Below are 57671 nucleotides of genomic sequence, written 5' to 3' on the forward strand. Positions count from 1 at the left end.
CTTGGTCTCATCACCCATCGATGTGGCCTCATGAATCAGATCGGCGACCTCAGGGAAGACAAAGCCGTGATACGAGTCGCGCGTCTCTTCTTTCTCTGCCGTGCCCGCATACATTCCTTCCATGGTTGTGAGCGCGAGCCCCGTCTGGTTGCCGTAGCCGTTCCCGAGGATGTCCCAGTCACCGCCCTCTCCACGGCGCCACTTGCCGATGTCGCCACCCGCCTGGAACGACTTGAGCGTCAAGCTCACGCCTACAGCGCTGAACATCTCAACGAGCGCTTCCATCACGAGCGTGTCGGCCGGGTACTCGCCCTCCTCCCAGATCAGCGTGAGCGCGAGATCTGTCGCCCCAAGCCGTTTGAGTTCAGACTGCGCCTTCTCTGGGTTGTATTCGAATGACCCCACCTCAGCGAAGCCGTTGAGGGTAAACGGGATGACGCCGTTCGCCTGTTCTGCGTTGCCGCCAAAGATCGAGTCGATGATCGTAGAACCGTCAACCGCATATGTCAGCGCGCGTCTCACTTCCGGATTCGCCAGCGGGTGATCTTTCGGCTTACGGAAGTTGAAGAAGAGGTGGTTGAACCGCGTCCCCGTCACCGAATCAATCTCTATTCCGTCGACGCCCTTCAGCGTTTCGGCGGACTCCGGCGTGATCGAGTCGATGACATCGACCTCTCCCGCCCGGATCGCGGACACCCGGCTTGATTCCTCGGAGATGAACCGGACATTGACTTTCTCGATCTTCGCCGAATCGCCCCAATATTCGTCATTGACAGCCAGCGTGTAGGTTCCCGATCCGCTCTCGCTGGATTCGACAATGTACGGACCTGAGCCGACCCCGTCGTGGAGTTCGGCTGGCTCGTTCGCGTCAGCCGGCGTGATCAGTACATTCGACATCAGAAAGTCGAGTGTCGGGATGGGCTTCTTCGTATCTAGTGTGAATTCTTTGTCGCTGACTTCTGTCACGACGGGCCACTCTGAGAATTGGGGCTGCAGGAAGCCGCCCTCGACCTGCTTATACATGTCAAGCGCCGTCGCCACGTCTTTGGCGACAACCGGCGTTCCGTCCGAATACTGCGCATCCTCTCGAATGGTGACTTTCCATTGCGTGTCGGAAACAGCCTCAAACGACTCGGCAAGCACATTCTTCACCGTCAGGTCGCCGCTGATTCTGGTGAGTGCCTGCCTGACGGCACGCTGCACGGTCACTGCTGCGTCGAATTGGTTGAGCTTGTTGTCAATGCTCACCAGCGAACGGTTCAGACCAAGAGTCAGGGTGCCACCTGCGGCTTTTGCCGCAGAGCCACCGCCCGGGCCTGCGCACGCAGCAAGCGTTGGCGCGAATGCGATACCCGCACCGGCGACGAGGCCGAAGCGGAGAAGCCCCCGGCGCGAGAAGAGCGCCGTTGATGCGGGTACGGATGAAGCTGTCGTGTGTGGTGTCTCGGTCATCGTTGACCTCCTCGATCGTCAGACGCTGTGGAGCGACCAGGTGGAATGGCATCACCTTTGTGATGATTAGCAATGCAACCATGCTTGCATATTTCGCGCAAGTCTTTTAGCGTGAAATGCGCAATAATGATTGAACGCGTATTGTGAGAGCGCCACACGCTGACAGGGGGGTCGATGGCCGAGTTACGGTTGCTCGCAATCGCCGATGACCTCACCGGCGCGGGCGAAGTCGCGTCAGCATGTGGCGCGGGAACACGTGTCGTCTTAGGCACACCGACCCCTGAACAATGGGACGGGCTTCAGCGCCACAATACGTCTGCCCTCGTTGTCGACACCGGTACACGGGATGCCGATCCTGAGGACGCAGCGACCGTCATCACCAGCCTCATACGCGAAATTCCTGACGGCATCACCGTGTTCAAGAAGGTTGACAGTCTTCTGCGTGGAAACACAGGTGCCGAGATTAAAGCTCTCAGCGCACGTAGCCCCGTCGTTCTTGCCCCAGCGCTCCCGGATATAGATCGCACCGTGGAAGGCGGGATCTTGCGCATTGCACGCAGAGCACTGGTGGAAACGACGCTGTGGGATCACGAGAAGAACCCCGCTCCCGAGCGCGTTACAGATCTGTTCCCGCATACCGACGTCGCTGAAATTTCGATTGACGACATCCGGGCTGGCCGCCTCGATGCACTCCAGCAGCATCGAGCCGGGGTACTGGTGTGTGACGCGATCGCCGATTCGGATCTCGACGCGATCGTCTCCGCTGCACCCCTCAACGCTGTCCTTGCGGGCAGCAGAGCATTAGCGGAGGCTCTCGACCGCCGCGACAGCGTACGCACCGCCCCGTCGCAGAACACCGACATACCAGCATCAGATCGCCAGGTTCTTGTCGTCGTCGGCACCGCATCCTCGGCGGCCGTCGCGCAGATCGATGAACTGAAAAGCCGCGGCTATCCGGTCATCGATCTCGACCCCGAGTGCATCAGCACACTTAATCCAGACACACACGTCGCCAATCACGTTCTTGTTGTCTCACTCGCCGGATCGACCCCAAACGCGCATGCACCGCATCTCGCGCAGGATGTTGCACACGCGGTGGCCGCTATCGCCGTCGGACGCAACCTCGTTCTCACCGGCGGCGAAACTGCCCGGAAAGTCCTTGACGTGCTCGATATCCGCATGCTCACTCACGTCGCGACGGTCGAGCCCGGGCTTGTGGAGCTCACAGCAGACTCTGGCAGACGTGTCATCACTCGACCCGGAAGCTTCGGCTCACGGTACAGCCTTGCTCGGGCAATTCGGCATCTGACCACTCCAAACGCGCGTCAGCGCACTCACATTAGGGATCGTTAAATGGCAAGCAGACCGCGGATTGCAGTCACAATGGGGGACGCTGCCGGTGTCGGACCGGAGATCATCGTCTCCGCCCTGCTCGACCCGGAGATCATCGGGGCATGCATCCCCATCATCATCGGAGACGGCGCGCGACTCCGGAAGGCCGCCCAGGTCACGGGGGTGGCACCGACGATCAACACGATCGACGGCCCGGAGGATGCTCTCAGTGAACCCGGAACGCTCAATGTGATCGATCTGGACCTGATTCCGGACGACCTGCCCTGGGGCGAGCTTTCAGCAGTCGCAGGAGATGCCGCGTACCAATATGTCGAGCGAGCGTGCGACCTTGCCCGCCAGCAGCGAATCGATGCCATCTGCACTGCGCCGCTCAATAAAGAAGCCTTGCACCGTGGAGGTCACGTATATCCGGGGCACACCGAGATGCTGGCCAAGCTCACGGGGACAGATGAAGTGTCCATGATGCTGTCAACGCCCAAGCTGAAGGTCATCCACGTCACCACACACGTCGGACTGATTGACGCCGTAGAGAAAATTGAGCCGGGACTCGTCGAGAGAACGATCCGCCGAGGGAACGACGCACTTGTCGCAGCGGGCAACCCGCGACCGCGAATCGGCGTGGCATCGATAAACCCGCATGCGGGCGAGGGCGGGCTGTTCGGCTACGGAGAAGAGGCGACGAAGATCGCGCCAGGCGTTGAAGCTGCGCGTGCTCATGGCATTGACGTAAGCGGCCCGCTCCCCGCGGACACGCTCTTCTTCCTCGCGGGACGCGGTGATTATGACCTCGTCGTCGCTCAGTACCACGACCAAGGACACGGCCCCATTAAGGTGCTGGGGATCGAGGCCGGTGTAAACATTACTGTGGGGCTCCCCGTTATTCGCACCTCGGTCGACCACGGTACCGCTTTCGATATCGCAGGAACTGGCAAGGCAGATCCCCGTAGCATGGTCGAAGCTATGAGGCAGGCTATTGAACTCGCAACGAATCGGGGGGCACCATGACCCACGCTTCCACCGCGGAACGGCGTGACAAGATCGTCCATTTGGCGATCTCGAACGGTCCGACGAATGTCGACGAACTCGCAGCATATTTCAACGTCACCTCATCGACGATACGCAGGGACCTCGCACGGCTCACGAACGAAGGCCGCATTACCCGGACCTACGGTGGTGCGATAGCACTTGTCGCGCATCCGGAGCCGTCGCTGACTGAGCGCCAGAGCGAAGCGCACGAGCAGAAAGTCCTGATCGCGGAGTGGGCTCGCAAGACAGTGTCGCCAGGTGACGCCCTGCTCCTCGATCTCGGCTCGACTGTTGCGACTTTGGCCCCGCGACTTCGCGACATCGATGACCTGTCAATTTCTACAGTGAACCTGTCCGTCATCACCGCGCTCTCTGGCCTTGCCTCGGGAAAGCTCTTCTGTCTCGGTGGGCAATTCCGCCCGCTCAGCCATGGATTCGTCGGCCCGCTTGCCGAAGCAGCGGTCGAACGGCTGACGTTCGACGCTGCTTTTCTCGGCACCGACGGAGTCAACGCCGACGGCCAAATCAGCGAGGCAGATCTCCAACAGCTTCGGTTCAAAGAACTTGTCTGCCGGCGAACAACGCACGTGTACGTGCTTGCGCACGGCGAGAAGATCGGGCAGAGCCCGGTTCACGGATGGTCTCGATTGCCGCTCCCCTGGACACTCGTCACTGATGACTCCGCTCCCGCCGATGTGCTGTCATCCATCGAGGCAACGGGGGTCACCGTTGTCGTCGTTCCCTCGGCAACCGCCTCCGCAAGCTCGACGGAGTAAATCTCTTCCCCAGGATGCGCGGCGTAGGCTTGATGATGTGACCGCACCCGACACACCGCGGCTCGTCGTCGACACCACCCCCGTCGGCGATGTGTCGCTTCTCATCCCACACACCTCTCCCTCCGACCCGATCGTCTGGCTCCGCAAGGGCACGGGAATGATCGGAATCGGCGAGGCACTGCGCCTCGAGTTCACGGGCGAGAACCGCATGACCGAGGCTGCTGCCGCGTGGCGTCGCCTCGCGGCATCCGCTCATGTCACCGATCGCGTCAGCGTTCCTGGAACCGGTCTGATCGCCTTCGGCGCTTTCGCGTTCTCGGCGCTGTCGTCGACGACCAGCGTGCTCATTGTGCCGCGCGTGGTCATCGGGAGACGCAGCGGGCGCCACTGGGTCACGCACATCCGCGTCGAGGGAGAGCCGCTCGACACCGGCCGAGGCGGACTCATCGAAGCATCAGAGGCCGTTGTCGCCGACGCGGAGCCCGTGGGCGACGCATTCGGCGTGGAGTTTCTGCCCGGCCAGGAGTCAGCGGACTCCTACAAGTTGCACGTGGCAGAGAGCGTGCGACGCATTCGCGACGGTGCCCTTGAGAAGGTCGTGCTCGCACGCGATCTCGTGGGGACGGTTCCCGCCGGTGCCGATATGCGCCGGTTCGTCGCCGATCTTGCGCAGGGCTACCCCGATTGCTGGACGTACGCCGTCGACGGGCTCATGGGGTCCAGCCCCGAGACCCTCGTCAGCGTGACTGAGGGGGCCGTGACGGCACGCGTTCTGGCCGGAACGACGGCTCGAGGCGATGGCCCGGATGCTGACGAGCAGGCGTCCATCGCGCTCGCGACGTCGCAGAAAGACAACGACGAGCACGAGTTCGCCGTGCAGAGCGTCGTGCGTTCGCTGGAGCCGCACACCTCACACCTGGTCGCGAGCGAAGTGCCGTTCACGTTGAAGCTGCCGAACCTGTGGCACCTCGCCACCGACATCGACGGCGTGCTTTCCGACGGGGCCTCGTCGCTCGATCTGATCGCGGCGCTGCATCCGACAGCGGCGGTCGCCGGAGCGCCGACGCCAGACGCCGTTGATCTGATCAACGAGCTCGAACCGTTCGACCGCGGGCGCTACGCCGGCCCAGTGGGGTGGGTAGGCGCTGACGGCGACGGCGAGTGGGCGATCGCTCTGCGATGCGCGCAGCTCGATGGCGACGCGCTCACCGCGTACGCGGGCTGCGGCGTCGTCGGCGAGTCCGTGCCCGAGAACGAGCTCATGGAGACGCGGATCAAGTTCCGACCCGTCGTGGACACGCTCGAGGGCTGACGCCGGGGCGCGATGCGGCGGCGCGGCGCAGGGGCGCGACGCTCAGCTCAGTTTGCCCAGCACTTTCTGTCCTTTACGGACGTGCTGTCACTCCGCGGCAGGCCAGCATTTCCGTAAAGGACAGAAAAATCTGCCAGGGCGCACCACGGAGTCAGCGCTTGAGCGGCACCTCGATAACCACGGGCGCTTCGCGGGACAGCGTCAGCGCTTGCTCCAGCTTGCCGCGGGTCGTCACACGCACGTGCTCCCAGCGGTAGGCGGCGGCGAGCGCCGCCACGTCAACATCGTGCGGCGTGTACTGCACACGATCGAACACGTCGCGCTCGGCCGTCTGCGCCACCTCAAGGTCGTCGAAGATCGTTCCGCCGCCATCGTTGCCCACGATCACCTGCAGCCGCGGCCACGTCTCACCGTGCCCACCCAGCAGCGACCCGGCGTCATGCAGCAGCGCGAGGTCGCCGACGAGCACGCGGGTGACCCCCGGCATCCCGTCAGCCTGCTGAGCGGAGGCGATGCCATGCGCCGTGGCAATGGTGCCGTCGATGCCGGCCAGACCGCGGTTCGCATGCACCGGGATCTTCTTACCCGGCACATACGCATCGGCAACGCGAATGAGCCGGGATGCCGCGAGCACGAGGCGATCATACGGCCACGTGGCGCGCCAGAGCTCCTCAACCAGCATCCGCCGGTCGACTTCGGCGCGCACGGCCGCGAACTCTGCACGGGCAAATCGCAGGCGAGCTTCCGGGTCGTGCGAGTGTCCGTCGGCGAGTGAGGGCGCGGCGTCTCGGTCGGCCGCCTGCACGAGCGACCGAGAGGCAACCACCCAGGCACCCAGCCAGTCGCGGTCGGCAGCACCATCGGCGACGGATGCTGTCGAGACAACGCGCGCGCGATGCCCGGGGTTGTACGCCTCGATGCCGGTCGGGGCGACGACAGTCACGTCGACGTCGTCGCGCTGCAGCAGCGCCGGAACCTCACGGCTGAGCGTGGGATGCCCGAAGACGACGGCGCGCTCGATGCGTCCGCCCAGCCGGTCGTCGCGCAGCAGCTCGCGGTACGGGGTGACGAGGTTGCGCCCGAAGCGCGCGCCACTCGTGACCTCCGCGATGAGGGGCCAGGATGCTGCGTGAGCGAGCTCTTCAGCGTCAGGGCCAGCGCCGTGCCCCGCGATGACCACGGTGCGCGGGCCGCGCTCAAGCACAACGCGCGGCCGCTCGAACCGTGCCGCGACGAACGGGCGTGCTGAAGCATCCCTTGTCGCGGCGGTGTCGCGGGTTCCTTCCCCCGCTGCGGCACCCTCGCGGGCGGTGTCTCTCGTCGCAGCGTCGGCGGGCAGCGCAGACGACAGCGGTTCGCGAAAAGCGAGGTTGAGGTGCACGGGCCCGGGACCGGCGATGCCGCGGCCGTTCGCACTGCGCAGCGCCTCGTGCGCCAGCGTCGCCGCCCGCGCGCTCTCGCCGTCAGCACCTGTCGGCGCAGCCACGTCGCGTTCGAAGCGCACGGCTCCGCCGAAGATGCCCGGTTGTGTCGTCGTCTGGTTGCTGCGGATCCCCTGCAGCTCGACCGGCCGATCTGCCGTGAGCAGCAGCAGCGGCACTCCGGAGTGGTGCGCCTCGAGAACGGCGGGGTACAAGTGGGCAACGGCAGAGCCGCTCGTGGTCACGACGGCAGTGGCGCGGCCCGACTCGACGCCGAGCCCCAGAGCGAAGAACGCGGCAGACCGCTCGTCGATGCGCACGTGCACGCGCAGACGCCCCGCACGCTCAAGCGCGGCCGCCGCAAGCGCAAGCGCCTGCGACCGCGACCCGGGGCACACGACAACGTCGGTCAAGCCGCCGTCAACCAGCGCCGTCAGCAGTTCGACCGAGAACGCCGTGGCTGGTGCTGCGTCGGCCGGTGGCCCGTCAGGCATCCGTGTTGTTTGAACCGGTGCCGTGACCGTGATCGGTGGGATGGCCGTCGTCATCGGCGGGCTTATCGTCGCTCGAGCGCTTGTCTGCGTCGGCAGCATCCGGACGCTTTTTCTTCTCGTCGCGCGGGCGGATGATGTCCTCTTCCGCGTCGAGTGCGGCGAGCTCTTCTTCAAGCTGACGAATGCGATCGTCCTGATCGGAGTCGACGCGCAGCGTGCCGATGAACGACGGGTCGTCGTCGGGCGCCACATCGCGTGCCAGGTCTGCACCGCCGCGCCCGATGAGGTACCACAGCACCAGGCCGACAACGGGGAGCAGGAGGATCACAACGATCCACACGGGCTTCGACAGCCCCCTGACCCGACGATTGTCGATGATGGCGCAGTCGACCACCGTGTAGATCGTGATTGCCACGATCACCGGGATCAAGATGAAGAGCAGGCGTGCCATGCACTAATGGTATCTGCCCCGGCGGTTAATGCACTGGGCATCCCTGTATCCAGCGCTCAGACAGCCTCGGCGGCCTAGAATTCTTGTGTGAAGCGCATTCCCCCGGCCCTGACGTACACGATTCTTCGTCTGCTGGCCTTCATCGTTCCGCTGGTGATTCTTCTGTTTCTCGGGTTCAACGAGTGGTTCTCCGCGATCATCGCCGCGATCATCGGCTTTGCGTTCTCGCTCATCTTCTTGCAGCGGTCACGCGAGCGGGTGGCGGTGGCCATTCACGACAGGCGCACGGGGGCGGATGCTGCTGAGCCGCACGAGACCCCGACGGACGAAGAGGCCGAAGACGACGTCATCGAGCACGGCGGAACCGACGGTGCTGGCGCGGACGACGAAGAAAACAGGCCCGCGGATGCTCCGGACACCGCAGGGTCCAGCGATGAGGCGGCTCCCCAGGATGGTACGGCGAGCGATGTCGCACCCTCCGATGCCGAGTCGAGACCCACTGACGCTGCGACCCGGTCGCATCTGAATGACGATCCTTCCCACTGACCGATGAGCACATCGCCCTCTCGCGAACCGCTGTCCAACGACGTGCCTGTCCGGGGTGGCGAACGCGCCCCAGCGACAGTCACGACGCTCGCCGAGCACCAGGTCACTGACGCCGTTGCCCTGTGGGCCGCCGCGGGCCTCACGCGCCCGTGGAACGATGCGGACGCCGACTGCCGCCGCGCCCTCGTCGGCCCCGACTCGACGGTGCTGGCCGTCACAGACGCCACCGGGCTCGCCGCCACCGCAATGGTCGGCCACGACGGCCACCGCGGCTGGGTGTATTACCTCGCGGTCGCCGACCGCTGTCGCGGGCGCGGTCTCGGGGCGCTGCTGATGTCGGCGTGCGAAGAATGGGTGCGCGAACGCGGCATCCCAAAGCTGCAGCTCATGGTGCGCCGTGACAACGCTGACGTTTCAGCGTTTTACGACCGGCTCGGGTATGAAGCGTCAGACGTCATCGTTCTGGGGCGTCGCCTCGACGCGTCATGACCGGATGCTGCGAGGCCAGCGCCGTCGTCAGAACGAGTAGCCCAGGAAGAACGCGACGCTGTACAGCAGCTGCGTCACGCCGACGAGCTTGAGGGCGAGCACGAGCTCCTTCGGCGTGCGCGCCGTGATCACGATGAGGCACGCGGGCAACGCAGCGAGCAGCGCGAACGCCGCGTACCAGACGCCCGTGTAGAACAGGGCGACCAGGGCAGCGATGCCGAACGGCACGAGCATCAGCACGACGAAGAGGATGCGCGAGGCGAGGCTGCCGATCAGCACAGACAACGTGTGCTTGCGCGTCAGCTTGTCTGACTCACGGTCGCGCAGGTTGTTGACGAGGATCGCCGACATCGCGATGAGGCCGACGCCGACGGCGCCGTACCAGGCTTCTTGATTGAGCTGCCCCACCTGAACCCACATGGTGCCGAGTGTCGCGACCAGGCCGAAGAAGATGAAGACGACGATCTCGCCGAGTGCGTAGTAGCCGTAGGGGCGCTTGCCTCCCGTGTAGAACCACGCCGCGAGAATGCACGCGACACCCACGGCAATGAGCCACCACTGCTGCGTGGCGATGGTGATGAGCACGCCCGCGACGGCCGCGAGCGCGAAGAAGACGAGCGCGACGATCAGGACGCTGCGCGGGCTGGCCTTGCCCGATCCCACAAGACGCCCGGGGCCCACGCGACGCCTGTCGGTTCCGCGGATGCCGTCAGAGTAATCGTTGGCGAAATTGACGCCGATCTGCAGGGCCATGGCGACGCCGAGGCAGAGCAGCGCCCGCACCCAGTGGAACTCATCCGGGGCGCCCGCGATGCGCGCAGCTCCCGTGCCCACGAGCACCGGGGCAATCGACATGGGCAGCGTCGGAATGCGGGCCGCGCGAATCCAATCCGCAGCCTTCGCCGGCTTGACCTCCTGCATCGGGCGCGCCGCGGGGTTGCCGCTGCGTCCCCCGCCCTTGCGTGCGACGGGTACCGTCGCCCCTTGCCGTCTCTTCGACGTGCTCTTGCGCTGTGCTGCCACGAATGACCTCCTGCTCCGCGGCAACTTTACTAAAGATCGCTATGCCATCGTGCGCTCGGCGATTGCGCGCGTGATCGCCTGCCGGTCGGGCTTGCCCGATGAGAGCCGCGGAAGCGCCGCGACGGTGACGATGCGGTTCGGTCGCGCCGGTTTGCCGAGCTGTGTTGCGACAGCATCCTGAACCACGTCAAGCCGGGCGCCAGACACATCGGTCACGACGACGGGAACCTGGCCCCAGCGGTCGTCTTCAGCGCCCACGACGACCGCGTCTCCGAGACCCGCGACACCGCGCACGATGCGCTCGACGCGGTCGAGGTTCACGTTGACGCCTCCCGAAACGATGACGTTGTCGGCGCGCCCCAGCACGGTGAGCACGTCGTCGTCGATCGTCGCCAGGTCGCCCGTGCGATACCAGAGGCGGCTGTCGCGTTCGACGAAGGCGCCCTCCATGCGGGCGTGGTCCAGGGTTCCGTCATCGGCGAGGTATCCGTCGCTCAGCACAGGGCCCGTCAACTCGACCTGCCCGCTGACGATGCTCATCTCGACGCCGGGCAGCGGTTGCCCGTTGTAGACGCAGCCGCCGGAGGTTTCACTCGAGCCGTACGTGCGATACACCGGCAGGCCGAGCAGCTGCGTGCGTTCGCGAACGGGTTCGGGCAGGGCCTGGCCACCGATCAGGATGCCGTCGAAGCGACGCAGAGCGGTCACGCCCGTGCGCGTTTCGAGCAGTCGCATCAGCTGCGCCGGAACGAGCGAGGTGAAGCGCAATTCGCCGGTGAGCTGCTTGCTCGCCTCAATGAACGCAGCGGTATCGAAATGCCCCGGGGGCAGCACGATCGGCGTGGTCTCGGCGGCGATCGAACGCACGAGCACCTGCAGCCCGGCGATGTAGTGCGCCGGCAACGCCAGAAGCCACTGCCCTGGCCCGCCCAGCACGGACTCGCTCGCGGATGCTGATGCCAGAAGCGCGTCGCAACTGAGGACGACGTTCTTCGGCAGCCCGGTCGACCCCGATGTACGGAGCACCGCCGCTGCCGAGTGCGGCACCTCATGCAGTTCTGAGCCGTGGTGCGCAGCGAGCGGAACATCATTGTGCGGCGGCTCGGCAGCGATCGGCAGCAGCGCGGGGCCCGACCGGTCGAGCGCACCGCGCAGCGTCCCCATGACCTCAAGAGGGTCGGATGCCGAAACGGCGACGATGCTGCGCGTCATGGCCCGATTCTACGTTGCGCGCCCGATGCGTGGCCTGAACGCCCTCCATATTCACACGCCCGGGCGAAGCTGCCGGACGCTCAGGTGCTGACTTCTCCTCTCTCAGGGCGCAGAAACGTCAGGGAACTCAGCACCCGAAATTCTCGGGGCGCCAGATTCGCGGCCCGTGCGTCGTGCGTCGTGCGTCAGTATCGCGGGTCAGTACTGCCAGGGATACGGCGACCAGTCGGGGTCACGCTTCTCGAGGAACGAGTCGCGTCCCTCAACCGCCTCGTCCGTGCCGTAGGCGAGGCGCGTCGCCTCACCCGCGAAAACCTGCTGGCCCACGAGACCGTCATCGACGGCGTTGAACGCGAATTTCAGCATCCGGATCGCCGTCGGCGACTTGGTGAGGATCCGTCTGGCCCAACGCAGCGCCTCGATCTCGAGTTCGGCGTGCGGCACAACGGCATTGACCGCGCCCATCTCGTAGGCACGCTGCGCTGAGTAGTCGTCGGCCAGAAAGAACACCTCGCGGGCGAACTTCTGCCCGATCTGGCGCGCAAAGTACGCGGAGCCGTAGCCGGCGTCGAACGAGCCGACGTCAGCATCCGTCTGTTTGAATTTCGCTGTGTCGCTGGCGAGGGTGAGGTCGCAGACAACGTGCAGAGAGTGGCCGCCGCCGGCCGCCCACCCGGGGACGACGGCGATGACGACCTTTGGCATGAAGCGAATGAGTCGCTGCACCTCGAGAATGTGCAGACGCCCCGAGCGTGCCGGGTCGACGCCTTCCGATGTGTCGGCGTCCGAATACTTGTACCCGTCGCGGCCACGGATGCGCTGGTCGCCGCCCGAGCAGAACGCCCAGCCGCCGTCTTTCGGGCTCGGCCCGTTGCCCGTGAGCAGAACGACGCCGACCTTCGACGAGGTGCGCGCGTGATCCAGCGCCCGGTAGAGTTCGTCGACCGTGTGCGGGCGGAAGGCGTTGCGCACCTCGGGGCGGTCGAACCCGATGCGTGCCACGCGGCCGTCGTGGGTGTGGTGATAGGTGATGTCGGTGAGCTGCTCGAAGCCCGTCACCTGCTGCCACTCGGACTCGTCGAAGATCTCAGACACCGTCATGTCTCAATCGTAGCCACCAGCCACCAGCCACCAGCCACCAGCCACCAGCCACCAGCCACCAGCCACCAGCCACCAGCCACCAGCCAGGATGCTCCTCCATTCGGAAAAACCAGGTCATCTGCGGCGTGTCGTGGCCCGACACGCCGCATTCACACCGAATTTTCCGAATGCGTGCACTTCTCACGGGCCGCGAGCAGAATGGGGGCATGGCTACCGCGCTCCCCTCGCTCAACGAACTGCTCGCTTCAGCGCACGTCGTCTCGTTGCCGCTGACGACGCGGTTCCGCGGCATCACGCAGCGCGAGGCCGTGATCTTCGACGGCCCCGAGGGCGCCACCGAGTTGTCGCCGTTCACCGAGTACGAGGATGCTGAGGCGGCGACGTGGCTGCGCGCAGGCATCGCCTTCGGTTGGGGTGAGCTTCCGAAGCTGCGCCGTGACAGCATCCGGGTGAATGCGACGATGCCGGCGGTCGCCGTCGACCAGGTCGCGACGGTACTCGCCCGCTATGACGGCTGCCGCACTGTGAAGGTGAAGGTCGCCGAGCGCGGGCAGAGCCTTGACGACGATATTGCGCGGGTCGCCGAGGTGCGCCGCTTGATGGGGCCGGAGGGCCGAGTGCGCCTCGACGCGAACGGCGGCTGGAATGTCGACGAGGCCGAGCACGCCATCCGCTCGCTCGCGGAGTTCGACATCGAGTACGTCGAGCAGCCGTGCGCCACCGTCGACGAGCTGGCCGAGGTGCGTCGCCGCGTGAAGTACATGGGCATTCCGATCGCCGCCGATGAGAGCGTGCGCAAGGCCGACGACCCGCTTGCCGTGGCCCGAGCGGATGCTGCCGACCTACTGGTCGTCAAGGCGCAGCCGCTCGGCGGCATCCATCGCGCACTTGACATCGTGCACGAAGCGGGGCTGCCGGTCACCGTCTCGAGCGCCCTCGACACCTCCGTCGGCCTCGCACTCGGTGCGCACCTGGCCGCCGCTGTGCCGGAACTGCCGTACGACTGCGGGCTGGGAACGGCGTCGCTGCTCGCCGCCGACGTAACGGAGCAGCCGCTTCGGGCGCGAGACGGTGCGATCGACGTGCGTCGCGTCGATGTCTCAGAGCGGATGCTGCGCGATTACGCCGCGTCGCCCGACCGTGACGCGTGGTGGCGTGACCGCATCCGTCGCTGCTACGCGCTGCTGTAGCACGTATCCCCTCGGAGGTTTCTTCAACATACTGCTGCCTCGCCACCGCTACTGGGGCGACAGCGTACGATCATCCGAGCTGATCGCTCTCGTGACGAAAACCACGGACGGTCCTCGGTTTTCTGAGGGGTAGCCGCGGGTGCCGTGTGCGACACCAATCGTCGCTGGCCCTCAACCAGTCGGCCCAGCCACACCGCAATGAGGTTCTCCGCTGCGAGACTTCGCGCACACGGCAGGCCGCGTACTAGGCCGGAGTGCTGAAGGCCCAGAGTCCTCCAGGCGATGCCGGATTCTCAGACGCCGCTTGGGTCGTCCACAACGGGAATGCCTGCGGACTGCCGTTCGCACCGGGACCGGCAGTCACGGTTCCCTCACTGCGCCAAGTCCACACGCGACGGTCCAGAAGGATGCTCCCGTCTCCGGTCGAAAGCCAGTTCTCGGGAACCGTCCATTTTGACGAGAAGGGGATGCTGTCTCCAGCCTCGAGCGTGGTGGCTGCTGTTCCGATAGTGATCGTCTCGGTGCGGGTGTTTCCGAACCCATCGCTGATTCCATCGGTGTGTACCCAGCTGGCAACGTATCCGGGAGCGTTGACCGCCACGGGTGCAAACAATGTGGGGTTCGAGGCGCTTGCCTGCCCAGCCGGCGGCTTCGTGATCGAATCTTGGATGCCGTAAGGGACGTTGAACTCAATCGTGAACGGGCCGGAGATAGGGCTCGTTGTAGACGAGTTCGAGATCACCCAGTTATACGTGAAGTTGTTGGTGTTGGGATTGAGCGCACCCGGGCCTGGCACGAAATTTAGCGTTCCGTCAGCTACAACGGAGGCGGCGGCAGCAGGCGTGCTGACTGCGAGGGCGATCACCGGGGCCGACCAGGCCGCTGCCGTGAGGGTGGTGCGGCGACTGATCTTGGGGAGTGACTCAGTGCGCGACTCAGCGCTTGACTCGTGGTCATCAGAAGGGGCATCGAACATGGGCGTCCTTTCGCCGTTGCCCGATTTTCAGGCAGAGGGGCAATGCATTAGTTGTGAGATCTTGAGCGTTAATGCAAGCGCTTTCATCTAATTATGTCAATATCAGCGCGGGGTCGCGTTACAAGATCGTTGCTTTTGACCCGCCCACACCGCATGTACCCCAGCCATGAACCTTTGCCTCACCTCCCATTCCGCACACAACAGGCGTAAGTACATCGCATTTCTGTAAACGCTTGCATTAAATTCGTGGGCGCTCTACCGTAAGTGCCATCACCGCTCGCCTCGCGTGCGGTGCCCGCACAATGCAAAGGAGCACCATCATGAGTACCGTGCCGCCCCGCACACACACTCGATTAGGAGTGCGTCGCAGGCGATTACCCTGGGCCGCGCTCACCGTCGGACTTCTGATCGCTGGTCTTCTCATCGCGATCGTCCCACCGCAGAAAGCTCACGCCTCCGCTCCCGGACCAAAGGACGTGACAGCTGTCATGTTCTCGTGGACGTGGAATGCCATAGCCCGCGAATGCACGAACACGCTCGGACCCGCCGGATACGGCTATGTGCAAACGTCGCCTCCGCAGGAACACGTTCTCGGCAGCCAATGGTGGACCTACTATCAGCCTGTCAGCTACCGACTCGAGTCCCGGTTGGGAACAGAAGCCGAATTCGCGAACATGATCGACACGTGTAACGCCGCGGGGGTCGAGGTGATTGTGGATGCCGTCATCAACCACATGAGTGGCGACTCCGACGGCGGGACAGGCTGGGCGGGAAGCTCGTACGAGCACTATAGCTACCCCGGCCTATACAGCGACAATGATTTCCATGATTGCCGTCAGGACATCTCGAATTACCAGGATCGATACGACGTGCAGAACTGCAACCTGGTCAATCTTGCCGACCTCGATACCGGTTCACCGTACGTTCAGCAGACGATCGCTGACTACCTCAATCACCTCGTCGACCTGGGCGCGGCTGGCTTCCGTATCGACGCGGTGAAGCACATCGGCGCCGACGACATGCGCGGAATTATGTCGAGGGTCAAGAACAAAGACGATCTATACATTGTTCAAGAGGTGATCCGCGCCAACGAGCCGATTCAACCCGAGGAGTACCTTGGCATCGGTGATATTCACGAATTCGCTTATGCCCGCAAGCTCAAGGAAGCATTCGGCGGTGGGACGATTGACTGGCTGATCGAGGGGAAAGGCATTGGCGAAACCTGGGACGGTTTTCTGGACAGCTCTGATGCCGGAGTGTTTGTCGACAACCATGACACGGAGCGCAATGGCCAGACGCTGAGCTACAAGGACGGCGATGTCTATGACCTCGCACAGGTCTTCACGCTCGCGTGGAACTACGGCTCGCCGTCAATTCAGTCGGGCTTCGAGTTCAGCAACTTCGACGCCGGTCCTCCCCAGACAGCATCCGGAGAGGTCATTGACCCCACCTGCGGCTCGGGCTCCGTGTGGACCTGTGAGCACGCAGAGAACGAGATCACCAATATGGTCGGGTTCCGCGTAGAGACCTACGGCACCGACGTCACCAAGAAGTGGACGAACGGCAGCAGCGCTATCGCGTTCAGCCGCGGTGACAAGGGCACCGTGGCGATCAACCGGGGCGGCGGCGAACTGACTCGCACCTTCGAGACTGGGCTTCCTGACGGCACGTACTACAACGTCATTCAGGCGACGCACGACGGTGACAGTTGGTCCGGCGACACCATCACGGTCTCGGGTGGACAGTTCACGGCAACCGTTCCGTCGAATGGCGCCGTCGCGATCCACGCGGGTGCGAAAGCGGGCCAAGAGTGCGCAGACACTGCCGCGCCGACTTCCCCGACGGACGTCGAGGCGACAGCGGACGGCACGAACGTCACGGTGAGCTGGACAGCATCCACCGATGACTGCGCTGTTACGGGCTATACGATCACCCGCTCTGGCCCGGACGGAGAAACGACGCTGACTGCACCGGGATCGTCGACGTCCATCACCGATAGCGGACTCGATCCGAATGCCGAATACCAGTACACAGTCACCGCGACCGACGGCGCCAACACGTCGAAGCCGAGCAGTGCGGTATCCGTCACCACGGGTAAGCCGTCGCCGGCTGCCACCACCGAGGTCTTTTACCACGACAACGGCACCTGGAATGATTTCTACATTCACTACCAGGTCGGCGATGGCGAATGGACAACGGCGCCCGGTGAGAAGATGCAGAAGCGCTGCGACGGCTGGTACGGCGCAACGATCGACATCGGCACCGCCGATGGTCTAACGGCCGCGTTCACCAATGGCTCTGGCAGCTGGGACAACAACGGAGGCGAGGACTTTGCTCTGTCGTCAGGGGTGCAAGCGATCGCTGATGGTGCCATAACCAGTATTGACCCGTGCTCCGATGAGCCACCCGCCGGTGAAGACATGAAGGTCTTCTACAAGGCCGACAAGGAGTGGGATTCCTACTACGCTCACTACCGCGTCGGCGAGGGAGAATGGACGACCGTTCCAGGCATCCCGATGGAGCAGGCCTGCGACGGTTGGTACTCCCTCACCATCGACTCTGGTGCCACGGGAACCACCTTTGCATTCAACAATGGTGCCGGCCAGTGGGACAACAATGACTCAAAGAACTACGTCGTGAGCGGAAGCGTGGTGACCGTGGCATCCGGCTCCGTGTCCGGAACCGCACCGTGCGACCCGCCGTCGGCAGCACCGACAACCCCCGCGAACGTGTCCGTCACCGCCGATAACGGCGCCGTGACCGTGAGTTGGGACGCTTCAACGGCCGACTCCGGAATCGCGAAGTACACCGTGTCACGCACTGGGGGCGTTGACGGAACCGTTTCTGTCGATGTCGCTGATACGTCGTACGTTGACACGTCGGTGAGTGAAAGTACGACGTATGCATACAGCGTGACCGCGACGGCAGAAGACGGCAGCGTATCGCTGGCCTCAGATGCGGTCGAGATCACGACACCGGGCACGACGGGAGGAGACGACTCAGAGAAGCCGACCGCCCCGACGGGGCTGACCATCACAGCATCCGGTGACACTGTTCAACTCACCTGGAACCCCGCGACAGACAATGTCGGCGTTGCCGGGTATCGTGTGATCAAGGCGGGTGGTGGCGAAGCGACGCTCGGCATCATCACCGAGGCGACGGAGATCGGCTTCTTCAACCTCACGCCGGGGGAGGACTACCTCTTCAAAGTGCAGGCAATGGATGCTGCAGGGAACCTGTCCGGCTGGAGTGATGTGGTCTCGACGACGACGGGCGGAGACGATGACACCACGGCCCCGACTGCCCCCTCCCGGCTCGCAGCCACCGTCGACGGCACGTCTGTCACCCTGACATGGACACCATCGACGGACGACACCGCAGTGGCGTCGTACACGGTGCGCTCGAATGACGGCGACGCCATACAGAAGACGGACGCCACGAAGCCATCGCTCACACTCGACAACCTGACTGCGGGCGCGACGTACACATTCACGGTTCAAGCAATCGACAGTTCCGGAAATGCGTCAGCCTGGAGTGAGTCTGTGTCTGTCACCATCGAGGGCGAAACCGACCCGGGAACCCCCGGTGAGCCGACCGGTACCGACTACTCAGCGGGTTATTACCAGCAGAATCCAGAGGGGAATGTCGGAGCAGCCGCCGAGATCACGGTCGACGGCGATGCCTCAGAGTGGACACCAGCCATGGTGATCGCGCAGGGCGCCGCAAATGACGACCCGCGCATCTTTCGTGGCAGCCATGAAGGGCCGGTTTATGACCTGTACTCGCTCTCAAGTGCGTGGGACGACGACGCCCTCTATCTGATGTGGCAGTTCACCAACGTCACGGATGTCGTCGATCCCGGGCAGAGCTACCCGATCAGCGACAACGGAAAGCCGTACAACGGTGACATCCCGCAGGCGCTCGCGTTCGATGTGTCGGCCGAGGGCGGAGACGGTCTGATTGACGGCACGGAAGAGGGCGTATGGGGCATCCGCTCAATGTTCTCGAACGATGAGGTCGACCATCTCGCGATGTTCTCGAGCAAGCCGGGCGTGGGCGAGCCGGCGATGTTCTCACTCAACGCATCTGGTGCTTTCGACTACGAACCTGCGAACGCCGTCGGGTTCGACGAAGCGGCGATCTCATATGCCTATGGCGACGGATTCTACGGCACCTCGCTCATGGGGATCAACGCCAACGGATACGAGGGATACACGCCGGATGACCTCACTGACACGAGTGCATTCGTCGATTTTCTTGACACGGAACACGACACGATGCAAGACACCGTCTACGAGATGAAGATCCCGTTTGCGGCGCTGGGTACGTCACGGGGTGCTGTCGAAGCGAATGGCATCGGCGTGATGCTGCTCAGCACGTTCGGACAGTCGGCGATTGGATCTCTCCCGCAGGATCCGGCAATGCTCGATGTCGCCACTGAACCGTATTCAGCCGACGAGTCAACGTCTGCTGAGAAGGAGGATTGGGACCCGATCACGGCACAGTTCGCGCGCATCGGAGTGTAACCACACCCGACCGCAGTGGGCGGGACTCTGAGAGTCCCGCCCACCGTGTCGTCGACGTGAGAACGTATCAGCACCCTGAGGTCACCGCGCCTCACCCGTCATACGAGTTGAACTTCGCGGACTGCAGGTTGGCGAGCGCAACAGCTTGATCAACTGTGAACCACGAAGAACCGGTGCTTGACGACGAGATCTCCGAGTAGAGCAGCAGAGCGATCACCGCGTTGCCGCGCTGCATAAAGGTGAACCAGACAGTGCGATCGATTTTGTCTCCGCCATCGCTGGGCGTCACGACGGATCGAACCTGAAGCATCCGGCAGTCTGTTGCGCAGTGGGGGTCGATCTTTTCCGCAGTAACAGTGGTGCTCTCATCGAGCCCGAGAATCGTCGTAACGACGTCGCTCTCCAAACATCCACCGTTGTCGATGCCCTCGATGTACGCCTCGAAATCCTCCTTCGCGCCGCTCTCATCGCTATAGAGGAACACGCCCGTCTCACCGACATTGACCTCGTCTGTGCCGATGCTGTTCAGCATGATCTCAACGCTATGGTTCGAGAACGCCACGTCCGGCTGGTAGACGGCAAGGCATTCCTCCGGAACGCCGGGGAAGGACTCGTAGTCCGTCGACTCCGGCTCTCTCGTGTCGCCGTCCTCCTCAATCTCGGCAACGAACCCGTCGATCCCGGCCGTGTCTTCATCTGTGAGCCCGACTCCGCTGATGCCGTTGGTCGTCCAGGTCGGCGCCTGTGCGCAGCCGACGAGCATCCCCAAAGAGGCTGTGAGCGCGACAATCGCGAGTGCTTTACGCATGGTATTCCCTTCCGCGGTACCCCTCGGCGCCGCTTCAGCCCTCGTGGCGAGAGTCGATTATTCCGTCGGAGGCAGTGGCGGCCGCGGCGGCAGCACTTCTGTCGGGGAATCGCTGTCGGCTTCAGGAATCCGTTCGGTCACGGAGTCCGACATCGGAAGAGACTGGTCTGCCCCGTGGGGAGCGTCCTGCATCGCAGAGTCGTCAATCACAGCCGTCTGGGTGGGCAGTCCGCCGGCCGGAGCTTCTCCCTGCTGCGGCGAAACAGGCGACGCGGCATCGGGCGATGACGCTCCCGCAACGTAAGCGTCAGGTCCAGCCTGACCACCGTCATAGCTGAAGAGACCGCTGTTCGCGCCCGCTGCCGCCGCCTTCTTCTTCTGCCGGATCACCAGGACCACGACAGCAGCAACGAGCAGCAGCACGATCAGCACGATGACCCCGAGGGTGATGATGCCTCCGACATTCGGGCTGCTCGCATCGACGTGGAACTCTGGAGAGCTCGGGGAATCTTCAGACACCGCAATGACGTTGCCCGCGACCTTGGCGCCCTTGGGCAGATCGGAACTGTCTGCCACGCTCGCACCGCCGGGAAGGTCGACCCGGTAGGTGATCCCCTCTGCAACGCCCCCACTCAGCAGGTCACGGGGCAGAGCGACAACCATGCTCACCGAATACGATTTCGTAAACAGCGACGAGTCCGACTCGACAACGCTGTACTGCGACCCGGGAAGGTACTCACTCAGGCGCGCATTCAGGTCTGCAGCATCCTCGCCGGTCACTGTGATCGTGTAGGTGACGGCATCCTTACCCGCGTCGATGCTCAAGTCGGCGACCGTGGACGCGGGCTCGAGGAAGTCTTGCATTGCTGAGCCGACGAGGTCGGCGTTCTCGACGCTCAAGACGTAGTCGATGGTGAGCGTGTTCTCTCCCGACGGAGCAGCGGATGCTGCAGCAAGAACTGATTCAAACTGAACGCGGTGATCGAAGACGACGGGGTCATGACTGATCGGCATCGACCAGCCGTCTTCCCCAGCACTTCCGCCGTTGTCGCCCTGCCAGCCCTTCGGCAGGATCAAGTTCGACGTGACCTCGGCGTCCTCGTTGCAGATCTGCCCGCAGTCGATGAAGTCGATCACCGACGTGTGGAACATTGTGGGGTCGTCGCCATCGGTCTCGCTCGACACGGCAAAGTCCGTCAATTCAGAGTTCAGCGCCGTGTTCGTGTATTCGATGAGCTGCTCTTCGTCTTTGGCGGAGAACTCGATCGTCCAGACGGTGGATGCCTCGTCCGGCTCTGTCAGGGTGCCGTCCTTCGGCGTTGCCTTTGTGAAGAACTCGTCGTAGGCATCCGTGTCACGAGCGTACGTCTCGCGCGACAGATCATACGAGATCGTCCGCACGTAGCTGCCCGTGCCGACACCCTCCGTCGTGACGTTCAGATCACGGATGCCGTAATCGGCGATGTCCGTGTATTCGATCTTCGCCGACGTATCGTGCCCGACCCCATCGATTTCGACAACGGTCTTCCCGATCTCGGTCAGGTCGTCCTTGTCGTCGTCATCGACGATCCCGGTCTCCACCATGGCCTCGACGAGCCACTGCAGAAGATCCTGAGACGTGAAGTTCTCGTTCACGCTGACGCCCTCGCGGAACGCCGAGTCGGCGACGACGATCTCGATCTCGGTCTCGATGTCTGTGACCCCACCGGCTCCGAGGATGCCGATGACCTTGTCTTCGTAATCCTTCTGCGAGTCGAACTCGATGGCGAACGAAAAGACGGCGGCGCCATCACTGCCGGCCTTCTGCCCGCCGTATGTCATTCCGTCGGGAAGGTTCTCTGTGATGGCCGTGTCGATCGCGTCGGCGCCGCCTTTCACCTTCTCAAGATCGTCAGCTTCAACGGTCGCGGTGATCGCACGCGACCCGCTGCCGTCTGCGTTGATCACAAGTGTCGTGTCCAGGACAGCACCGCAAGCGGTGAGCACGAAGGCGACCGACAACGCCATCAGCGCGAAGAGTCCGCGCTTCCACCGTGCAAAGCTCGTTCGGTCGTCACGGCGCGACTGCGCAATTGCACCACTCAACTCTGGAATCCCCCCATGGATGTGTCGCTGTGTCCCCCCACGTGTGACACAAGCGCGTCACGACATTATCACAGCTTATTCATAGGGTCGGAGCGTGTGACGGCACGGCGATGGTAGGCGCCCTCCCGCGTTCATTTATTCGGAAAAAACGACGACATTGCGGCGTGTCGTGCGCCGACACGCCGCAATCACGCCGAAAGTTCCGAACGGCTGAACCGCTCAGGGCACCGAGGCAGCCGTGCGCGCGTGAACCGGTGATCGATGCTGAAATCGACCGGTAACGATTCAGGGGGCAACCTCCGCGCGTGAAGAGATGGGAGCGGGGACGGCCGAACGGGAGCCAACTCACTGCACCAGCTGACTTACAGCCCCGAATCGCTTGAGACCAGGAGTAGCCGAGCGCCTCGAGGCGCTTAAAGCAGTAGTAGCTTAGAGCCCCGAGTAGCTGTGCAGACCGTTGAAGAAGATGTTCACCACAGTGAAGTTGAAGATCACCGTTCCGAAGCCGATGATCGCCAGCCAAGCGGCACGGCTTCCGCGCCAGCCCTTCGTGGCACGGGCGTGGATGTAGCCGGCGTAGATCACCCAGATGATGAACGTCCAGACTTCCTTGGTGTCCCAGCCCCAGTAGCGGCCCCACGCCGCCTCGGCCCAGATCGAGCCCGCGATCAGCGTGAAGGTCCACAGCACGAAGCCGACAATCACCGTGCGGTAGGCCAGGTTCTCAAGCCGGTGGGCTGTCGGGAACGTGGCCATGAACTTCAGCTTCAGATCCCCGATCGCCGCTCCGCGTGCCTCGGTCCGCGCCTGGATCAGCTGCAGCACGCTCAGCGCGCAGCCCAGCGCGAGGAACCCCATCGCGGTGGTGGCGAGGAAGACGTGGATCACCAGCCATGCCGACTGCAGCGCCGGGGGCAGCGGAGCGACCTCAACATAGAAGTTGATGGTGCCCATGCAGAGCAGCGACACCACGAGAAGCGAGATGAATGTGCCGAGGTAGCGCAGGTCGACCTTGATGTTCACAACGAGGAACACGGCGACAACGAGCATCGTTCCCGTCATGACGAACTCGTAGAGGTTGGCCCACGGCACGCGCTCGGCGGCGATCCCGCGCGTCACGTCAGCGGCGACGTGCAGCAGGAATCCGAGCACCATGAGCGCCATCGCCGAACGCAGCGATGGCGAGCGCTTCGCCGTCACCTGTGGTGCACTGTCGTCGCGCTTCTTCGCAGCGGGACGCGTCTTGACGGCCACGCCGCCACCCGCTTCAGCCGTAACCTCGGACCGGGCCTCTGACGCCGCGACAGCCGACGATACCGCGTGCGACGCGTCGTTCACCTCGGCGCTGCGGCGTCCCAAGTCGAGCGCGAAGGCGATCAGGGCAAGCGCGTAAAGCGCTGTCGCCGACCACAGGGCCAGCAGCGAGAACGAGTTGAGATCCACCATGTCAGGTTACTCCTTCGATCCGTGCGTCTTTTTGGCGCGCACGGTGCGCACCAGTAACGCGATCAGACGCCACCCCACCAGCACAAGGCCGAGAACGAGTGTGGCGACGATGATGAACGGCAGCGCGGTGCCTTGGCCGGATGCTGCGCGCAGCAGCATCCCGCCCGCCACCGTGATGATCCACAGTGGGATGCCGGTGCGCACGACCTTCATCGGACGTCGCCACGCGAGCGTGACCACCCAGCCGACGGCGAGCGCGGCGAGGAACGGCCACCAGGTGCTCCAGATACCCGCCGGGTCAAGCGCCTCGGCGTGACTGGAGCGCCCCGAGAGCGCGAAGGCGAGCGTCAGGACGACGTCGATGGCTGCAGCGACGATAATCATTCGCGGTCCACACCCAGTTCTGTGCCGTGACGATAGGCGATTCCCTCGACAGCATCCGCGAGCCCTGGATCCTCGCCGCGGGCAAGCCCGGCGTACTCGATGCGCACCGTGCCGTCGTCGTTGTCGTACGCCTTCACCCAGACGCGGCGGCGCGGCACGAAGAGCGATGTGAGGAGACCGAGCAGCACGAACACCACACCGATCGCGACGCCGAGCTGCGTCTTGTCGCTGTGAATGTCGAACGAGGCGAAGCGGTGGACCGAACCGGCGAAGCTGCCTTTCTGCGGGTTCTCGTTGACGAACTCGATGGTGCCGAGGCCGTTGGGAAGCTCGGTGCTCTGCCCTGGCATGAGCTCGATCGAGTCCACGCCGGTGTCGCCCCCGGTGAGGGGTTTCATGCCGTCGACGTCGAGCGCATACACGGACTTCGGGACGCCGCCGTCAATGCCGAGGTCTCCCGTGTACACGTTGAGCGTCAAGAGCGGGTACTCCAGGCCGGGATACGTGGAGGTGTAGGCACCGGACTCGAGCGGGTAGGCCGTGGGATAGAAGAAGCCGACCATGCCGACCTGCTTTGTGAGACCGTCTGGCACCTTGACCACGCCGACCGACGTGAGCGTCGACGGATCCTGCGGGAGGAAGGGCACGGAGTCGGTGAACACGACGTTGCCGTCTGGGTCTTTCACCGTGATGGTCGGCGCGTAGCCGTTGCCCAGCAGGTAGATGTCTGTTCCTCCGAGGCGCAACGGGTCATTCACCTTGATCGACGAGTCGGTTTCGCCGCCGCCAGGGGTCTTGGTGGTGACCTTCGCGTCGAAGTCGATCGCCTGCCCGTAGGCGTTGAGATTCTCGGTCTCGTACGTCACATCGAATTCGTCGAGAGTCAGCGCGTACGGCGAAAGCTGCGCCGGGTCGAAGAAGCGCCCGGGGCTGAACGAGTCGTAGTCGCCCAGCACGTTGACGAAAGACTGCCCTTCAACGACGACGCGCTGGCCCGTGTAGCCAAAGCCTCCGCCGATGCCGACGACGAGCAGGATCAGCAGGAGTGCCGAGTGGAAGACGAGGTTGCCGGTCTCGCGAAGGTAGCCACGCTCGGCAGAGACGGAAATGCTCGCGGGGCTCGTGCGCGTGGCGGGTGCCTCGTACAGTTCGACGCGGTACTTGGATTTTTTCAGCAGGTCGCGTGCGGAGGACACGGCGGCAGCAGCATCCGCTTTCACACCATCATCGGCGCCGTACGTGACCTCGCTGTAGTCGCTGAGCCTGCTCAGCCGTATGGGCGTGCGCGGTGGGCGGGCACGCAGAGCACCGATGTGATGCGTGACGCGGGGGATGACGCAGCCGATGAGCGAGAGGAACAGCAGAATGTAGACGGCTGAGAACCATGCGGATGTGAAGACGTCGAACATCTGCACTTTGTCGAGCACGGGTGCGAGATCCGGATGCTCGGTGAAGTACTGCGTCACTCCGTTGGGGTCGCTCGAGCGCTGGGGGACGAGCGATCCGGGGATCGCCGCGATCGCAAGCAGCAGCAAAAGCAGAAGCGCGGTGCGCATGCTCGTCAGCTGCCGCCACATCCAACGCAGCCAGCCGACGACGCCGAGCTTAGGCTGAGTGAGGGGTCGTTCGACGTCGGGACGGTCGTCGCGTCCGTCAGTGTAATCAGATGGCCGGGACAAAGTTCGGCATCACCCCCGCAAGAAGACTGATCAGAGACGTCCAGATTCCCGTGACCATGAGCAGACCGATCACGATGAGCAGGATGCCGCCGACGATGTTGATGGCACGGATGTGACGGCGCAGGAACGTGACGCTCTTCGTCGCCCACGTGGCACCGACGGCCATGATGATGAACGGGATGCCGAGGCCGAGGCAGTACACGAAGCTGAGAAGCGCTCCGCGCCACGGGGAGGCCGAGCCGAAGCTGAGCGACTGGATCGCCACGAGGGTCGGGCCGACACACGGTGCCCAGCCGATGCCGAAGACGATGCCGAGCAGTGGCGCACCGAGAAGCCCCGTCCTGGGCGTCCACGTGGGCCGGAATGTGCGCTGCAGGAACGTCACCTGGCCGATGAACACCAGGCCCATGATGATGACGAGGGCGCCGAGGATCTGCGTGATGAGCGGACCATAAGCGACAAGCCAGCGACCGAGGCCGCCGAAGGCGAAGCCGTACGCGGTGAAGATCGCCGAGAACCCCGCGATGAAGAGCACGACCCCGAGCAGCAGGCGAGCGCGGTCGCGCGTGGCGGCCTTGGCACCCTTCTGCGCCGTGGCAGCGCCACCGACGTACGCGAGATAGCCGGGCACGAGCGGAAGCACGCACGGCGACGCAAACGAGACGAGTCCGGCCAGCGCGGCGATGGGAATGGCGAGCAGCAGCTGCCCGCTGATCACGATGTCTCCCGGATTCACGACCATCACTCCGCGACGGCGTCTTCGACGAGCGTCGACAGGATGGACGCGTCGGGAAGTGCCCCGAGAATCCGCGCCGAGACCCGGCCCTGTTTGTCCAGCACGATCGTCGTGGGCACGCTGTTGGGCGGCACGGTGTCGGCGAACGCGAGCTTCACGCTGCCCGTGTTCACGTCGATGATCGACGGGTAGCTGACGTCATACGTTGTGTTGAACGAGGCGGCGGTCCCTGCCTGGTCGCGCAGATTCACGCCGATGAATGCCACATCGTCGCCCGCGTACTCGTCGTACACGTCGTCAAGAATCGGGGCCTCGGCACGGCAGGGAGCGCAGGAGGCGTACCAGAAGTTGACGACGACGACCTGGCCGTCGAAGTCGTCCGAAGAGACCTCGTCGCCAGACTCCGTCGTTCCGGTGAACTCAACGGCGTCGCCCCGATCGTCCTCGGCGATCTCCATGACGGAGCCGTCGCCGGCGATGTAGCCCTTCCCGCTTCCCTCTTTGTACTGTTCGGCGAGGGGGTCCTCGGAGCAGCCTGCGACCAGCAGCACCGTGGCAAGCGCGGCGGCTGCGGCCGACAGCATCCGTGTCGTGCGTCGTGATCGCGTCATACCGCGCCCACGTCGACGGCACCGGCGGTCAACAGAAGCGCTGGCTCGGCGTACTCCACCTCGGCGAACCGCTTGCCCGTGTGCTCGAGCGTCGTGATGCTGGAGAGCGAACAACGTCGCTTGCGCGGGTCGTGGTGCAGCGGAATGCCCAGGATGCCGGAATGTGCCATCCAGATCGGAAGCTGGTGGCTCACCAGCACGACGTCGCCTGACTCGGTTGTCTGCCAGGCCTCGTCGATCGCGGCGAGCATCCGGGCGACGATGTCAGCGTAGGGCTCGCCCCAGCTGGGCTTGCGCGGGTTGCGTACGGCGTACCAGTTGCGCGGGTTGCGCAGAGCACGGCTCATGCGCATGCCCTCGAAGTAGTTGCTCGGCTCGATGAGTCGTGCGTCGTTCTCAATGGGCACGTCGAACGCTGAGGCGAGAGGAGCAGCCGATTCCTGGGTGCGCTGGAGCGGTGAGGCGATGATCCGCGTGACGGGCCTGTCGCGCTCGACGAGGGCATCCGCCGCGGCCTCGGCCATGCGGCGCCCACGGTCCGAAAGCCCGAAACCGGGTATGCGGCCGTACAGCACATGCGAGGGATTATGCACCTCGCCGTGGCGGACGAGGTGGATCTGGGAGGCTACCACGGCCCTTAGTCTACGTTCTGTAGAGCTAAGAATCTGCCGAGAGGTCGCACGACCCGGCGGCACCGGAGCCCCGAGGGGGCACGTAGACTAGTCGAATGCCTCGGGAGGGGCTCGCCTGCGCGCAGCATCCCCCCTCTTCACCTGCGGAAAGGACGCTTTCGTGCTTCGCACCCACAACGCCGGAACCCTCGGACTCGAGCAGCTGGACGAGACCGTCACTCTCGCCGGCTGGGTCGACCGTCGCCGTGATCACGGTGGAGTCGCATTCATCGATCTGCGCGATGCGTCGGGTATCGCCCAGGTCGTGATCCGCGATGAGGACGTTGCCCATCCTCTGCGCTCGGAGTTCGTGCTGCAGGTGACGGGCACCGTGCAGAAGCGCCCCGAGGGCAACGCGAACGACAACCTTTCGACGGGGCAGATCGAGGTCATCGCCGACACGGTCACGGTGCTGAGCGAGTCGGCGGCCCTGCCGTTCCAGGTGTCGACGGCACTCGACGGCACCGAGACGATCGGCGAGGAAGCCCGTCTCAAGCACCGCTATCTTGACCTGCGCCGCCCGGAGCCCGCTCGTGCGCTCCGTCTGCGCGCAAAGGCGAACAAGGCCGCACGTGATGTTCTCGATGACCTGGACTTCGTCGAGGTCGAGACGCCGACGCTCACGCGCTCGACGCCCGAGGGCGCCCGCGACTTCGTCGTCCCCGCGCGGCTGAGCCCCGGCTCGTGGTATGCGCTGCCGCAGTCACCCCAGCTGTTCAAGCAGCTGCTCATGGTGGCCGGGATGGAACGCTATTACCAGATTGCCCGCTGCTACCGCGACGAGGATTTCCGCGCCGACCGCCAGCCCGAGTTCACACAGCTCGACGTCGAGATGAGCTTCGCCGACCAGAACGACATCATCGAGATCGGCGAGCGCGTGGTCTCAGCGCTGTGGCAGCTCATCGGCTACACGATCCCCACGCCGATCCCGCACATGACCTACGCCGAGGCAATGCAGAAGTACGGCAGCGACAAGCCCGACCTGCGCTTCGGCCTCGAGATCACCGAGCTCACCGAGTACTTCGCCGGCACGAGCTTCCGCGTCTTCCAGAACCCCTACGTCGGAGCGATCGTCTTCCCCGGCGGTGCGTCGACACCCCGCCGCGGCTTCGACGCCTGGCAGGAGTGGGCACGCGGGCGCGGAGCAAAGGGCCTGGCGTACGTCACGATCGGCGAGGACGGCACTCTTGGCGGCCCCGTCGCCAAGAACCTCAGCGATGCTGAGCGAGACGGGCTCGCGGATGCTGTCGGCGCGCAGCCCGGCGACGCGATCTTCTTCGCCGCCGGCACTCCGCGTGAATCACGCGCGCTTCTCGGTGCCGCCCGACTCGAGGTCGGCCGCGCCGCAGATCTCATCGATGAAAACGCCTGGGCATTTGTCTGGGTCGTCGACGCCCCCATGTTCGAGTCGGCAGATGACGCTGTGGCCTCGGGAGATGTCGCGGTCGGCTCCGGCCGGTGGACGGCCGTACACCACGCGTTCACGGCGCCGAAGCCCGAGTACCGCGACACGTTCGACACCGATCCCGAGAGTGCGCTGTCGTACGCGTACGACATCGTCTGCAACGGAAACGAGATTGGTGGCGGTTCGATCCGCATCCACGAGCGTGACGTGCAGGAGCGAGTCTTCAGCGTGATGGGGCTCGATCAGGAGAGCGCGCGCACCAAGTTCGGCTTTCTGCTTGACGCCTTCGCGTTCGGCACGCCGCCGCACGGCGGGATCGCGTTCGGCTGGGACCGCATCGTCGCCCTGCTCACCGGTTCCGAGTCGATCCGCGAGGTCATCGCCTTCCCGAAGACCGGCAACGGCTTCGACCCGCTGACGCAGGCGCCCGCGCCAATCACGGCGCAGCAGCGCAAGGAAGCCGGCGTCGACGCGAAGCCTCAGGAGCGCGTGGCGGAGTAGGCAGTGTGGTCACCGCGGCGGTGACCTCTACAATTCAATGTCGATGGATGCTCGCTGAGCGACGACGCTGCGGATGTACGCTGCGATCTCGGCGTGCTCGGGGTGCACCTGGTAAGCCTTGAGCGCCGACACGTCATCGTGCACCGACACGAGCGCCAGGTCGTAGTTGACGTCGTCGAAGGCGGCGTTGCGCTTCACCTCGAGTGACTGGATGCCGGCGACACGACCGATGAGACCTTCGAGCCGCGTCGCGATCTGGGCCGCGGCATCCTCTTTCGCCGCCTCGTCGTCACCGGCGAGCGTCCACATCACGATGTGCTTGATTGCCATGTCTCCCCCTTCAGGATTCTCTTCTGCTCGCGTCACCCGTTCGCCGTGAGCGCCTCGGCCAGTCGACGCTCATCGACCCGCCAGAACGTGTGCTGCTCACCGTCGATGAGCACAACGGGGATCTGCTCCCAGTACTGCTGATACAGGGCGTCGTCATCCAGAATTGACTTCTCGTCGACGGTGACTGCGGCGTCGGCCCCCAGTCCGTCCACGACACGAGCGATGACGTCCCGTGCGTCATCGCAGAGGTGACAGCCCGGTTTTCCCAGAAGCGTGACGGTGTGGCTCATGCTCCCAGCCTACGTGCCCGCTCAGGCCCGGGCGGCAACCGCTGGACACACCAAAAAGCGCCAGGACTCGTAAGCCTGGCGCTTCGGTGTAGTCAGTGGTGACTACTTCTTGTTGCGACGCTGGTGGCGCGTCTTGCGAAGAAGCTTGCGGTGCTTCTTCTTCGCCATGCGCTTGCGACGCTTCTTGATCACTGAACCCACGAAAACCTCACAAAAGTATTGGGTCTGGCCGCGCGTGCCGCGGCCGGCATAAAAAGGCCTCGGGCTAGTTTACCCGAATTTCGGACGCACTGGTGTCACGCGGTGTCTGCGACGCCTCGTGTGATCGCGTCGGCGATGGCCGATTCTGGAACACGGAACGAGCGGCCGAAGCGGATCGCGGGCAATTCTCCCGCGTGAACCATACGGTAGACGGTCATCTTCGAGACCCGCATCATGTCGGCGACCTCGGCAACGGTCAGGAACCGGACGTCGTCAAAATCTTTCGCCACATCGGCCCCCTTTCGTCACGTTTGTCACACGTCTGACACCCACACTACTGAGGAACGTGAGTAGTTGTCGAGTCACATTCACCGGCGCACCTCAGCAACTTGACCCTTCAGGGCCGGATGCTGCCGCGTTCAGCCGATCCGACGAAACTCCTCGAGCGAGAAAAGCACTTCCACCGACACCTCGAAATATGCGGCGATCTTCAGAGCGAGATAGAGACTGGGACTGTATTCGCCCCGCTCAAGATACCCGATCGTCTGATAGTGCACACCGAGAGCCTCAGCGAGGTCTCGTCGCGAGACGTGTCGCTCGGCGCGCAGCACCGCAATACGGTTATGTACCGTCTCGGCCATCCGGAGTTACACTCCCCACTGCTGCTGCACATCTCTGCGGCGCGCGGCGAGCGTGGAGCCTGATTCGCGCCGGGCCATTCGCCCGAGAAGCTTCGGCGCCAAAGCGAGGCACACGATTGCCCACGCCGCGAGCACGATGAATACCCATTCGAGCCGCCACGACCCACCGATTTCGACGGCCGCCATCGAGTCGGGCAGAAGTGACGCCCGCAGCCCAAGGCCGTACCAGTACAGCGGAAACGCCTGCGCAATCCCCTGCAGCCACCCCGGGAGGGCGACGATTGGGTAGAAGATCCCCGAGATTCCGACGAGCACCATGACGGGCATCATCACGAATCCCATGAACTTCGGGTTGGAGACGAGCGCACCCAGAACCGAGCCGATCGCCAGCGTCGAGATCAGCCCGAGGATGAGAACCGAGGCGAACAGCAGCCACCGCAGCGGTGACGCAAACTCCAGACCGTCAAACAGTGCAAGGCCGACGATCAGCATGAGGAGCGCCGAGACGACTGTTGAGATCAGGTTTGCCGTGATCTCTCCGACGAGATATCCCGTTGTGCCGCCCGGCACCGACTTCGAGCGCAGGAGCGTGCCGTTGGTGCGATCCATCGAGAGGACACCGACGATTCCCATCACTCCGCTGAAGAGCACGCCCATGGCGATCACGCCGGGCAGCCCCATCGACCCCAGATCCACAGCGGCACTTTCGAAAGTCCCCTGTGAGAGAAAGATCAGGGCAACGACCATCAGCACCATCATGACGATCGTGCCGACGATCTCGCTTGGCGTCGTCAGTTGAATGCGCGCCGAGATCAGCCCCCGCCGAAGTCCTGCGCGGTACACGTTTACGGTCGGATTGCTTCGCGGCGTTCGCCGCGTGATCTCCGTCATTTGACGACCTCCTCGAAGTGCGTCTGCCCGACGTCGTGGCCCGCTTCGAACTTCTCGACGAGCGAGAGGTAGGCGTCTTCGAGCGTTGCGCGCCGAATCTCCAGATCGGTGACGTCGTCGTTGTGCGCGAGCAGCTCGCGGACGAACTGCGTGGAGTCTTCGGCCGTGTGCAGCTGATGCTGTCCGTTTTCCTGCCAACTGATCTCTGCCGTACGCGACACCGATTTCGTCAGCTCGAAGGGTGTGCCATCGGCGATGATGCCGCCGCCCGCGAGAATGACGATGCGACTCGCGAGGGCTTCGGCCTCGGCAAGGTCGTGCGTTGTCAGCATGATCGTGATGTCTCCGATGTCGCTCAGACGATGAATGAGCTCATGGAAGTCGCGTCGTGCGCGCGGATCGAATCCGGTCGTCGGCTCGTCGAGGAACAGCAGAGAGGGCTTTCCAACGATCGCCATCGCGACGTCAAGACGACGTCGCTGACCGCCGGAGAGTGTCTGCAGTTTCTGATTCGCCTGCTCCTGCAAGCCGACCATCTCCAGAAGCTCGTCGACTGGCCACGGGTCGACGTAGGGCTCGTAGAAGTCCGACAGGTGCGTCAGCAGCTGGCGTGGCCGCCACTTGCCGTGGTCGGACGACGTCTGCAACACGATGCCGATCTGCGACCGCCATCCGTCGTCGCCGTGCACCGGGTCGCTCCCCAGCACCGAGACGCTGCCGGACGAGGGCGTGCGAAATCCCTCGAGAATCTCGATGGTTGTGCTCTTGCCCGCTCCGTTCGGCCCGAGCATGGCGACGATCTCATACTCGTGAATATCCAGCTGGATGCCGTCAAGCACGGTTTTATCGCCGTAGCTCATGCGCAGATCGGACACGGAGATCACGGGTGTGCGCGATGGGGGCGCGCTGTGTGGTGTCATTGCATACCTCGTCCTGTTTCCCGTACAGAATGTAGCACATATACTACATATGTGGAACGCAATCAGGCACGATTATCCGTCGACCACACAGCCGGGGAACGCACGAGCCGCACCGACTCCGACAGCGCTCAAGTGCGAGTGGCTGCTACTCCGCCGACCGGCCGAACCGTTTGCCCATCGCCGTCACAGCGCTTGAGACGCGCTTTCGGGTGCCAGCCGCGACGTGCCCGATGGCGTCAGCGACCTGTCGGGCCTGCTCGGGAAGGTGAGCCTCGATCTCCCTCTTGAGATCCTGCTCACTGAACTCGACGCTCAAGAACGGGATGAGCCAGTCTTCGACAGTCTCAAGCGGCTCACTGTCAAGCGAGTAGTAACGGTGCTGCCCCTCCTCGCGGACCTCGACGAGTCCCGCCTCACGCAGCACCTTGAGATGCTTCGAGACCGTGGGCTGACTGAGCCCGAGTCCGGCAACGATCTCTGAGACGCTCGTACCGCGCGCGGCGCCGCTCTCGTCAAGGGAGTGACGGTCACGAAGGACGCGCAGAATGTCCCGTCTCGTGCCGTCTGCGATAACGTCAAAGATGTCGGCCATGTATCAAGGGTAGTGAGTCCCGCCTCGGAGTACCATTGCGAGTCGTATAGCCCTTCGTTCAAGTGAGGTTCCATGGCACGCAGAAGCCGCGCCTCTGCGTCACCCCTCGCCCACACGGCGGTCGGTCGGCTGCGGGAGCGCCTGAACAGTTTCACAACGCGTTCTCCCTCTCGATTCGCGATCCTCGTGTTCGGGTCCCTCATCGTGCTGTTCACCGTACTGTTCATGCTGCCTGCTGCATCCGCCAGCCGCGAATGGACCCCCGTCGCCGATGCGTTCTTCACGGCAATGTCGACAATCTGTGTCACGGGTCTCTCGACCGTCGACATGGCGACGCATTGGTCGCTCTTCGGCGACATCCTCGTCGTGCTGGGTGTGCAGATCGGCGCTGTCGGCGTGCTGACCCTCGCGTCGATACTCGGCATGGTGATTTCACGGCGGCTCGGGCTGAGAGCGAAGCTTGTGGCAGCATCCGACAGCAACCCGCTGCGCGTGCACCACGGCCCCGTCGCCGAAGGACAGGCGGTGCGACTTGGCGACATCGGCAATCTGCTCCTCACCGTTGTCGTCAGCCTGCTCGCGATCGAGGCCGGCCTAGCCGTCCTGCTGTTCGTCCGCATGATCATCGACGGCATCGCGTGGGGCGAGGCAGCGCTGCACAGCGTGTACTACTCGGCGATGGCCTTCACCAACACCGGCTTCACCCCGAATGAACTCGGCCTTGAGCGTTTCGCGAACGACATGTGGTTCCTCAGCATCCTGCTCATCGGCGTCTTTCTGGGCTCCATCGGCTTTCCCGTGATCTTCGCGCTCAAACGGCACCTGCGGCGTCCGCGCCAGTGGTCACTGCACGTCAAGCTCACGCTCGTGACGACGCTCATCCTGCTCGTCGTCGGGGCTGTCGGCATCGTCGCCCTCGAGTTCGACAACCCCGAGACGTTCGGCACGATGAACGCGGGAGATACGGTGTTTCAATCGATCTTCCTCTCGATGATGTCGCGTTCGGGTGGGTTCGCCACGATCGACATCTCCCAGCTCAATGGCTCGAGCCACCTCGTGCTCGACATGCTCATGTTCGTCGGCGGCGGCTCGGCATCCACCGCGGGCGGCATCAAAGTGACAACACTCGCCGTCCTCGTGTTGGCGGCCTTTGCCGAGGCGCGCGGACGCCAGGAGATCACGGCATTCAGCCGCCGCATTCCGAGCGACGTCATCCGCGTGGCCATCTCGGTGTTTTTCTGGGCGGCGACAATCGTCGCGCTCTCGTGCATCATCCTGATGCAGATTACGAAGGAGCCGCTCGACCGCGTGGTATTCGACGTGATCTCGGGATTCGGCACCGTGGGCCTGTCGACTGGTCTTACCGAGACCCTTCCCGATGCCGGAAAATTCGTGCTCGCCCTCACGATGTTTATGGGGCGCGTTGGTACAGTGACCTTGGCTGCAGCCGTCGCCTCGACAAGCAACGGCCGCTTGTATCGTCACCCCGAAGAGAGGCCCATCGTTGGTTGACCGCATCAAGCACGACGCACCCGTTCTGATCATCGGTCTCGGGCGCTTTGGGGCCGCGTGTGCCGGAGAGCTCGACAGGCTCGACCGCGAGGTTCTCGCGATCGACGGCGATGACGGACTCGTGCAGAAGTGGGCCGACCGCATCACCCATACCGTGCAGGCCGACGCGCGCAACATCGAGGCGCTCAAGCAGATCGGTGCCGGAGATTTCTCGGTGGCCGTGGTCGCTGTCGGGTCATCGATCGAAGCGTCGGTGCTCATTACGGCGAACCTGGTCGACCTCAAGATTCCGCAGATCTGGGCGAAGGCCGTCTCAAAGTCCCACGGAAAGATTCTCACGCGCGTCGGTGCTAACCACGTCATCTACCCCGAGGCTGAAGCCGGCGAGCGCGTAGCGCACCTCGTGAATGGGCGGATGCTGGATTTCATCCAGTTCGACGACGACTTCGCCCTCGTCAAGATGTATCCGCCACGCCCGATCCGCGGCAAGAATCTCACCGAGTCCGGCGTGCGCACCAAGCACCACGTGACCGTCGTCGGAGTGAAATCCCCGGGGAAGCCGTTCACGTACGCAACGGCGGAGACCGTGGTGACCGACCACGATCTGATCATCGTGTCGGGGTCATCCGGCGACATCGAGCGCTTCTCGTCACTCAGCTGATCGCGCGATCCGACTCAGCGTTCCGTCACAGCGCGCGGCCGTCGGGCGGCACCGACCGTTTCGCTGGAAAGCGCTTACTGGCATAGTGGGTGATGACGCCCACGTCCGACAGGAGGCACAGTTGAGTCAGATTCCCGCCCCACCCTCGATCGTGTTGGTCGGAGGGCGCGGCTTCGGTGCCCACCACCTGGTGCGGCTGCGCGAGCGCGAGGCAGCGGGCACGCTTCGCCTCGCCGTTATCGCTGATCCAGCCATCGCCGCCGAGCAGGATGCCGTCGATGGCACTCCCGTCGTCGCGACGCTCGACGCGGCACTGGAGTTGGTCCGCCCCGACATCGTCATCATCGCGACCCCCATTGGCACACACGCGGCGCTCTGCGAAACGGCTCTCCGCGCGGGCGCCGACATCCTCCTCGAGAAGCCGCCCGTCGCGACCTTCGCCGACATGGAACGGCTGCTCGCCATCCAGCGCGAGACGGGGCGCGCGATTCAGGTCGGCTTCCAGAGCCTCGGCTCTCACGCACTTCCGGCTCTCGCCGACCCCGCTCTCGGGCTCGGCAGCATCACGCGCGTCAGCGCCACCGGGCTCTGGAGCCGCCCGCTCGCCTATTGGAAGCGCTCACGCTGGGCAGGCAAGAGGGTCCTCGACGGCAAGCCCGTCGTCGACGGCGTGGCGACGAACCCGCTCGCCCACGCCATCGCGACAGCACTGAACATCGCCGGGCTGCGCACCGCAGACGACGTCGCATCTGTCGAGACCGAGCTGTATCGCGCCAACGACATCGACAGCGACGACACATCCCTGGTGCGCATCAGCGGCCACTCTGGCACGCCCGTCACCTGCGCCCTCACGATCTGTGCATCACCATCCACAGGCGAGGATCGCGGTGCCTCCGTCACGATCGAGGGCACCGAAGGCGTCGCCACCTTCTCGTACACGACGGACGTCCTCACCCTCGGCGACAAGCAGCTCACCTTCGGGCGCACGGAGCTCATCGACAACCTGCTCGCGCACCGGAACGACGGCACACCGCTGCTCGTCCCGCTGGAGCAGACCGGAGCATTCATGCGGGTGCTCGAGGCCATTCGCACCTCCCCGGAGCCGACGAAGATCCCACCGGAGTTCGTCACCTGGCACGACACGGGCGACGATGCATATCCCGTCGTGATGGGAATCGAGGCAGCTGTCCGCGAAGCCGCGCGCACCGGTTCCACGTTCAGCGAGCTCGGCGTCCCCTGGGCGTATGCGGCCCGCGACAGCATCCTGTCGACGATCTCGGTCGCCGGCACAGACGTTGCGGAGTACCGGGACGGTGCAGCCACGATTCCGTTTTCGAGTCCACGACCGTACCTGCACGAGATCCGCACACGCGGAGGCATCGTTGTGAGTGCGCAGCATCCGGCAGACCACGACTGGCACCTCGGCCTCGGCTTTGCGGTGCAAGACGCGAATAGCGTCAACTTCTGGGGCGGGCGCACGTACATGCCGGATCGGGGATATGTGGATCGTCGCGACCGCGGCCGCATCATCGGTGACGCTCTGCGCGAGTCAGAGAGCGGTTTCGAGCAGGAACTCACCTGGCTCAGCCACGATCAGAGCGTTGTGCTCCGCCAGCAGCTCGCCGCGTCATGGCGCGCTCTTGATGGTCGCGCGTGGGCACTCGATCTCGATATCACCCTGCTTCCTCCCGGCGATCGCGATGTCACGCTGGGCAGCCCGGGAAGCAAGGGTCGCACCGGCGCGGGCTACGGCGGCCTGTTCTGGCGACTCCCGGCGTGCCGCGATGCACGCGTGTTCACCGCCGACGCCGAAGGGGAGGATGCCGTCAACGGCATACATGCGCCCTGGGTGGCGTGGACGGCGGAGTTCTTGGCGCAGCCGGAACACACGGGCACGGCGACGATCGCCCTGGTGTCGCGCGATGCCGAACCAGATCCCTGGTTCGTGCGCCTCGCCGATTACCCGGGCATCGGCTCGGCGGTGGCCTGGGATACCCCCACAGTCGTTCCCGCCGGTGCCGGGCTGCGTCGCCGCTACACAGCCCTCGTGGCCGACGGGGCACCGTCGACGCCGGAGGTCGGCCGGATGATCGAAGGAGACGCCTCATGAGCGACGGAGCGACAGAGCAGACACAGAGCGCTGACCGCGCGCAGAAGCGCGCGGCGGTGCGGGCGCTGCTCACCGAACGGGACGCGGAGTCTGTGCTGCTGACGAGCGCGGCTGCCGTGAACTGGTATCTCGACGGTGCCCGCACGCACGTGAGCCTCGCCGGAGACCCGATCGTGGCGGTCGCCGTCGATCACGACCGCGACGCCGTGCTGATCACGTCGAATGAGCACGCCAGGCTCGTGGCCGAGGAGCTTCCCACCGACCTTGAGGTCGTCGACAGGCCCTGGTTCGAGCCGCTTGCTCAGGCGACTGCGCTCACGGAGAAGGATGTCGACTCTGAGCTGCGCGCTCTTCGCGCCGTCTTGAGCGCACGCGAGGTCGATCGCTTCAGCCGGCTCGGTGCAGATGCGGCGCACGCGCTCACCCGGGTTCTCACGGCGGCCGATCCGACGTGGACGGAACGCCAGCTGGCGGCGCGGGTGGCCTCGGAACTCGTCGAGACGGGAAGTGACCCGCTTGTCGTGCTCGTCGCGGGTGCCGGTCGCCCGCATCCGCATCCCCTCCCCACCGACGCCCCGCTCGGCCGTCGCGCCATGGTTGTTGTCTGTGCGCGGCGACACGGACTGATCGCGAACCTCACCCGAAGCATCGTGTTCGGCCGTCTCACTGATGACGAGCGTGACGCACAGGCGCGCATTCTCGAGGTGGAGTCGCACATCTTCGATGCGACGGCGCCGGGTCGGCCGCTGAACGATGTTCTCGGCGACATCGCCGATGCTTACCCCGCGTGCGGGTTCGCCGCGGACCAGTGGCGTGCACACCACCAGGGCGGAGCTGCCGGGTATGCGGGGCGTGATCCGCGAGCCACGCCGGACACAGCGGACCGCGTGCAGCTGGGGCAGGCGTTCGCCTGGAACCCCTGGGCAGATGGCGCGAAGGTCGAAGACACCGTGCTGCTCACCGGTTCCGAGCAGCATCCCGTCATTCAGCCGCTCACTGTCGACCACGCGTGGCCCGTCACCACCGTGGCGGGGCGCCTTCGACCCGTCACGCTCGAGCGGTAGACGTCGCCAGAGGCGGGCTGGCACCCACCGGGTCAGGAAGCCAGCAGAAAGCGCTCCGAGAACCGGATTCCCAGTCCCGACCTGCCCGCGCTCCGCAGTGTGGCACCGTCAAACACCACGGGTCCGTCGTCGGCGAGCAGCCCAAGCTCGGCAAAGCCGGCGCCCTCGACGCGCTCGACCTCCGTCACGGTCGGCAGCGTGAGGGCGAGCTGCCCCGAAAGCTCAGGCAGCAGATGCGGTCGCAGTGTGACGCCGCGCTCATCTGCCAGTGCAGCGATCTCGAGAAACGGCGTGATCCCTCCCACGCGGACCACGTTGGGCTGCACGATGTCACACGCTCCGGCATCGATCACCTCGCGAAATCGGTAACGCGTGTGCAGGTTCTCACCGAGCGCAATCGGGGTCCGGATGCTGTCACGCAGACGCGCGTGGCCGGCCGTGTCATCCGCGCGCAGCGGCTCTTCGATCCACGCGGGCTGAAACTCCTCGAGCTCGGCCATGGCGGTCAGCGCCTGCTCGAGCGTCCACCTCTGGTTCGCGTCGATCATGAGGGCGACGTCGTCCCCGATGATCGCGCGCACGGCGGCGACGCGCGCAGCATCCTCTCCCCTGCCCGGCCTGCCCACCTTCATCTTCACCGCCGAATACCCGGCGGCGACCCAGCGCTCCGCCTGCGCCCGCAGCTCGTCGAGGGAGTAGTGCAGGTTCACACCGCTGCCATACACCGCCACACTGTCGCGCCGTGCTCCCAGATGATCGGTGATCGACGTGCCGCCTTCGCGTGAGGCGAGATCCCACAGGGCAAGATCAAGACCGGCCATTGCGATCGTCGTGATCCCGCCGGAACCCGCCTCATGCAGATGCGCCCACAGCGCAGGCCAGAGTCTGTGCGGTTCGGTTGACCGGCTGATCGCCCAGTCGCGAATATCGTTGTCAAGCAGCGCCGCGACTGCTGCCGACCCGATCGTGGGCGTCCACGAGAAGCCCGTGCCCACGCGGCCGTCGCTTGTTCTGACCGTGACCTCGATGACGTCGATCGTCCGCACGCTCTCACCCCACGGTCGGGTGAGCGGCGCGCGGTGACGACGCACCGTGAGGTCCGCGATCGCCGCTTCGGTCATGCTGACACAAGGCCCTTTCCGGCGTCGATGATCCGCTCGAGTTCCACCAGGTGCTCCGGCGTCGGGTCGGTCAACGGTGCCCGCACACTGCCGACCGGCAGCCCGCCCAGGCGCACGCCCGCTTTCACCAGCGAGACCGCGTAACCCGGAACTTCGTCGCGCAGACGCACCAACGGCCGGTAGAACCCATCGATCAGCTCTGCGCAGCGCGCGTCATCGTGTGCGGCGTAGGCGCGGTAGAAGGCGGCAGAGACCTCAGGCACCATCGCGAATGCGGCAGACGAGTACAGCGGAACTCCGATCGCGCGGTAGGCCTCCTGTGTCAGCTCGGCCGTGAGCAGCCCGTTGAACAGCGACAGATCGTCACGGCCGCTGTTCTCGACGATGCGCGCGATCTCGTGAGCAAGACCAACATCACCGACGCCGTCCTTCAGCCCGATCACGCGCTCGTTCTCCACGAGTCGCTGCACGGCATCACGTGTGAGAGTCGCGCTGCCGCGGTGATACACGATGACGGGCAGATCGGATGCCGCCAGCACGGCGTCCACGTACGCGAGCGTCCCCTCGATGGAGTGGCCCACGAGATAGGGCGGGAGGACAAGCAGCGCGTCGGCCCCGGCGTCCGCAGCACCGCGCGCGCACTCTGCGGCGTGGCCGAGGGGTCCGCCGGTGCCGGCGATCACGGCAACGGATCCGCCCACCACGTCAACGGCGGATCGCACGACGCTCGTCGCCTCTGTCGCGCTCAGCGCGTGGAACTCTCCGGTTCCGCACGCGGCGAAGACGCCGCCCGGTGCGAACTCGAGTCGAGAGGCGATGTGCTCAGCGGTCATCGCCACGTCGACCTCGCCAGCATCCGAGTAAGCGGTCACGGGGAAGAACAGCACACCATCGAATTTCATCGGGTACCTCCTGCGGTTTCGGTCTGCGCGGTCTCTGCCGTCGCTGCCTGCTCAGTCGTGGTTTGGCCAGGCGCGGTTTTCTCTGTCGCGGTCGGGCCTGAGTTCTCTCGAACGGTCCCGCCGTGCACCGTCTCTGTGGAGTCAGCGAGTTCGGTGCGCCAGCTTCGCCCGGCACGCCACCCGAGCAGTCGATCTGCCTTATCGATCGAGAACGCCGGCTGCGTCCCCGTGAGCGAGAGGGCGAGGTCACCCAGTTCGGGAATGAACCGCGGAATCAGGTCGGCGAGGGGTTCCCGCGCCATGGCGTCGGTGGCGCCGACGATGAAGGTCTGCGCGTTCGGGATGCTGTGAGCGCGCTCGAGCAGCGTGGCAAGAAAGTCTCCTGCATCACGTGCGTCAACGTAGTTGAACAGGGCGGGGGCGGCGAGTTCCGGCGACGCCAGCCTCTGGCCGACGGTGTGCCCCTGTTGGGTCAGAGCACCGTGCCATTCCTCGGGGGCGATGACGTAGCACGGGCGGAACGATGCGACCCGCAGCGCGTCTCCGTGCTTGGCGGCGAACATCGCAGCCACGTTCTCGGCCACGAGCTTCGACAGCGAGTACGCGTTCCAGGGGCGTGGCTGCATCGCCTCGGTGAGCGGCAGCGCCTCGGGCAGCCACCCGTTCGGCGAGCCGTACCCGAACACGGTCGGGCTGCTCGCGGTGATGACGGTGCGCGCACCGGCCTCGATCGCGGCACCGAACACATTGTGTGCGAGGGCGACGTTGGTGCGCAGAATGACGTCCTCTGGGGCGCTGAAAGGCACTGCGATCGCTGCCAGGTGAATGACGGCCTCAGGCTTGGCGCGGGCCATGAGCGCGGCACATTCCTGCGGGTCTGTGAGGTCAGCGGCATACCCGTTGTGCTCGGAGTCGGGAACCTCGAGGTCGACGCACGTCACCCGATACCCGGCGGCACGCAGAACGGCGACGACGCTGCGCCCGAGCCGACCCGAGCTTCCGGTGACGACGATTCCGCTCACGAAGCCACCGTCCGCGTCTCTGCCACGGCGATGCCCAGCTCGAGGTCGTCGATCAGCACAGGCCCGCCCGACTCGAGCGATTGGTTGCCGGCGATGCCGACCGAGATGGCGGCGATCCCATCCCGCCACGTGGCTGCCCTCCGCAGCGGATCGACTGAGGTTCCCCGCAGTAGGTCGTCAAGCATCCGAGCGTCCCCTCCCCCGTGTGCGCCCTCTCCGTTCGCAATCGGCAGTTCACTCGCCGGTTCCCAATGTCGTTGAAGCACGAGGCGTTCGCTCGCCGGACGCGTCGCGTTCGCGGCATCCCCGTCGGCCGTCGCACTGGGATCGATGACGCCGCCACCCGTGGGCGAGACGGCGACCATGCCGCGCTCCACGACGTCGAGTTCGAGCCGCCCAGCTGTACCGTTCACGGCGATGCGATAGCCCTCCCATGGACTGTGCGCGTTGAGTGAGTAGCTCATGCTCGCGCCGCGGGAGTAGTCGACGACGAGCGAGAGGTTGTCTTCGATCGTGATGCCGTCGCTGAACACGTCACGGTCGCGTTGGTAGCCGTCAAAGCGTTCGTTGTCGAGGTAGAGCGCCGAGAGCCGAGCATCCTCCGAGAGATCGAGGGCGAACGGGTCGCCGGATGCTGCGCCGGTTCCGCGCGCCGGTCGTGGGCCGAGTCCGCGACGCGCAGCGTTGTCGGCGCCGTAGAACCGCAGGCCGCCAGAGGCGAACACGCGCCGCGGCACGTCGTCGATCCACCAGTTCACGAGGTCGAAATGATGAGACGCCTTGTGCACCAGAAGCCCGCCCGAGTTCGCCTTGTCGCGGTGCCAGCGCCGGAAGTAGTCGGCACCGTGGCCAGTGTCGAGCAGCCACTCGAAGTGCACGGATGTCGGGCTTCCGATCTGCCCCGAGGCAACAGCGTCTTTGAGCGCTGCGTTGCGCGGCGAGTACCGGTAGTTGAACGTGGTCACAACCGAGCGTCCGGTCGCGGCGACAGCGTGGGCAATGGCCGCCGCTCCCTGTTCGTCGATGGTGAGCGGCTTCTCCACGATCACATCGACGCCCGCGCGCACGGCCCGAACGATGTACTCGGCGTGCGTCACGTCGGGCGACGTCACGATGACCCGGTCGATGTGCTGCTCAGCGATGATGCGCTCCAGGGCGTCCGGCGCTGCCGTCACCGGCAGATCGCTCTGACCGCTGAGCGTTGCCGTGCGCGACCGATAATGCTCGGCGCGTCCACTGTTCGTATCGAGGATTGCGGCGAGCTCTGCAACATCGGCATGGCTGGCGGCGAGCGCGTCGACGTACATCTCGGCTCGTGATCCTGCTCCGACGAGCGCGTACCGTGTGCGCTGGCTCATAGAACATCCCCTTTCCCGGCGGAACGGCCGCGTGGGTCGAGAGGTCCGCCTCTCTGGGTTTCTCACACCACCGTGAGAAAACGCTTTCTCATACAATACACGATAGTGTTTGCGATGAGAGCGCCGCTGGAGACACCGCGAGAGCGAGCGGTCAGATGAGAAGGGGGATGCTGTGGCTCGTCGATCACCGGAGCGACTCACGATCGCTGACGTCGCCGAGAAGGCGGGCGTCTCGCTGTCAACCGTCTCGCGCGTTATGAACGGAAGCACCACTGTCGATGCCGCCCTCACGCAGCGGGTTCGGGAGGCGGCGGTCACCCTCGGCTACACGGCGAGCCCGCTCGCGCGCAGTCTGGTGCTCGGCAAGACACAGACAGTCGCGGTGATCGTCCCCGACCTCGGAAACCCCACGTTTCAGGGCGCTCTGCGCGGTCTCAGCACTGGTGCGGCAGGCGAGAACTATCACGTGCTCGTCGCCGATTCGTTCGAAGACCCGTCGAAAGAGGCAGAACTCGCGCGTGAGGCTCGGCGCCGCAGCGATGGCATCGTCCTGTGTGCTCCGCGCATGACCGACGACGAGCTCAATGAGCTTCTGCCGCAGATCTCGCCGGCTGTCGTAATCAACCGAACGCCGACCTCTGCGCGCGTACCCGTTGTCGCCGCCGACTACCGGTCTGGCTTTGCTCAGCTGCTCGCTCACGTGAAAGATCTCGGCCACCGAAAGCTGCTATTCCTCAGCGGCGCCGAGGGTTCAGCATCGAACCGTGACCGGCTTGCTGCCGTTGACGCGTTCCGGGCAGCGAACCCGAACATTGAGATTTCCGTGCTCACCGGCTCGGTGAACTTCGCTGACGGCTATGCGTCGGCCGACGACGTGATCGCATCTGACGCAACAGCGGTCCTCGCCTTCAACGATCTGGTCGCCATGGGGCTTCTGGGCGCGCTGACGGCTCGCGGCGTCGATGTGCCAGGGGAGGTTTCGATCACCGGGTTCGACGATATTCAGTTCGCTCAATACACGACCCCGCCACTCACCACAGCCGCCGTCCCCACACCGGAGCTTGGCGCGCAGGCATGGGCCCGCATGTGGGATCTCCTCAACGGCAGACAGCCCGCGTATAACCTCGCGTTCGGCCCACTCGTAGTACCGCGCGGGAGCACGGGTCGCCCGCCGAAGACCGGCGACGACCCGCATCCGGCCGCTACTTGAGGCCTGTCGTGGCGATTCCCTTCACGAGGTACTTCTGGCCGAAGAGGAACGCGAAGAACACCGGAACGAGCGACACGATCGACATCGCGAACATCGCACCCCAGTCGCTTCCCGCCTGAGAATCGGTGAACTGACCGAGCGCCACGGGGACAGTGAAGACGTCCGGCGCCGTCAGGTAGACGATTGCGCCGAAGAACTCGTTCCACGTCCAGATGAATGTGAAGACGGCTGTTGTCGCGAGGGCTGGCACCATGAGCGGCAGAATCACCTGGAAGAAGGTGCGGAAGTGCCCGCACCCGTCGATGCGCGCCGCTTCGTCAAGCTCCTTGGGAATCCCCCTGATGAACTGCACCATCAGGAAGATGAAGAACGAGTCAGTCCCGAGCACCTTAGGCAGGATCAGGGGCCAGAACGTGTTCAGCCAGCCGAGGTTCGAAAACAAGATGTACTGCGGCACGAGAACGACCTGGAACGGCAGCATGATCGTCAGCAGCATGATCGCGAAGAAGATCTTGCGGCCACGGAAGTTCAGTCGAGCGAACGCGTATGCCGCGAGGGAACACGACACAAGGTTGCCGATGATGGACCCGACAACGATGATCACCGAGTTGATGAGGTACACGCCGAACGGCGATGACAGTGCCGTCCAGCCGACGAAATAGTTCGTAAAGTCAAGGTCGACGGGAAGCAGCCCGGGAGAGTTGAAGATCTCTTCGTTGGGCCGCAGAGAGCTCACCAGCATCCACAGCAGTGGATACAGCATCACGATGGCGCAGATGATGAGAGCTGCATGTCGAAGCACAGACCGGATGCTGCGTGACGCAGGGGTCTTCCCGCGGCGTTCGGTGACGCCGCCGCCAGTGAGCCGCGGACGACGCGCACCGCCCTTGGTGACCAGCTGCGCCGTCTCTGTCTGGAATCTAGTTGTCATAGAACACCCAATACTTCGATGCGATGAAGTTGATAGCGGTGAAAGCCCCGATGATGATGAAGAGCAGCCATGCCAGAGCGGCGGCGTACCCCATATTGAACTGGTTGAAGCCCTGCTGGTAGAGGTACAGCGAATAGAACATCGTCGAATCGGCGGGCCCGCCGTTGCCCCCAGAGACGACGAATGCCTGCGTGAACGACTGGAACGCACCGATGAGCTGCAGCACGAGATTGAAGAACACGATGGGGCTGAGCAGGGGAAGCGTGATCTTGCGGAACTTCATCCAGCGGCCGGCACCGTCGATCTCCGCCGCCTCGTAGTACATCTCGGGGATCTGCCGCAGACCGGCCACGAAGATGATCATCGGGGCACCGAAGGTCCAGACGTTCAGCAGGATGATCGTGCCGAGCGCCGTGCTCGGGTCGGTCACCCAGCCGGGAGCGTCGTGGATGCCGACGAACGCGAGCAGCTGATTGACCAGGCCGTCGGCGCCGAACATCTGCCGCCAGAGAATCGCCACGGCGACGGAGGATCCAAGAAGCGAAGGCAGGTAGAAAATCGACCGGTAGATCGCAAGACCTCGGAGCCCTCGATCCAGCATGATGGCGACGAACAGCGCGATGATCAGCTGCAAGGGTACGGAGACGAACACGTAGGTGAACGTGACCTGGAGCGAATTCGCCAGACGCTTGTCCGACGCCATCTCGATAAAGTTGTCGAAACCGATGAACTGGGGCGCCTGCAGCAGGTTGTAGTCGGTGAACGCGAGCACGAGCGACGCGATCATGGGGCCGAGGGTGATGCCCACAAGTCCGATGAACCAGGGAATCAGGAAGACATAGGCGACGCGGTCGCGTTTCGTGGTCGTTCCCTTGCCTGATGACCGCACATTCTGCAGCTCTGTCATCACGCTCATGGCAGATACTCCATCGCGATCATTCGAAGTCCCTTGCAGTCGTCATTGAGCAGGAAAGCCCGAGTGCAGCTAGAAAGCGCTTTCTCTGGATAGTCCATGACACTAAACCCACACCGCACGCGCGTCAACCTCTCAACTCCGTACTCGCCCACAAACTCGGGAATTCCTGGCACCAATCGACCACAACACCGTTGACACGACGGCTCATGTTGCCCATAATAATGAACCACACCCTGGGAAATCGCTTTCTCAGATCCTCAATCGCTTTCACCGGGCGATGATGCCCGTGGCAAGGAGGCCAAAAATCATGGCAGATTTCACACGTAGGCAGTTCGCCGCCCTGGCGATCGGCGGAATCGGCGCGTCGTTCTTCCTCACCGGCTGTGGCCCGCAGGCCGCCTCCTCGCAGACGAGCAGCGCCGACGATGCGTACAAAGAGGCAACGCTCGTGCTGGGTTGGTGGGGAAACGCTGTTCGCAACGAGAACACCGACAACCTCATTGAGCTTTATACAAAGCAGCACGACACCATCACGATCAAGCCACGGCCTGGCGAATGGTCAACGTACTGGACGAAACTCTCCACCCAAGTCGCGGGCGGAACGATGCCCGACATCGTGCAGATGGATCAGAAGTACATCGCCGAGTACGGCGGACGTGGTGCTCTTCTCGACCTCTCGAAGCAGGGCGCTCTTGACCTCGGGGATTTCCCCGACTCTGCGCTGGAGTCCGGAAGCTACGACGGCAAGCTCTTCGGCATCAACGCAGGCCAGAACGCATACTCGGTGTTCGCGAATGCCGATGTCTTCGCTGATCTCGGTGTCGATATGCCCGACGACGAGACCTGGACATGGGACGACTTCTTTGATGTGGCGTCAGCGGTGACGGACGCTTCCGGAGGCGATGTCATCGGCACCTCCCTGGTTGCTCAGGACGCAGACCTGATGGTGTGGGCGCGTCAGAAGGGCGAGGAGCTGTACACCTCGGACGGGCAGATCGGCGTGTCCCCGGAATCGATCACGTCGTGGTTCGAGTATTTGCTGAAGCTCTCGTCGTCCGGTGCCGGCCCGAACCCGGATGCGTTCACACAGGACGTGAGCGCCGCCGTTGAGCAGTCGCTCTTCGCGACGAAGAAGGCGGCGATGGGTTGGTCGTGGACGAACCAGCTGAAGGCGTATACGGAAGCGACGGGCTCAGATGTGAAGCTCTTAAAGCTCCCGAGCTTTGACGGAAGCGCCGGGGCTGCGGGCATGTTCTTCAAACCGTCGATGTTCTGGTCGGCCTCGTCGAAGACCGAGAACCCCGCGCAAACGTCCGCATTCATCGACTTTCTCGTGAACGACGTCGACGCGGCGAAGATCGGGCTCGCTGAACGCGGGATGCCGGTCAATCCAAAGGTTCTTGATGCGATCCGCGAGGATCTCTCTGACGCTGACAAGGCCGGACTCGAGTTCCTCGAAGCGATCGAAGGCGATGTGAAGTCGACGCCGCCGATCCCGCCGACGGGAACGAGCACCGTGCAGGCAACGATCCAGCGCTACGCAGGAATCGTGCTCTTCGAGGAGCAGTCACCGAAGGATGCCGCTCAGGCCCTGCACGACGAGATGACGGGATTGATCTCGTAGCGGGACTCCTGCGGACCGATCGGCGTCACGAGCCGGCGGCGAGCTCGCGCGCACGTGCGAGCGCAGCATCCGTTGCGTGAGCGAACGTCTCGGCGAACCCCGCCTGCTGCAGAACGTTCACCGCCTGCTCGGTCGTGCCCTTCGGGCTCGTCACCTCGATGCGCAGCTGCTCCGGGGTCTTGCCCGACTGCATCAGAAGCTCGGTCGCTCCAGCGAACGTGCCGTTCACGAGCGTCGCCGCCTGCTCGGGCGAGAACCCCTTGCCGATCGCCGCGCGCGTGAGCTCTTCAATGAGGTAGAAGACGTACGCGGGGCCGGAGCCCGAGATCGTCGACAGCGCGTCGATCTGACTCTCCGGCACTTCGACGACGTCACCGACTGTCTCGAAAACCGCACGGGCCAGCGCGAGGTCATCGTCGTTCGAGCGGGTTCCCGCCGCGAGTCCCGTGACGCCCTTCCCCACGTGCGACGGCGTGTTGGGCATGGCCCTGATGACCGAGACGCTCTCAGGCAGAAGACTCTCGAACGTCTCGATCGTGACGCCTGCAGCGACACTGACGACAATGCTGCCTGGCTCAAGGTCACCGGCGATGTCACGCAGAAGATCGGGGACCATGTGCGGCTTCACGCCGACCAGCACGACTTTGGCGCCCGCGAGTGCGCGCGCCTGAGCATCCGGAGTCTGCTCGAGTGACCAGGACGTCACGCCGTCAAGCTCAGCAAGCGGCTCGGCTTTCGCCGCCGTGCGATTGGTGACGCGGATGCCGCCGTCGACGCGCACGTGAGGCTGAGCCAGACCCGAGAGGATCGCTCCCCCCATGGACCCGGCACCGAGAATGGCTATGGCTGGAAGTGTCGTCTCGCTCATGCGTCCATCCTACGAGCGCCGTCAACGGCTACGACGATCAACAGCTACGATCGAGGGGACGCATATCCGCACGCGCGTCGCCGCATCAGAGAGGATGCCGCCATGACCGACATTCGTCTCGAGACGATCACCCTCCCCGCCGCCGCGCTCGGCTCCGCCAACCCGCTCGCGGTGGTGTCAGACGCCTCCGAGCCGCCGTATGCGGTGAGCGGGGATCTGCCGGAGGAGCTCGCCGCGGGCATGGGCTTCGGTGGCGTCCGCAATCTGTTTCCGTACACCATGCAGGATGCGTACGGCCGCGACCTCGCGCTCACCGAGTTCCGTTCTGTCGTGCTCGAGAACGAGCACCTGCGCGTGCGTGTGCTGCCGCAGCTGGGTGGTCGCATCTGGTCGATCCGCGACCTCGACCGCGACGTCGAGCTGTTGCACGAGAATTCGGCCGTGCAGTACGCGAATCTGGCGCTTCGTGATGCCTGGTTCGCCGGCGGCATCGAGTGGAACATCGGCACGCGCGGCCATTCGCCGTTGACCGCCAACCCGCTGCACTCGGCCATTGTCGAGACGGATGGCGAAAGCATCCTGCGCATGTGGGAGTTTGATCGGCTGCGCGAGACGGTGTTCCAGGTCGATCTGCGACTGCCCGCCGACTCCCCCGTTGTGCTGGCCTACGTGCGCATTCGCAACACATCCGAGCGCGACGTTCCGATGTACTGGTGGACGAACGCGGCCGTGCCGCAGACAGCGCACACACGCATCGTCACCCCAAGCTCGACGTCCATCGCCACCGGTTACGACGGAGCGATTTCACACGTCGAGGTCACAGACGACGTCCTCGCCCCGGCCCGCGCGCCGTATGCGGCCGACTACTTCTTCGACCCGGTGCCCGGTGAGCGCCCGTGGGTGGCGTCGACGGACGAGAACGGCGATGGGCTGGCGCTGCTCTCCACCGATCGGCTGCGGGGCCGCAAACTGTTCTGCTGGGGTGAAGGTGCCGGCGGCCATCGGTGGCAGCGGTGGCTGACCCCCGACGGTCGTCATTATGCCGAGATTCAGTCCGGGCTCGCGCGTACGCAGTTCGAACACCTCGTGATGCCGGCGGGTGACAGCTGGGACTGGGTCGAGGCGTACGGCAACATCGCGCTGACTCCGGGTGGAAAGAGTCCGGATGCTGCCGCCGCGGCCACGCGCGTCGAGCAGCTTTGGTCGACGACCGACGCTGAGGCTGCTCTTGCCACCGCCCGTGAGCTGTCCGACGTGGAGCCCGGCGAGCTGATCGCCTCGGGAAGCGGCTGGGGAGCACTGGAGCAGGCACGACGAGTGGCATGCGGAGAGCCGCCGCTTGCAGCATCCGGGACGCCCTTCACCGTCGACACTGACGAGACGAGGCCGTGGCTTGAGCTGTTAGCGACCGGGTCGCTGCCCGAGGCGAGTACGCGCGAGATCACCGGGTCGTATGTGCGCGGTGAGGCGTGGGAGAAGCTGCTCGAGGCGGCGCCACGCACGTGGCAGTCCACGATGCACCTGGGGACGATGGCGCACGCGCGGGGGGACATCGAGCGAGCGGGCGCGTTCTATGCGGCGTCCTACGCGCTGACGCCCAACATGGCGGCGCTGCGCGGTCGCGCCCGACTTCGCGCCGAGACGGGCAGGGCGACGCGAGCCGCGAACGACTATCTGTCCGTTGTGAGCTATGCGCTCCCTGGCGCCCAGCGCGCACTCGCGATCGAGGGTGCGACCGTGCTGCTCGACGCGGGGTTGCCCGCTGCCGCACTTCGTGTGATCACCGCGGTGGAGGAGGATGTCAGCCGACTCGGTCGCCTGCGGTTTCTGCAGGCGAAGGCATTGCACCTGCTCGCCCGCGGTGACGAGGCGCGAGCGATTCTGCGTGCGGGCATCGAGATTCCGAATCTGCGCGAGGGAGACGAGACGGTCTCCGACTTCTGGGATCAGGTTTTCCCCGACGAGCCGCTTCCCACTGACTACGATTTCCGGATGAAAGTCTGAGTGCTGTCAGTGGCGCGACTTCCGCCGCGCACGTTTCCGGTTGCGAAAGAGGCACCGAACGCCCGCCAGAACTCTGAAGGCGAAGAACAGCAGAAAGGCACCGAAGACGGCGGCTCCCCAGAATTTCGGCAGGTCTGAAGCCGCGAGTCCGAGCGACAGCGCGGCGCCGACAAATGCGCAGATGAACACGGCGAGCCAGAACCATCGATCGGCCCATCGTTCGAACCGGCCGGAGGCCAGGTAGTCGTTCAGCGTGTTGACGTTCTGCCCCGGCATGTACATTATCGGCGCCGGTCTTTCGCCCCCGCGAAACTGCGCGTGCACCCAACGGCGGACCCAGCGTTGACCCCACGTCTCGTCGCTTGCCCTGCGCACGGGTTTCCGCCTCCTCTCCGCAGATCCTCGCTGCCCTCCGATTGTCACTCGAACGGCGGGCGATCTTCCACCCCCGCCCAAGATTCGACGACCAGTTGTGCTGACACCACGATGGTGTCATAATGATGTCATGCAGATTGGACCATATGTCGAGACCCTCCAGCAGCAGCTCTCCGTAGCGGCTGCGGGCGGAAGCGAGTCCACCAGAGAGGCGGCCTCCTTGCTTGCCGCATCCCTTGAGCCGGCATCGCGCCTTGCGCTCATGGAGGCTCTCTCCGAAGCCGCCGGGGCTGTCACGGCCGAGCTTGCCCCCGGTTCCGTCGATGTTCGTCTTCGTGGACGAGATGTCGAGTTCGTCGTGTCGCTGCCAGAGGACACCGATGCCCGGGCGCCACATGACGGCGCAGGGCACGACGCCGCGGACGAGTCGGACGTCTCCACCTCACGCACGACAGTGCGCATACCCGACTCTCTCAAAACACGGGCGGAAGAGGCCGCAGCCGCCCAGGGAATCTCGTTGAATTCCTGGCTCGTGCGCGCGATTGCCAGTTCCCTCCAGCCTCAGCGTGGCAGCGAGACTCGCTCCTCGTCTCTGACGGGGTGGGTGCGATGACTGAATTCGCCGTTGAAAGCACACCGACGCTGCGCCTCGACATCCAGATGGGAACCATCGAGATCATCGCGACCGATCGCACGAACGTCTCTGTCTCTGTTGCTCCGAGCAACCCGAAGCGCTCTGGAGATTCCGCGACCGCAGAGCGCACACGGGTGACGGCCTCCTCGGACACGATCGAGGTCATCACCCCGCGACGCTGGGCCGTCCTCGGCCCGGGTGATTCCGTCGACATCATCATCAAAACTCCCCTCGGTTCGCACGTCGACGCCCGACTCGGCTATGGCTTTCTCCGTGCGACGGGGGCACTCGGAGACGTCAGCATCGACTCTGGCTCGGGCGACACCACACTCGACACCACGCGCAATCTCACATCGAACGGAGGTCATGGAACTTTGCGGTGCGCAGCTGTTCTCGGCAACGCATCAGTGAAACTCGCCTCTGGGAACGCCCGCATTGGCCGCATCGACGGAGATGCTCAGATCACCGGATCGCATGGCAACATCGACGTCGGAAGGCTCGGTGGTTCCTCCGTTCTGAAAACAGCGAGCGGGTCGATTGAGATCGGCACATCGGTCGACGACCTCACAGCAACCACGGCATACGGCTCACTGCAGGTCGGCGAGCTATCCAACGGTACGACGCACGTGCAGTCGGCGCACGGGCGCATCGATGTCGGAGTTCGACCCGGCGTTGCCGTCTGGCTCGATGCGTCATCGAAGCAGGGAAGCGTGCGCAGCAGCCTCGCGGTGGATGACGCCGGACCGTCCGAGGGTGATAAGACTCTCGGGCTCCACGCCCACACGACTTATGGGGACATCATGATCCACTACGCAACACCGTAGCTCCAGCATCCGCTGACTCTCAATACCGGTCGTTCGACCGTCCTTGCTGAGGGCGATTTTTCGCCCTCCACACGCTTTTCCTGTTGAGCGTGTCCGGCTGATTCGCCACGCCCGGCCCACGGCATCCATGGCGCCAGCCTGCCCGCATGCATCACAGCACTACATCACGAGAAAGGGATCTTCTGTGTCTGTACCTGCCATTGAAACTTCCGGGCTGACGAAGTCGTTCGGAGACACTGCGGTCCTCACCGGACTCGACCTGACGGTGCCAACTGGATCCGTCTATGCCTTGCTGGGGCCCAACGGCACCGGCAAGACGACGACGGTTCACATCTTGTCCACGCTCCTTGCCCCAGACTCGGGCGTTGCCCATGTCGCGGGGCACGACGTCCGTCGCCACGCCGATGCCGTGCGCTCCGTAATCGGCGTGACAGGCCAGTTCTCGGCTGTCGACAATTTGCTGACAGGCGAAGAGAACCTGCGCATTATGGCTGACCTTCGCCACCTAGGTCGCCTCAAGGGTTCGCGCGTCGCGACGGACCTGCTTGAAAAGTTTGAGCTGACCGAAGCTGCGGGCAAACCTGCGTCGACTTACTCCGGCGGGATGCGCCGCCGTCTCGATCTCGCCATGACGCTGGTCTCACGACCCCAGATCATCTATCTCGACGAGCCGACGACAGGACTTGACCCCCGAAGCCGCCGCACGATGAGGCAGATCGTCAAAGATCTTGTTGCCGAAGGCGTCACAGTTCTGCTGACCACCCAGTACCTTGATGAGGCAGACGAGCTCGCAGACCGCGTGGGGGTTCTCAACGAGGGAACGATCGTGGCCGAAGGCACGCCACGCGACTTGAAGAGCCGCATTGACGGTGGTCGTGTCGTGCTGACGTTCGACGACGCCGACGCACTCGCGTGCGCAGGGGGCGGGCTCGCTGACAGCATCCCCGACCCCGAAAAACTCAGTCTGTCGGTACCGAGCGACGGCGGCGTCGCCTCTGTGCGTTCTGTTCTTGCCCGCCTTGATGCGCTTGAGGTCGAGCCTACGTCGCTGTCGATCCGCACACCGAGTCTTGACGACGTGTTTTTCGCCCTCACTGGGAACTCCTCACCAACGCCGACGACAACATCCGCCACGGAGGTGGAACTATGACCGCGCCTTCTCTCATCTTTGCTGACACGCGGACGATGTTGCGGCGCAACCTTGTCCACGCCGTGCGCTATCCGCTGATCGGATTCACCATCGGCGTCCCCATCGTCATGCTTCTGCTGTTCGTCTACGCATTCGGCGGCACGCTCGGAAGCGGTATCAGCGCGGATGGTGCTGGACCCGCAAGCATGACGGAGTACCTGCAGTATGTCGTTCCCGGCATTATTCTGCTCGCAGTCGCAAGCGCCGCGCAGATGACCGCGATGTCTGTCGCGCGCGACATGTCAGAGGGCATCATCGCTCGATTCCGCACAATGGCGATCTCACGCGGTGCCGTACTTGCAGGCCACGTGTACGGCAACGTGCTACAGCAACTGATTGCGATCGCCGCGGTCTTCGGCGTTGCGCTGCTTATGGGGTACCGCCCACTGGCTGCCTTTGGCAGTTGGCTTGCCGCGATCGGAGTGATCATGCTGATCGTTATCGCGATTGCCTGGCTCTCTGCGGGAATGGGAATGCAGGCGCGCACCGTAGAATCGGCGAGCAATCTACCGATGCCGCTCATTCTGCTGCCGTTTCTCGGCAGCGGCTTCGTGCCAACGGATTCGATGCCGGTGTGGCTGCGCTTCTTCGCCGACTACCAGCCGTTCACACCGTTCATCGAGACGATTCGCAGTCTGCTTGCCGGTCAGAACCCGGGCACCGAGCTGTTGCTGACGTTCGCGTGGTGCGCCGCCATCACGATCGCCGGCGTCGTCTGGTCACGGATGCTCTATGAGCGCAGATCCCTGCGCTGACGCATCGTCGATTCACACCATGGTGACGTCATACTCTCGAACTCGAGTATTCAGCACCCTTCGTGCAGAAGCCCCACGCTTCATGCGAAAGTGCTTCGGCGCAACAGAATTAACCGACATACGCGTCGCGATGAGGCGATTAGGCTGCGCCCGCGCGCGTGACCAACGTCGACGCACGTTCGACAAGTCGCGGAGCCGCCACCTGCACATGTACATCCGTGTCCCCGTCAAGCACGCGCAAGAGCGCATCGGCAACCGTGAGCCCCATGTGCTGAAGATCATGGTTGAAGGCCGTAACCGGCGGATGAGCTAGCTGGCAATGCACCGAATCGTCCCAGGCCATGATCGCCACATCGCCGGGCACACTCAGCCCCCGCGCACTGAGCACCTCAAGACCGGCGAGCGCCATCACGTCGTTGTCATACAGCACAGCGGTGGGCGACTCGGGCCCATCGATCAGCTCACGCGTCGCCCGTGCCCCGTCGTCTGACGTGAAGTCCGCCTCGACACTCAGCGTGCGAATTCCGTGCTGTGCGCCCGCCTCGTCGAATGCTTCAGAACGCAGTTGGGTATGCACGTAGCGCTCAGGGCCGGTGACACGCGCGATCGCCGTGTGACCAGCATCCACCAGGTACCCAATGGCCTCACTCATGGTCTGCGCATTATGCGCGGCGACTGTCGGCAGGCCAGGGGCGTCCTCGGGACGCGCCATAATCACAGCGGGAAGCCCGTGCTCGCGCACCACTTTGAGTCGCGGGTCGTCAGGAAGCAGATCGGCGATGACCACGCCAGCAACGCTGTCGTCGCGCCGCCAGCGCTCAAGCGTGACCACTTCGTCATCGCTGCCCTGCACAACCTGCACAAGCAGCGTCAGGCCACTTTCCGCGAGTCCGTCTTCGATGCCGCGGATGACGTTCATCCAGAACGGCTCCATCGGCACACGTCGGCGCGGAACGTGCAAGCACAGGCCCACAGACTTCACGGCGCCTCCGTTCACCGGGCGCGTCACCGCGCCACCAGATCGTTCACCGAACATATCACCGGGAACCCGCAGAAGGCTCCCCCGCCCACATCCGCGGTGCCGGACACGACAAAGGTGTGGCTCTGCCCCGCCTGCAGGGTGATCAGACCGGAGTCGACCCGAGCTCCCGGCGCGATGCGGTCCGCCTGCAGCACGATGTCTTTGACAAGAGAGGATGCTGTCACAGTGACGTGCACGTCGCGTTCTCTGCGCTCACTCGTGATCGTGAGCGCAGTGCGCGACAGCGCGAGGTCACGGTCGGGGGCGAAGAACCAAAACGCCGTCTCGCCGGTTGCCGCATCGACCGAAAGGTACTCGCGAGCAGCATCCGTGACCGCGGTCACATCGTCGTCCAGGGATATCTCGGCGTGGCCGCGCGGTTCGACATCAAGATCGAGCACTTGGGTCGCGCGCGGCTCGCCGTTGACGAGCCGACGAGCGATCTCGACACGGGCACTCCACCGTTCTGCCGAGTCGTTGTGCGCGACGAGCGTCGGCCGCATCTCACTAGAGCGCGCGTCTTCTCGGGGCTGCACGGTGAGCAGCCGGTCGGAGTACACAGCGGCGAGCGCGTGCCACACCGGCTTGCGGATGCCCGCGTGATCGACGGCCGCCCAGGAGATGACGGGCCATGTGTCGTTCAGCTGCCAGACAATCGAGCCGGTGTTCAGCGGGTACAGCGACCGGAAGTGCTCGATTCCAAACCGGATCGCGTGTGCCTGATTCAGCTGCGTCGCCCAGTGCCATTCGTCGATGTCTCGCCAGGCGGGCAGATGGTCGCGGAGGCCGCGCTCGAGCTTCGCATTGCCTTGGTCGGCCTTCTGGTGCACGAGCATCTGTGCACCATTCGGGTCGAGCGGTTCGTCGTGCACGGCGCTCGTGAGTGTCGACCACGCCGGGGGACCTTGAAAGCCGAACTCCGAGGCGAAGCGTGGCGCGTAGTCGCGGTAAGCCGTGTAGTCGAGATCGTTCCACACCGTCCAGATGTGCATCGTGCCGAAGCGCTCGTCGTTCGGGTGCGCCCAACGCGAGAACGAGAACGGACTTGCGGGCGAATACGGCGTCGTCGGGTCGAGTTCGGCGACGATGCCGGGCAGAAGATCCGTGTAGTATCCCTCGCCCCAGGTGCGGTCGCCGAGCTCAGTGCGCCAGCCCCACTCGAGCCAGCCCCAGATGTTCTCGTTGCACCCGTTCCACAGGGTGATGCTGGCGTGGCGGGAGATGCGGGCCACGTTTTCGCGCGCTTCGGCCTCGACTTCGCCGCGCAGCGGGTCCTCTTCCGAGTAGGCGCCGCAGGCGAACAGGAAGTCCTGCCAGACGAGGATGCCCGCGGCCGAGCAGGCCTCGTAGAACGCGTCCTGCTCGTAGATGCCGCCGCCCCAGACGCGCAGCAGGTTCATGCCGGCGTCGACAGCGTCGCGGACGCCCTCCTGGTACATCTGCGGTGTTACACGCGCGACGAAGGTGTCGGCCGGGATCCAGTTGGCTCCGCGCACGTACACCTGCTGCTCGTTGACGCTGATCGTGAACGGGCTGCCGTGAGCGTCAGGTGCCGTGTCGATCTCGACGCGACGGAACCCGACGGGTGCCGACCATTCGGCATCGCCGCAGGTGACCGTGACGTCATAACGCGGCTGTGCACCGTGCGTGCGCGGGAACCAGAGGTCGACCGTCCCGGCGTCGACGGTGACGTGGGCCTGCGGCTGGCCGGGCTCGAGACTCGCGGATGCTGTCGCACCGGCGACGGCGACCACGACGTCCGTGCTGCCCGCAGCATCCGCCCACTCGAGGTCGACATGGGCGTCGAGTGTGCCTGTTCCGCGCGTGCCGTCGATGTCTGTCACGCTGACGAGGGGCCGAACGCCGGCAACACGTACGCCCGACCACGACTCGATGCCGATGCTCTTCCAGATGCCGCACGTCGACACATCGATGCCCCAGTCCCAGCCGAAGGTGCACGCCATGGTGCGTACGGCGTTGAACGGGTGATGCATGACGGTGGGGCGGGCACCGAGCAGCTTCTCCTGCTCG

At 64.4% G+C, this 57671-nt stretch carries 53 protein-coding genes (2 of these 53 only partly in view); 20 read left to right on the plus strand and 33 right to left on the minus strand.

All coding sequences use genetic code 11. From position 1 onward, the window contains the following. Positions 1-1452: the 5' portion of an ABC transporter substrate-binding protein gene (locus tag OK352_RS01625; RefSeq protein ID WP_265139643.1), read on the minus strand. 165 nt of this gene lie to the left of the window's left edge; 1452 of the gene's 1617 nt are visible here — the first part of the coding sequence; the start codon lies at positions 1450-1452; the stop codon falls past the left edge of the window. Positions 1453-1626: 174 nt separating this feature from the next. Here OK352_RS01625 and OK352_RS01630 point away from each other — a divergent pair, with 174 nt between their 5' ends. The 4 genes from OK352_RS01630 to OK352_RS01645 are packed head-to-tail and all read left to right on the plus strand — an operon-like array spanning position 1627 to position 5919. Beyond that, the gene (locus OK352_RS01630; RefSeq protein ID WP_265139644.1) at positions 1627-2805 is read left to right on the plus strand and encodes a four-carbon acid sugar kinase family protein; all 1179 of its coding nucleotides are present in this window, start codon (positions 1627-1629) and stop codon (positions 2803-2805) included. Beyond that, complete coding sequence (gene pdxA, locus OK352_RS01635; protein WP_265139645.1) at positions 2806-3810, plus strand: 4-hydroxythreonine-4-phosphate dehydrogenase PdxA; 1005 nt, start codon at positions 2806-2808, stop codon at positions 3808-3810. Further along, a complete protein-coding gene (locus OK352_RS01640; protein ID WP_265139646.1) occupies positions 3807-4607 on the plus strand; it encodes a DeoR/GlpR family DNA-binding transcription regulator in 801 nt (266 codons plus the stop codon). The genes pdxA and OK352_RS01640 overlap by 4 nt, the downstream gene beginning before the upstream one ends. Before the next feature lie 37 nt (positions 4608-4644). Further along, positions 4645-5919, plus strand: coding sequence for an isochorismate synthase (locus tag OK352_RS01645; RefSeq protein WP_265139647.1), 1275 nt, complete (start codon positions 4645-4647; stop codon positions 5917-5919). A 151-nt stretch (positions 5920-6070) separates the two neighbouring features. Here the strand turns inward: OK352_RS01645 and menD are convergent, their stop codons facing one another. Next, a complete protein-coding gene (gene menD, locus OK352_RS01650) occupies positions 6071-7834 on the minus strand; it encodes a 2-succinyl-5-enolpyruvyl-6-hydroxy-3-cyclohexene-1-carboxylic-acid synthase (protein WP_265139648.1) in 1764 nt (587 codons plus the stop codon). Further along, positions 7827-8285: a PLDc N-terminal domain-containing protein gene (locus OK352_RS01655; protein ID WP_265139649.1), complete on the minus strand. Its 459-nt coding sequence runs from the start codon at positions 8283-8285 to the stop codon at positions 7827-7829. The genes menD and OK352_RS01655 overlap by 8 nt, the downstream gene beginning before the upstream one ends. Before the next feature lie 87 nt (positions 8286-8372). Between OK352_RS01655 and OK352_RS01660 the strand changes: the two genes are divergently transcribed. Both OK352_RS01660 and OK352_RS01665 read left to right on the plus strand, forming a co-directional pair. After that, the gene (locus tag OK352_RS01660; RefSeq protein ID WP_265139650.1) at positions 8373-8831 is read left to right on the plus strand and encodes a DUF4229 domain-containing protein; all 459 of its coding nucleotides are present in this window, start codon (positions 8373-8375) and stop codon (positions 8829-8831) included. Positions 8832-8834: 3 nt separating this feature from the next. Next, positions 8835-9320, plus strand: a complete 486-nt coding sequence (locus OK352_RS01665) for a GNAT family acetyltransferase (protein ID WP_265139651.1) — start codon at positions 8835-8837, stop codon at positions 9318-9320. 27 nt (positions 9321-9347) lie between these two features. On the opposite strand, the gene OK352_RS01670 is transcribed toward OK352_RS01665, so the two are convergent. The 3 genes from OK352_RS01670 to OK352_RS01680 form a co-directional block, all read right to left on the minus strand. After that, on the minus strand, positions 9348-10343 hold the full coding sequence (locus tag OK352_RS01670) for a 1,4-dihydroxy-2-naphthoate polyprenyltransferase (RefSeq protein WP_265139652.1): 996 nt from the start codon (positions 10341-10343) through the stop codon (positions 9348-9350). A 39-nt stretch (positions 10344-10382) separates the two neighbouring features. Continuing rightward, the gene (locus OK352_RS01675) at positions 10383-11555 is read right to left on the minus strand and encodes an AMP-binding protein (protein ID WP_265139653.1); all 1173 of its coding nucleotides are present in this window, start codon (positions 11553-11555) and stop codon (positions 10383-10385) included. Between the two features lie 198 nt (positions 11556-11753). Then, positions 11754-12656 (minus strand): 1,4-dihydroxy-2-naphthoyl-CoA synthase, encoded by a 903-nt coding sequence (locus OK352_RS01680; RefSeq protein ID WP_265139654.1) that lies wholly within the window; start codon positions 12654-12656, stop codon positions 11754-11756. Between the two features lie 206 nt (positions 12657-12862). On the opposite strand from OK352_RS01680, the gene OK352_RS01685 reads away from it, so the two are divergent. Further along, positions 12863-13846 (plus strand): o-succinylbenzoate synthase, encoded by a 984-nt coding sequence (locus tag OK352_RS01685; RefSeq protein WP_265139655.1) that lies wholly within the window; start codon positions 12863-12865, stop codon positions 13844-13846. Between the two features lie 244 nt (positions 13847-14090). On the opposite strand, the gene OK352_RS01690 is transcribed toward OK352_RS01685, so the two are convergent. Then, positions 14091-14822, minus strand: a complete 732-nt coding sequence (locus OK352_RS01690) for a hypothetical protein (RefSeq protein ID WP_265139656.1) — start codon at positions 14820-14822, stop codon at positions 14091-14093. Positions 14823-15142: 320 nt separating this feature from the next. Between OK352_RS01690 and OK352_RS01695 the strand changes: the two genes are divergently transcribed. Continuing rightward, positions 15143-19348, plus strand: coding sequence for a fibronectin type III domain-containing protein (locus OK352_RS01695; protein WP_265139657.1), 4206 nt, complete (start codon positions 15143-15145; stop codon positions 19346-19348). Between the two features lie 91 nt (positions 19349-19439). Here OK352_RS01695 and OK352_RS01700 read toward each other — a convergent pair whose 3' ends face one another. The 8 genes from OK352_RS01700 to OK352_RS01735 all read right to left on the minus strand — a co-directional run bounded on the left by OK352_RS01700 (position 19440) and on the right by OK352_RS01735 (position 27729). Further along, positions 19440-20156, minus strand: coding sequence for a hypothetical protein (locus OK352_RS01700; protein ID WP_265139658.1), 717 nt, complete (start codon positions 20154-20156; stop codon positions 19440-19442). 57 nt (positions 20157-20213) lie between these two features. Then, positions 20214-22241 (minus strand): hypothetical protein, encoded by a 2028-nt coding sequence (locus OK352_RS01705; RefSeq protein ID WP_265139659.1) that lies wholly within the window; start codon positions 22239-22241, stop codon positions 20214-20216. Between the two features lie 429 nt (positions 22242-22670). Beyond that, positions 22671-23687 carry a c-type cytochrome biogenesis protein CcsB gene (gene ccsB, locus OK352_RS01710; RefSeq protein WP_265139660.1) on the minus strand — a complete coding sequence of 339 codons (1017 nt, stop codon included), beginning with the start codon at positions 23685-23687 and terminating at the stop codon, positions 22671-22673. A 6-nt stretch (positions 23688-23693) separates the two neighbouring features. Continuing rightward, positions 23694-24071, minus strand: a complete 378-nt coding sequence (locus OK352_RS01715; protein ID WP_265139661.1) for a DUF3054 domain-containing protein — start codon at positions 24069-24071, stop codon at positions 23694-23696. Then, the gene (locus OK352_RS01720) at positions 24068-25750 is read right to left on the minus strand and encodes a cytochrome c biogenesis protein ResB (protein ID WP_265139662.1); all 1683 of its coding nucleotides are present in this window, start codon (positions 25748-25750) and stop codon (positions 24068-24070) included. The genes OK352_RS01715 and OK352_RS01720 overlap by 4 nt, the downstream gene beginning before the upstream one ends. Next, on the minus strand, positions 25734-26492 hold the full coding sequence (locus OK352_RS01725; RefSeq protein WP_265139663.1) for a cytochrome c biogenesis CcdA family protein: 759 nt from the start codon (positions 26490-26492) through the stop codon (positions 25734-25736). The genes OK352_RS01720 and OK352_RS01725 overlap by 17 nt, the downstream gene beginning before the upstream one ends. Then, a complete protein-coding gene (locus OK352_RS01730; RefSeq protein WP_265139664.1) occupies positions 26492-27097 on the minus strand; it encodes a TlpA family protein disulfide reductase in 606 nt (201 codons plus the stop codon). The genes OK352_RS01725 and OK352_RS01730 overlap by 1 nt, the downstream gene beginning before the upstream one ends. Further along, complete coding sequence (locus tag OK352_RS01735) at positions 27094-27729, minus strand: histidine phosphatase family protein (RefSeq protein ID WP_265139665.1); 636 nt, start codon at positions 27727-27729, stop codon at positions 27094-27096. Before OK352_RS01735 ends, OK352_RS01730 begins: the two co-directional genes overlap by 4 nt. Positions 27730-27889: 160 nt before the next feature. On the opposite strand from OK352_RS01735, the gene aspS reads away from it, so the two are divergent. Next, positions 27890-29674, plus strand: coding sequence for an aspartate--tRNA ligase (aspS, locus tag OK352_RS01740; RefSeq protein ID WP_265139666.1), 1785 nt, complete (start codon positions 27890-27892; stop codon positions 29672-29674). 27 nt (positions 29675-29701) lie between these two features. On the opposite strand, the gene OK352_RS01745 is transcribed toward aspS, so the two are convergent. The 8 genes from OK352_RS01745 to OK352_RS01780 all read right to left on the minus strand — a co-directional run bounded on the left by OK352_RS01745 (position 29702) and on the right by OK352_RS01780 (position 33539). After that, complete coding sequence (locus tag OK352_RS01745; protein WP_265139667.1) at positions 29702-30004, minus strand: Dabb family protein; 303 nt, start codon at positions 30002-30004, stop codon at positions 29702-29704. Positions 30005-30036: 32 nt separating this feature from the next. Next, positions 30037-30294: a glutaredoxin family protein gene (locus OK352_RS01750; protein ID WP_265139668.1), complete on the minus strand. Its 258-nt coding sequence runs from the start codon at positions 30292-30294 to the stop codon at positions 30037-30039. Between the two features lie 102 nt (positions 30295-30396). Next, on the minus strand, positions 30397-30495 hold the full coding sequence (locus OK352_RS01755; protein ID WP_003792170.1) for a 30S ribosomal protein bS22: 99 nt from the start codon (positions 30493-30495) through the stop codon (positions 30397-30399). Positions 30496-30590: 95 nt separating this feature from the next. Further along, the gene (locus OK352_RS01760) at positions 30591-30785 is read right to left on the minus strand and encodes a helix-turn-helix domain-containing protein (RefSeq protein WP_265139671.1); all 195 of its coding nucleotides are present in this window, start codon (positions 30783-30785) and stop codon (positions 30591-30593) included. Positions 30786-30914: 129 nt separating this feature from the next. After that, entirely contained in the window at positions 30915-31136 is a 222-nt protein-coding gene (locus OK352_RS01765; protein ID WP_265139672.1) for a helix-turn-helix transcriptional regulator, read from the minus strand. A 6-nt stretch (positions 31137-31142) separates the two neighbouring features. Continuing rightward, the gene (locus OK352_RS01770) at positions 31143-32027 is read right to left on the minus strand and encodes an ABC transporter permease (RefSeq protein ID WP_265139673.1); all 885 of its coding nucleotides are present in this window, start codon (positions 32025-32027) and stop codon (positions 31143-31145) included. After that, entirely contained in the window at positions 32024-32947 is a 924-nt protein-coding gene (locus OK352_RS01775) for an ABC transporter ATP-binding protein (protein WP_265139674.1), read from the minus strand. Before OK352_RS01775 ends, OK352_RS01770 begins: the two co-directional genes overlap by 4 nt. 145 nt (positions 32948-33092) lie before the next feature. After that, positions 33093-33539 (minus strand): ArsR/SmtB family transcription factor, encoded by a 447-nt coding sequence (locus OK352_RS01780; RefSeq protein WP_265139675.1) that lies wholly within the window; start codon positions 33537-33539, stop codon positions 33093-33095. Between the two features lie 72 nt (positions 33540-33611). Here OK352_RS01780 and OK352_RS01785 point away from each other — a divergent pair, with 72 nt between their 5' ends. From OK352_RS01785 to OK352_RS01800, 4 genes are all read left to right on the plus strand, one after another. Then, positions 33612-35051 carry a TrkH family potassium uptake protein gene (locus tag OK352_RS01785; protein ID WP_265139676.1) on the plus strand — a complete coding sequence of 480 codons (1440 nt, stop codon included), beginning with the start codon at positions 33612-33614 and terminating at the stop codon, positions 35049-35051. Beyond that, a complete protein-coding gene (locus OK352_RS01790; RefSeq protein WP_265139677.1) occupies positions 35044-35712 on the plus strand; it encodes a potassium channel family protein in 669 nt (222 codons plus the stop codon). Before OK352_RS01785 ends, OK352_RS01790 begins: the two co-directional genes overlap by 8 nt. Positions 35713-35833: 121 nt before the next feature. After that, positions 35834-37822 carry a DUF6807 family protein gene (locus OK352_RS01795; protein ID WP_265139678.1) on the plus strand — a complete coding sequence of 663 codons (1989 nt, stop codon included), beginning with the start codon at positions 35834-35836 and terminating at the stop codon, positions 37820-37822. After that, entirely contained in the window at positions 37819-38886 is a 1068-nt protein-coding gene (locus OK352_RS01800; protein WP_265139679.1) for a M24 family metallopeptidase, read from the plus strand. The genes OK352_RS01795 and OK352_RS01800 overlap by 4 nt, the downstream gene beginning before the upstream one ends. Positions 38887-38918: 32 nt before the next feature. Here the strand turns inward: OK352_RS01800 and OK352_RS01805 are convergent, their stop codons facing one another. Genes OK352_RS01805 through OK352_RS01820 form a run of 4 tightly spaced genes read right to left on the minus strand, consistent with a single transcriptional unit; the run spans position 38919 to position 43289 of the window. Next, complete coding sequence (locus OK352_RS01805; RefSeq protein ID WP_265139680.1) at positions 38919-40007, minus strand: mandelate racemase/muconate lactonizing enzyme family protein; 1089 nt, start codon at positions 40005-40007, stop codon at positions 38919-38921. Further along, on the minus strand, positions 40004-40909 hold the full coding sequence (locus OK352_RS01810; RefSeq protein WP_265139681.1) for a 5-dehydro-4-deoxyglucarate dehydratase: 906 nt from the start codon (positions 40907-40909) through the stop codon (positions 40004-40006). The genes OK352_RS01805 and OK352_RS01810 overlap by 4 nt, the downstream gene beginning before the upstream one ends. Next, positions 40906-41931 carry an NAD-dependent epimerase/dehydratase family protein gene (locus OK352_RS01815; protein ID WP_265139682.1) on the minus strand — a complete coding sequence of 342 codons (1026 nt, stop codon included), beginning with the start codon at positions 41929-41931 and terminating at the stop codon, positions 40906-40908. The genes OK352_RS01810 and OK352_RS01815 overlap by 4 nt, the downstream gene beginning before the upstream one ends. Continuing rightward, on the minus strand, positions 41928-43289 hold the full coding sequence (locus tag OK352_RS01820) for a Gfo/Idh/MocA family protein (RefSeq protein ID WP_265139683.1): 1362 nt from the start codon (positions 43287-43289) through the stop codon (positions 41928-41930). Before OK352_RS01820 ends, OK352_RS01815 begins: the two co-directional genes overlap by 4 nt. A gap of 172 nt (positions 43290-43461) precedes the next feature. Here OK352_RS01820 and OK352_RS01825 point away from each other — a divergent pair, with 172 nt between their 5' ends. Further along, positions 43462-44499 (plus strand): LacI family DNA-binding transcriptional regulator, encoded by a 1038-nt coding sequence (locus OK352_RS01825; RefSeq protein WP_265139684.1) that lies wholly within the window; start codon positions 43462-43464, stop codon positions 44497-44499. Here OK352_RS01825 and OK352_RS01830 read toward each other — a convergent pair. Both OK352_RS01830 and OK352_RS01835 read right to left on the minus strand, forming a co-directional pair. Further along, a complete protein-coding gene (locus OK352_RS01830; RefSeq protein ID WP_265139685.1) occupies positions 44492-45430 on the minus strand; it encodes a carbohydrate ABC transporter permease in 939 nt (312 codons plus the stop codon). The two genes, OK352_RS01825 and OK352_RS01830, sit on opposite strands and share 8 nt — an antisense overlap. Then, positions 45420-46346, minus strand: a complete 927-nt coding sequence (locus OK352_RS01835; protein WP_265139686.1) for a carbohydrate ABC transporter permease — start codon at positions 46344-46346, stop codon at positions 45420-45422. The genes OK352_RS01830 and OK352_RS01835 overlap by 11 nt, the downstream gene beginning before the upstream one ends. Positions 46347-46653: 307 nt before the next feature. On the opposite strand from OK352_RS01835, the gene OK352_RS01840 reads away from it, so the two are divergent. Next, positions 46654-47970, plus strand: coding sequence for an ABC transporter substrate-binding protein (locus OK352_RS01840; RefSeq protein WP_265139687.1), 1317 nt, complete (start codon positions 46654-46656; stop codon positions 47968-47970). A gap of 25 nt (positions 47971-47995) precedes the next feature. On the opposite strand, the gene proC is transcribed toward OK352_RS01840, so the two are convergent. Next, positions 47996-48838 carry a pyrroline-5-carboxylate reductase gene (proC, locus tag OK352_RS01845; RefSeq protein WP_265139688.1) on the minus strand — a complete coding sequence of 281 codons (843 nt, stop codon included), beginning with the start codon at positions 48836-48838 and terminating at the stop codon, positions 47996-47998. A 102-nt stretch (positions 48839-48940) separates the two neighbouring features. Between proC and OK352_RS01850 the strand changes: the two genes are divergently transcribed. Then, positions 48941-50842, plus strand: a complete 1902-nt coding sequence (locus OK352_RS01850) for a DUF5107 domain-containing protein (protein WP_265139689.1) — start codon at positions 48941-48943, stop codon at positions 50840-50842. 6 nt (positions 50843-50848) lie between these two features. Here OK352_RS01850 and OK352_RS01855 read toward each other — a convergent pair whose 3' ends face one another. Next, positions 50849-51118 carry a hypothetical protein gene (locus OK352_RS01855; protein ID WP_265139690.1) on the minus strand — a complete coding sequence of 90 codons (270 nt, stop codon included), beginning with the start codon at positions 51116-51118 and terminating at the stop codon, positions 50849-50851. Between the two features lie 229 nt (positions 51119-51347). Between OK352_RS01855 and OK352_RS01860 the strand changes: the two genes are divergently transcribed. From OK352_RS01860 to OK352_RS01875, 4 genes are all read left to right on the plus strand, one after another. Next, a complete protein-coding gene (locus tag OK352_RS01860) occupies positions 51348-51830 on the plus strand; it encodes a toxin-antitoxin system HicB family antitoxin (protein WP_265139691.1) in 483 nt (160 codons plus the stop codon). Beyond that, on the plus strand, positions 51827-52675 hold the full coding sequence (locus tag OK352_RS01865) for a DUF4097 family beta strand repeat-containing protein (protein WP_265139692.1): 849 nt from the start codon (positions 51827-51829) through the stop codon (positions 52673-52675). The genes OK352_RS01860 and OK352_RS01865 overlap by 4 nt, the downstream gene beginning before the upstream one ends. A gap of 184 nt (positions 52676-52859) precedes the next feature. Then, positions 52860-53825: an ATP-binding cassette domain-containing protein gene (locus tag OK352_RS01870; RefSeq protein ID WP_265139693.1), complete on the plus strand. Its 966-nt coding sequence runs from the start codon at positions 52860-52862 to the stop codon at positions 53823-53825. Then, complete coding sequence (locus OK352_RS01875) at positions 53822-54619, plus strand: ABC transporter permease (RefSeq protein ID WP_265139694.1); 798 nt, start codon at positions 53822-53824, stop codon at positions 54617-54619. Before OK352_RS01870 ends, OK352_RS01875 begins: the two co-directional genes overlap by 4 nt. 139 nt (positions 54620-54758) lie before the next feature. Here OK352_RS01875 and OK352_RS01880 read toward each other — a convergent pair whose 3' ends face one another. Both OK352_RS01880 and OK352_RS01885 read right to left on the minus strand, forming a co-directional pair. Beyond that, the gene (locus OK352_RS01880; RefSeq protein ID WP_265139695.1) at positions 54759-55601 is read right to left on the minus strand and encodes a LacI family DNA-binding transcriptional regulator; all 843 of its coding nucleotides are present in this window, start codon (positions 55599-55601) and stop codon (positions 54759-54761) included. A gap of 23 nt (positions 55602-55624) precedes the next feature. Continuing rightward, positions 55625-57671, minus strand: partial view of a glycoside hydrolase family 2 protein gene (locus OK352_RS01885; protein WP_265139696.1) — the 3' portion only. The gene runs 455 nt beyond the window's last position; the window shows 2047 of its 2502 coding nt (coding positions 456-2502); its start codon lies off the right edge, out of view; its stop codon occupies positions 55625-55627.

It is taken from the genome of Microbacterium sp. MPKO10 (assembly GCF_026107415.2).
Classification (GTDB): Bacteria; Actinomycetota; Actinomycetes; order Actinomycetales; family Microbacteriaceae; genus Paramicrobacterium.

Excerpts from the sequence above, each read along its gene's own strand:
- OK352_RS01770 (WP_265139673.1), bottom strand. The coding sequence starts at position 32,027 with ATGACGGAGATCACGCGGCGAACGCCGCGAAGCAATCCGACCGTAAAC.
- OK352_RS01700 (WP_265139658.1), bottom strand. The coding sequence starts at position 20,156 with ATGCGTAAAGCACTCGCGATTGTCGCGCTCACAGCCTCTTTGGGGATG.
- pdxA (WP_265139645.1), top strand. The coding sequence starts at position 2,806 with ATGGCAAGCAGACCGCGGATTGCAGTCACAATGGGGGACGCTGCCGGT.
- OK352_RS01655 (WP_265139649.1), bottom strand. The coding sequence starts at position 8,285 with ATGGCACGCCTGCTCTTCATCTTGATCCCGGTGATCGTGGCAATCACG.
- OK352_RS01775 (WP_265139674.1), bottom strand. The coding sequence starts at position 32,947 with ATGACACCACACAGCGCGCCCCCATCGCGCACACCCGTGATCTCCGTG.
- OK352_RS01820 (WP_265139683.1), bottom strand. The coding sequence starts at position 43,289 with ATGAGCCAGCGCACACGGTACGCGCTCGTCGGAGCAGGATCACGAGCC.
- OK352_RS01685 (WP_265139655.1), top strand. The coding sequence starts at position 12,863 with ATGGCTACCGCGCTCCCCTCGCTCAACGAACTGCTCGCTTCAGCGCAC.
- OK352_RS01630 (WP_265139644.1), top strand. The coding sequence starts at position 1,627 with ATGGCCGAGTTACGGTTGCTCGCAATCGCCGATGACCTCACCGGCGCG.
- OK352_RS01835 (WP_265139686.1), bottom strand. The coding sequence starts at position 46,346 with ATGAGCGTGATGACAGAGCTGCAGAATGTGCGGTCATCAGGCAAGGGA.
- OK352_RS01810 (WP_265139681.1), bottom strand. The coding sequence starts at position 40,909 with ATGAAATTCGATGGTGTGCTGTTCTTCCCCGTGACCGCTTACTCGGAT.
- OK352_RS01680 (WP_265139654.1), bottom strand. The coding sequence starts at position 12,656 with ATGACGGTGTCTGAGATCTTCGACGAGTCCGAGTGGCAGCAGGTGACG.
- OK352_RS01850 (WP_265139689.1), top strand. The coding sequence starts at position 48,941 with ATGACCGACATTCGTCTCGAGACGATCACCCTCCCCGCCGCCGCGCTC.
- menD (WP_265139648.1), bottom strand. The coding sequence starts at position 7,834 with ATGCCTGACGGGCCACCGGCCGACGCAGCACCAGCCACGGCGTTCTCG.
- OK352_RS01785 (WP_265139676.1), top strand. The coding sequence starts at position 33,612 with ATGGCACGCAGAAGCCGCGCCTCTGCGTCACCCCTCGCCCACACGGCG.
- OK352_RS01730 (WP_265139664.1), bottom strand. The coding sequence starts at position 27,097 with ATGACGCGATCACGACGCACGACACGGATGCTGTCGGCCGCAGCCGCC.
- OK352_RS01860 (WP_265139691.1), top strand. The coding sequence starts at position 51,348 with ATGCAGATTGGACCATATGTCGAGACCCTCCAGCAGCAGCTCTCCGTA.
- OK352_RS01675 (WP_265139653.1), bottom strand. The coding sequence starts at position 11,555 with ATGACGCGCAGCATCGTCGCCGTTTCGGCATCCGACCCTCTTGAGGTC.
- OK352_RS01840 (WP_265139687.1), top strand. The coding sequence starts at position 46,654 with ATGGCAGATTTCACACGTAGGCAGTTCGCCGCCCTGGCGATCGGCGGA.
- OK352_RS01715 (WP_265139661.1), bottom strand. The coding sequence starts at position 24,071 with ATGATTATCGTCGCTGCAGCCATCGACGTCGTCCTGACGCTCGCCTTC.
- OK352_RS01805 (WP_265139680.1), bottom strand. The coding sequence starts at position 40,007 with ATGACCGAAGCGGCGATCGCGGACCTCACGGTGCGTCGTCACCGCGCG.
- OK352_RS01780 (WP_265139675.1), bottom strand. The coding sequence starts at position 33,539 with ATGGCCGACATCTTTGACGTTATCGCAGACGGCACGAGACGGGACATT.
- OK352_RS01765 (WP_265139672.1), bottom strand. The coding sequence starts at position 31,136 with ATGGCCGAGACGGTACATAACCGTATTGCGGTGCTGCGCGCCGAGCGA.
- OK352_RS01875 (WP_265139694.1), top strand. The coding sequence starts at position 53,822 with ATGACCGCGCCTTCTCTCATCTTTGCTGACACGCGGACGATGTTGCGG.
- OK352_RS01745 (WP_265139667.1), bottom strand. The coding sequence starts at position 30,004 with ATGGCAATCAAGCACATCGTGATGTGGACGCTCGCCGGTGACGACGAG.
- proC (WP_265139688.1), bottom strand. The coding sequence starts at position 48,838 with ATGAGCGAGACGACACTTCCAGCCATAGCCATTCTCGGTGCCGGGTCC.
- OK352_RS01750 (WP_265139668.1), bottom strand. The coding sequence starts at position 30,294 with ATGAGCCACACCGTCACGCTTCTGGGAAAACCGGGCTGTCACCTCTGC.
- OK352_RS01865 (WP_265139692.1), top strand. The coding sequence starts at position 51,827 with ATGACTGAATTCGCCGTTGAAAGCACACCGACGCTGCGCCTCGACATC.
- ccsB (WP_265139660.1), bottom strand. The coding sequence starts at position 23,687 with ATGGTGGATCTCAACTCGTTCTCGCTGCTGGCCCTGTGGTCGGCGACA.
- OK352_RS01665 (WP_265139651.1), top strand. The coding sequence starts at position 8,835 with ATGAGCACATCGCCCTCTCGCGAACCGCTGTCCAACGACGTGCCTGTC.
- OK352_RS01690 (WP_265139656.1), bottom strand. The coding sequence starts at position 14,822 with ATGTTCGATGCCCCTTCTGATGACCACGAGTCAAGCGCTGAGTCGCGC.
- OK352_RS01695 (WP_265139657.1), top strand. The coding sequence starts at position 15,143 with ATGAGTACCGTGCCGCCCCGCACACACACTCGATTAGGAGTGCGTCGC.
- OK352_RS01800 (WP_265139679.1), top strand. The coding sequence starts at position 37,819 with ATGAGCGACGGAGCGACAGAGCAGACACAGAGCGCTGACCGCGCGCAG.
- OK352_RS01640 (WP_265139646.1), top strand. The coding sequence starts at position 3,807 with ATGACCCACGCTTCCACCGCGGAACGGCGTGACAAGATCGTCCATTTG.
- OK352_RS01830 (WP_265139685.1), bottom strand. The coding sequence starts at position 45,430 with ATGACAACTAGATTCCAGACAGAGACGGCGCAGCTGGTCACCAAGGGC.
- OK352_RS01855 (WP_265139690.1), bottom strand. The coding sequence starts at position 51,118 with ATGCCGGGGCAGAACGTCAACACGCTGAACGACTACCTGGCCTCCGGC.
- OK352_RS01725 (WP_265139663.1), bottom strand. The coding sequence starts at position 26,492 with ATGGTCGTGAATCCGGGAGACATCGTGATCAGCGGGCAGCTGCTGCTC.